Consider the following 56,849-nt stretch of genomic DNA (forward strand, 5'->3'; position numbering starts at 1 on the left):
AAGAATCCCTGTCACCTAAAACTTAAGGTGACAGGGATTCTTTTACTCGTTCTTATTCTTGCTCCATTTATATAAAAATGACATTGCCCATAAAAAGATCGGAAAGAAAAACATCAAAAACAGCGATATCCAGAACAACTGGCTTCCAGTCACTGCAAAGAAGATGGTAGATCCGACAATGGCAAGTAATATAATGATCAGCAGGATTGCTGTGATCTGCTTCATACGTTTTTGCTTCTGCATGATGATATCCTTTCGTAATTATGTATACCTATGAGGTATCCTAGCATATATTTGAGTGTTTTGAAAGAAAAAAATTATAAAAGAAATGTATAAGAAGCAAAAGAGAGGACATAATAGGAATATCCAGTTGATAAAGAAACTGGATAAAGAAATACTTATCCTCCCCTTAAGTATTCCCCCACTCTACAATGGCGTAGAATGGGGGATTTTTTTTAAAATCATAAAGAATGGACCACTTTATTGAAGAAGTTGTACTGCATGAAGAAGTTATAGACGTGCAAAAGCTGATGAATGATATCAAGTTATTATAGAAGATAATGAGCTAAACAGAGAAATTGCCAAGTTCATTTTGCAAGATGAAAATATGATCGTCACAGAAGCCAAAGATGGAAAAGAAGCAGTCGAAATTTTTAAAAAGAGCAAGGAGCATAGCTATGATCTGATCTTGATGGATAAAATTGTCCAGTATTGTTGAAAAAAAGCAAAAGATTTGTTATAGTATCAAAGGAAAATAACATTTTAAAAAGAAAAGGATGGAATGAACATGGCTTTATTACAGGAATGGCGTGATTACGCATATAAATTTGACGATAGAACAGCAGAAGGACAGCAGTTCTGGTTAAATTACTTCAACATTGAAAAAGGAATCTACGAGAAATTATTAGCTGACAAAGATACAGTGGTATCTGGAACAGTCAAAGAATTAGCAGATAAATACGAGACAGAATTACAGATGTTCGTAGGATTCTTAGATGGAATCAACGACAGCTTAAAAGAAGCAAACCCAATCGAAGAGATGGATGAAAATACACAGGTAAGCTTAGATATCGACTTCGAGAAATTATACTACAACATGGTTGGATGCCGTGCAGAATGGCTTTACAACTTAAAAGAATGGGATGACATTCTTACAGAAGAAAGAAGAAAAGAACTGTACAAAGAATCTAGAAATTCAACAACCGTTGTAAAAGGAAAGAAGATCGGAAGAAACGATCCATGCCCATGCGGAAGCGGTAAAAAATATAAAAAATGCTGTGGAAGAAACGCTTAATTCGTTGAAATCGTGAAGTATTTCAGTATTTAAATGAGATAAAAGAGCCTTTTAGCTAATACAATAGCTGAAGGGTTCTTTTTTTCTTATAGAAGAATCTGATAAAAAAAAGTTGACCTTTTGTATACAAGGTGCTATTATTTCAATTAGTTGTCTAATTATTAGTTATCTAATTAAAAATAAAAAAGCAAAGAAAGGAGCATACATGAGAAAGTGTGAGGGGATTTATAGTTTGATCGGTAAAGTAAATCACAAGAGTGCGATTTACGGCTTTGAACTTCTCAAAGAAAAAAATCTTCATCCAAGACAGATGCCACTGATCATCCATTTAAGTAAATGTGAAGGATGTACACAGAAGGAACTGGCAGAGAAGATGCAGATCAAACCATCTACGTTAAATGTAATGATTGGACGAATGGAAAAGAATGGATATATAGAGAAGAAACAAGACGAAAAAGATTCAAGAAAAAGCAGGATTTATTTCACTGAGAAAGGAAAAAGTATCAGTGAAGACTGTCACAAGAGATTTGCTATGATACAGCAGAAACTTCAAGAGTATTTTACAAAAGAGGAGCAGGAAGAACTTGACCGTCTACTAAATAAATTCTGTGATTGTCTGGATGAACAGACAGAGATATTAAAAAAAGAAAGAAAGGAAAGAAAGGAAAGATCAGATGCTTAAATTATTCCGATATTTAAAGAAAGCATATGTACCGGTCATTGCGATCGTATTATTTCTGGTTGTGCAGGCAAGTTGTGATCTGACACTGCCAACATTTACATCCAATATCGTCAATGTCGGTATTCAGCAAAAAGGGATTGAAGATGCGGTTCCTGATGTGATGAGAGAAGAAACATTTCTGGCACTGAAATCTCTTATGAAACAAGATGATGCCGATGATATGGAGGATGCCTATAAACTTTATACAAAGGATCAGGTCAAAGATTCAAAATATAAAGATTACAAAGATGGACGTTTATATGTCAGAAGATATATCTCTAAAAAAGACAGAGAACATCTTGATAAGAGTATGTCAAAAGCAATGCTGAATCTGTCAGCACAGATGGCAAAACAGATAGAGGCGAACCCTCAGGCAGCAGCATCTATGAGCAAGAGCCAGAAGAAAATGATGGCGCAGATGAAGAAGATGAATATCAAAGATATGCCAGATACGATCATCAGTCAGGCTGCGATTTCCTTTGTAACCAATGAATATAAAGCAATCGGGCTTGATATTGATCAGATGCAGACACATTATCTGTTAGTCACAGGTGCAAAGATGGTAGGACTTGCATTGCTGATCATGGTAGCAGCAGTCAGTGTTACATTGCTATCTGCACGTTTGGCAGCGAAACTAAGTCGTGTATTAAGAGAAAAAGTATTTGAGAAAGTCATGTCATTTACAAACTCTGAGTTTGACAGATTCTCAACAGCATCTCTGATCACAAGAAGTACAAATGATATTCAGCAGATTCAGTTGTTTATGACGATGGTATTCCGTATCGTTGTCTATGCACCATTAATGGGAATCGGTGGTATCTTTAAAGTATTGACAACCAATGCCAAGATGACATGGACGATCGCCGTTGGTGTCATTGCGATCATGTTAGTGATCTTTATATTATTTAAGGTAGCGATGCCGAAATTTAAGATCTTACAGAAACTGATCGACCGCTTAAACTTAGTAACAAGAGAAATTTTAACGGGACTTTCTGTTATCCGTGCATTTAGTACAGAAAAACACGAAGAAGAACGTTTTGACAAAGCAAATATGGATCTGATGAAGACAAACTTATTTGTTAACAGAGCCATGACATTTATGATGCCAATAATGATGTTGATCATGAATGGATTAACTGTTCTGATCGTATATGTCGGAGCTTCCAATATTGATGCTGGTAAAATGCAGGTTGGTGACTTGATGGCATTTATCCAGTATGCAATGCAGATCATTATGGCATTCTTATTTATTTCCATGGTATCTATCATGATGCCTCGTGCACAGGTTGCAGCTGAGCGTGTCAATGAGATCCTAGACATGGAAGTTATGATCAAAGATCCAGAAGAGCCAAAAGAATTTTTACCAGAGAAAAAAGGTGAAGTTGAATTTAAAAATGTATATTTCTGCTATCCAGATGCAGATGAAGCAGTCCTTCACAATATCAGTTTCACGGCACCAGCTGGTAAGACGACTGCATTTATCGGAAGTACAGGTAGTGGTAAATCAACACTGATCAACTTAATTCCAAGATTCTTTGATGTCAGCCGCGGAAGTATTTTAGTTGATGGTGTGGATATCCGTGATGTAAAACAGCATGATCTGTGCGAAAAGATCGGATATGTACCACAGAAAGGGGTTCTGTTCTCAGGAACGATCGAATCCAACTTAAAATATGGAAAAGAAGATGCGACAATGGAAGAAGTCAAGCGAGCAGCAAGAATCGCACAGGCAACCGATTTCATTGAAGAAAAAGAAGAACAGTATGATTCACCAATCGCACAGGGTGGTTCTAATGTATCTGGTGGACAGAAACAGCGATTATCCATCGCCAGAGCCGTTGCAAAAGATCCTGAAATCTATATTTTCGATGATAGTTTCTCAGCACTTGACTATAAAACGGATGTAAAACTTCGTGCAGCTCTGCAGGCAGAAACACATGGAAGTACAACATTGATCGTTGCACAGCGTATCAGTACAATCCTTCATGCAGACCAGATCATCGTTTTAGATGAAGGAAATATCGTTGGAAAAGGAACGCATGAAGAATTATTAAAGACTTGTCCAGTTTATCAGCAGATCGCAAAATCACAGCTGTCTGAAGATGATCTTAAGAAAGCAAGGGAGGTGTCTGACCATGAGTAATAACAACAGCATGAGAAGAAGAGGTCCAATGGGTGGTCGCAGAGGAATGGCACCAGGTGAGAAGGCAAAAGACTTAAAAGGAACGATGATCAAACTGATCAAATATATGAGACGTTTTTATCTTCCAATCGTTATGGTTATCATTTTTGCGATCGCAAGTACCGTATTTAACATTGTCGGACCAACGATCTTAGGAGATGCAACAACTGAGATTTTTGATGGATTGATCCGTAAAGTATCTGGTGGAAGCGGAATTGATTTTACAAAGGTAGCACATATCTTAGCATTTTTATTATGCCTATATGTAGCCAGTGCAGTATTTTCATTTATTCAGGGACTGATCATGACACATGTGTCAAACAATGTCAGCTATCAGATGAGAAAAGATATCTCAGAAAAGATCCACCGCATGCCAATGAAATATTTTGAGAGCAGAACTTATGGTGAAGTCTTATCACGAGTTACAAATGACGTTGATACCCTAGGACAGAGTTTAAACCAGAGTATGACACAGATCATCACATCTGCGACACAGATCGTCGGTGTATTTATTATGATGATCCGAATCAGTATTCCAATGACGATCGCCGTCTTACTGACACTGCCATTATCCATGGGACTGATCGGACTTATCATGTCCAAATCCCAGCCATACTTCAAGGCTCAGCAGAAACACCTTGGAGAATTAAATGGACAGGTAGAAGAAATCTACAGTGGACATAACATTGTCAAAGCATTTAACAAAGAAGAAAGTGTCATTGAAGAATTTAAAGATATCAATGGAAAACTTTATAATTCTGCATGGAAATCACAGTTCTTCTCAGGAGCTATGATGCCATTGATGCAGTTTGTCGGTAACTTAGGATATGTAGCAGTATCTATCTTAGGTGGATACTTAGCCATCAAGAAAACAATCGAAGTTGGACAGATTCAGTCCTTCTTACAGTACGTAAGAAACTTCAGCCAGCCGATCACACAGTTAGCACAGGTTGGTAACATGATGCAGACAACCGCAGCTTCCGCAGAACGTGTCTTTGAATTCTTAGAAGAAGAGGAAGAAGTTGAAGTAGAAAAAGATGTTGTACCAGTCGATACACTTGCTGGAAATGTTACATTTGAACATGTAAACTTCGGATACAATGAAGACCAGACAATTATCAACGACTTCTCTGTCAATGTTAAAGAAGGTCAGAAAGTAGCCATCGTAGGGCCAACCGGAGCCGGAAAGACAACATTGATCAAACTTCTGATGCGTTTCTACGATGTCAATGGTGGATGCATTAAAGTCGATGGTCATGATATCAGAGAGTTTAAGAGAAGTGACTTAAGAGAGATGTTTGGTATGGTATTACAGGATACATGGCTTTACAACGCAAGCATCCGTGATAATATCGGTTATGGAAAATTAGATGCAAGCGAAGAAGAAATCCAGGGAGCAGCAAGAGCCGCATTCGCCCACCACTTCATTGAAACACAGCCAGGAGGCTATGATATGGAGATCAACGAAGAAAGCAACAACATTTCTCAGGGACAGAAACAGTTATTAACGATCGCAAGAGCAATCTTAGCAGATCCAAAGATCCTGATCCTAGATGAAGCAACAAGTTCTGTCGATACAAGAACTGAAGAACGAATCCAGATGGCAATGGATAATCTGATGCAAGGAAGAACAAGTTTCGTAATTGCACATCGATTATCTACGATCAAAGATGCCGATGTGATTTTAGTTATGAACCATGGAGACATCGTGGAACAGGGAAATCATGAAGAACTGCTGGCTAAGGGTGGATTCTATGCAGATCTTTATAATAGCCAGTTTGAAAATGCTTAGAATTTTAATTTTATAATTGGCCAACTGAAGTCTTTCAGTATATGAGAAAAAATAAATAAGCAACCGAAAGCGCAGCGGTGGAATTTTGCTCATATTTTGAACAAATCGCTTATCCGCCCAATTTCCTACGAGAGCTCGCTCTGAAGTTTTGTTTCAGACAAGAGACTTTGGAGCTCAGACACTCGTCCAATTGGGCTGCGAATTTATTCAAAATATGGCAAAATTCCAATGCTGCGCTTTCGGTTGCTTATTTATTTTTTCTCATATACATGAAGGTTATAGTGTGGTAAACTACAAGATTGGAAAATTTAAGGTGGTGTGTATGAAGAATGGTATTGGATAGGAATTGAGGCTTTCTCAGACAGAAGATATTTATAATGTAACTATTTACATTACAACAATAAAATGTTAAACTATGATTAGATGTAATAAAATAAGTTACAATAATGATTTGAAAATACAAAAAACAGGAGGAATACCATGAACCAGTCTGAACGAAGAAGATATCTGATTCAAGAATTGATTAAAGAAAATACACAATACAATAATCTGGAAATTCCACAAAATAAAGAAGAACAAAAACAACTGTTGAGATCCTTGATGAATATCCGTTTTGCATGCCCAATTTCTGATGAATTCAAACAGATCCAAGACGAATATTTAACAGAAGAAAATAAAAATAGAGGTATCATACAACTAAAAGATTTAAGCGAGATCAAGAAAGATATCTACCTCTGGCAAGGAGACATCACAAGACTCAAAGTCTCAGCAATCGTAAATGCAGCCAATAGCGGCATGACAGGATGTTATCAGCCATGTCATAACTGTATTGATAACTGTATTCACACTTATGCAGGAATCCAGCTTAGAAATTACTGCAATACAATGATGAAGAAACAAGGTCACGAAGAACCAACCGGACAGGCGAAGATCACTCCAGCTTATAATCTTCCTGCAGATTACGTGATTCACACCGTAGGTCCGATCGTACATGGCGGTTTCTTACAAAAAAGACATGAAAAATTATTGGAATCATGCTATCGATCCTGTCTTGAAATCGCAGAAGAACATAAACTAGAAAGCATTGCATTTTGCTGCATTTCCACAGGAGTTTTTATGTTCCCAAACGAAAGAGCAGCCGAGATTGCAGTAAAAACAGTACAGAAATTCAAAGAAGAAACAAACAGTAAGATCAAAGTCATTTTCAACGTATTTAAAGACGAAGATTTAGAAATTTATTGGAGGTTACTATGCACAAAATAACATTTCAGACATTTTTAAGTGGAACACCTGCAAGAGATTATATTTTTGTTGGAAGCAAAGTAGCAGCAGAACACAAAACATACGAAGAAGCTTATAACGAAGGAAAATTAAAAGCGATCGGTGTCTCTAATTTCCAGATTGAAGACATAGAAAGCTTAATGGAAACAGCAAACAAAGATCACATGAAAACAAACGCTGACGTAGACTTTGAGATTAGTGCAGAAGATATGGAAATTCTGAAAAACTTCAAGAAGATCGAAAACTATGGAGCAAACAGCGAATTCCCTGTTTACGGTGGAAAACTATAGAATTCCTAAAAGCTGATTTCTGTCGAATCTTGCACGTAGACTTCATTCTCATTCTTTGGTATAGTTAAACTAGATAAAAACTTAATTAACATGAAAATATAAGGAGAAGCCAGAGAATGAAAAAGAAACAGACGCAGATTAGGCAATATGCTAAGATCATGAGTGTATTTCTGGTAGCAGTTGTTATAGGACTTCTGATTTTCTTCTATTGTATACAACGTTCCGTCGAACACAGATCACAAAAAATGATGATGAACAATGTATCAAGACAAAGCGTGCATTTACGCACGATATTGAACATTCAATATGCTTATCTTAATGGATTCGCAGAAGAAATAGGAAAATCAGATCAGCTATTAGATCAAAAAAATATCAATTTGCTCCAGTCTGTGACAAAGAATACAGATTTTGGAGCGACTGCTCTGATCGAGCCAGATGGTACTTCACATTATAGTAACGGGCAGACAAAGAATGTATCGCATCGAAGATATTATAGAGAAGCGATGAGTGGAAAAAGGACCTTAAGTGAGCCATTAGACAGTAGTATCTCAGGATCGACAAGAGTTGTATTAGGAGTACCAATCTATAAGGATAAGAAAGTAATCGGAATCCTTGGAGGCTCTTATGATGTCACAGCATTAAGCCGTATGCTTTTTGAAGATTTATTTGACGGGGAAGGTTGTAGCATGATCATTGCCCAAAGTGGGGAAGTCATTGCATTTGAAGGAGATACGTCCTATTGGAACATTGATTATCGGGATAACTTTTATACATATTGCAAGAAATTGATGATCAAAGATAATGTGACAGCCAAGATGATCAAGCAGGATTTTTACAAAGGAAAATCAAATCTGGTAACCGCAGATAGTAAGAAGAAGGGAAACGTAAGACATTATTTTGCTTATATGCCAATGAAGATTAATAACTGGATGCTTTGTTATGCGGTACCAGAAAAAACTGCACAGCAATCCTATGACTTTATTGAACATTATGAGATCATTTTTATGGCAGTATTTGTTATTTTAGTTATTTTGCTGGTGCTATATATCGTGCATGAAAACTATAGGAGGGATCAGGAATTAATGAAATATGCACAGACAGATGCGCTGACAGGTTTATATAATAAAGAAACAACGAAACTTCGAACCGATGAGATATTGTCAACAGATAAAGATATGATCCATGCATTTTTAATCTTGGATATGGATTGCTTCAAGCAGATCAATGATGGATATGGACATGCGGTGGGAGACATTGTTTTACAGAAGTTTGGACAATTATTGCGTGATATCTTTAGAGAAGATGATATTGTAGGGCGAATCGGTGGAGACGAATTTGTCGTTGTAATGAAGAATATTAAGATGAAAGAAATGGCGATTGCCAAAGCAGAGGAACTACTTACAAAGACGCAGCAATATGAGATCAAAGAATTAAATGGCTCAGCAATCTCTATCAGTATAGGAATTGCAATGGCGCCAGAAGATGGAGAATGCTATATGGATCTTTACAAACGGGCGGATCAAGCCTTGTATCAGGCAAAACGAAGTGGAAAAGCAAGAGTTTGTGGTTATTAATTAAAATAACGAGGTGAGCAAATTGACATTAGAAAATAAACTGGGTATCACAGATTCATTGGAATTGGCGCGGCAAGAGGAAAAAATCAGCAAAAAAAAGGCAGTTGAGTTATTTGAAAGTGGAAGATTAGATTCTATGCAAGCTGGTACGGTAGATAGTTTAAAGAAAATACATCAATTTCTTTTCGAAGACATCTACGAATTCGCTGGGGAAATAAGAACGGTCAATTTAGCAAAAGGAAATTTTAGATTTGCTCCTGTGATGTATTTACAGCCATCATTGAATCATATTGAACAAATGCCACAATCAGATTTTGAACAGATCATAGAAAAATATGTTGAAATGAATATTGCACATCCATTTCGAGAGGGAAATGGAAGAAGCACAAGAATATGGTTAGACCAGATTTTAAAGAAAAAACTGAAACAAGTCATAGACTGGAGCAAAGTAGATAAAGAAGATTATTTATTAGCAATGGAAAGAAGTCCGATTCGAGACATTGAAATTAAATATGTCTTAAAACAAGCCTTGACAGATAAGATTCATGATAGAGAAATTTACATGAAAGGCATCGATCATAGTTATTACTATGAAGGATATATGATTTATAAAAGTGAAGAATTATAAAAGAAAAGAGAATCCGGCAATGTGCTGGATTCTCTTTTTAAGAACAATATTATTTTTCGTGGAAGTATTCTTTCACAAGCTTTACCACAGTTCCAGATAATAAGAACAGTGTGATCAAGTTTGGAATTGCCATCAATCCATTAAATGTCTCAGCAATACTCCAAAGCATTCCAAGATCCACAGTAGCACCAAGAATGGCTACCAGAGAATATACTAACATAAAAGGTTTGATAACCTTAGAGGAAAATAAAAACTCAATACAACGAGCCCCATATAATCCCCAGCCAATGATCGTAGAGAATGCAAAACAGCAAAGAGCAACTGCAGTAAAGATAGAAATCCAGTTTCCATAAGTAGCAGTAAATCCACTGATCGTAAGTTCTGCACCAGCATCAGCTCCGAATCCAATAGGAATTCCACTGCAAAGGATAACAAGAGCTGTTAATGTACAAATTAAGATTGTATCAGTAAACACTTCAAAAATACCAAGAAGCCCCTGTTTGACTGGCTCTTTTGTATCGGCACAAGCGTGGGCGATAGATCCAGTACCAAGTCCAGCTTCATTTGAGAAGATTCCTCGTGCCACACCTTTTTTCATACTCATAAAGAAACTTCCAACAACACCACCAGTGACAGAAGCTGGATGGAAGGCACCATTAATGATAGAACCAAAAACAGAAGGAAGATGGTTGATATTTAAAACAACAACACCTAAAGCAAAGAAAATATAAATAAATGCCATAAAAGGTACTAATCTCTCAGCAACTTGTCCAATTCTTTTGATTCCACCAAGTAAGATCAGAGCAACAAGAATCGCAACGAAGATACCAATGATCAGATTTACTGTATCAACAGATGATTTACTGATCACATTGAAATTTAACAAAGCAGAATTGATCGCAGTTGTGATCGTATTTACCTGTGTTGCATTTCCAGTTCCAAATACAGTTAAAACTCCAAAAGCAGAGAATAAGACGGCAAGAAAATGCCAGTTTTTGCTAAGCCCATTCTTAATATAGTACATAGGACCACCAACATAATCTCCTTCAGGGTTACGTTCTCTGAAATGTACAGCTAATGTTACCTCAGAAAATTTTGTACACATTCCAAGAATCGCAGAAACCCACATCCAGAATACAGCTCCAGGACCACCGATTGCGATCGCACCGGCAACACCAGCGATGTTTCCAGTTCCAACTGTGGAAGCGAGGGCAGTACAGACTGCCTGAAATGGTGTCATAGATCCGTCGGATGCATCTTGTTTTTTAAAGGCACGTCCAATGGTTTCCTTCATTGCATAAGGAAACTTTCGAATCTGTAAAAATCTTGTTTTGATCGTTAACAGTAATCCAACACCAATGATACAGATCATAGCTGGAACACCCCAGATAAAGTTGTTCACGGCACTGTTAACAGATTGTATAAGTTCTAACATGAATCAAACCTCTTTCAAATTTCTTTTGTTAATATTTTGCGTTTGTTTCTATAGAATAGACAGTTGCTTGTCAAATACAAACAGACACAAATGCAATCATACCATATTTATAAGAAAAAGTACAGAATCTAATCTTGACAGAGATAATTTCCTATACTATAATCATTCAGATTTCAAGAATTTGACATAAAATAGGAAGGACAAAGAAAACATCATGAATTAGAAAGTGTGATCATACTTTGTGCAGTATGGGGAATGGCAGTTATGGCGTATAATGTAACATTTCAGTCAGAATTGATAGATATTATCTATAGATTCATGAAAAAATGTAACTTGTAAAAAATGTAAATAAGGACTAAACTTATATTCATATATGTTCTCTGTACTTTAAAAGTGTTAGTTTTTCTTACGGATAAGAGAATTGAAAACTTAAACGGACAGAGAACGAAATGGACTTGGAGGATGAAAATGGAAAACGAAAAACCAATACTAAGGGGAGAACTTGCACTGATCGCAGCGATTGTGATCAATAGTTTCAGTGTTGTACTGATGCTTTATTCAGGATCAGGAATTTCCGCGATTTCAAGTGTGCCGTATGCATTTTCGGAAGTATTTACAAAATTATCACTCGGTACATGGACTTACCTATTTCAGGGAGCTTTGGTATTAAGCCTGATGATCTTAAGAAAGAAGTTCGTACCATCTTATTTATTCAGTTTCGTTGCAGGATTTGCATTTAGTGAATTATTAGATGTCAATGAATTATGGATCGGAATTCTGCCACAGACGATTCCATGCAGAATTGCATACTTTTTGATCAGTTATTTCTTATTAAGTATCGGAATCGCATTAGAAAATAGATGTCAGCTTCCGATCATTCCAACCGACCTGTTTCCAAGAGAATTATCAGAAATCATAAAAAAACCATATGCAAGAGTAAAGATTACATTTGATGTTTTATGCCTTGCAACAACAGGACTTTTGACAGGATTGATGCTTGGATACTTAGATGGACTAGGAATCGGAACGATCGTTGCAGCATTTACAATGGGGAAAATGGTTGCGATCACAGGAAACTGGATCGATCAGAGAGTAACGTTTGTATCGGTGCTTAGTAAACAGCAGATATAAACAGACAGGGGAAGATTTCCACAAAGAAGAGAGAAGAAAAAGCAGAATGGGAGTTTAGTTGTGAAACAATATATATTAAATGATTATATTACAGATGAGGTCAGAATGGTAAAACCAATGATGGAGATCAATGGTTTCAAAGTTAGACCTGGATTTTTTGATTTAAATGGAGCATCGGAATTTTCATGTGGTGTAAACTTCACAGTGCATACAAGCCATGGAACATCATGTGATCTTTTATTATTCCATCCAGATGAAGAAGAACCATATGCAGTCATTCCATTCCCAGAATCTTATAAGATCGGGGACGTGTATTCTATGATCGTTTACGATCTGAAAGCTGAAGAGTTTGAATATGCATATTGTGTGGATGGCCCATATGATGAGAAAAAAGGATTATTATTTGACAAAACAAAGATTTTGTTAGATCCATATGCACAGGCGGTTGCAGGTCAGCAGGTATGGGGAAAGAAAAGAACAAGAACATATCATGCCAAAGTTGTAAGAGATACTTTTGACTGGGGTGTACAGCCACAATCAAGCAGGGAGATGAGTGATCTGATCATCTATGAGCTGCATGTCAGAGGATTTACACAACATCCATCTTCAGGAGTCAAACATCCAGGAACATTTGCAGGATTAAAAGAAAAGATTCCATATTTAAAAGAACTTGGGATCAATGCAGTAGAATTAATGCCGATCTTTGAGTTTGATGAGATGATCAATGCAAGAGAGGTTGACGGAAAACAGCTTGTAGAATACTGGGGATATAATACGGTTGGATTTTTCTCACCAAATGCCAGTTATGCGGCAGCCGAAGAGGTCAATAATGAAGGAACAGAATTAAAAGAACTGATCAGAGAATTCCATGAAAATGGAATCGAAGTTATTTTGGACGTTGTTTTTAACCATACAGCGGAAGGAAATGAACAGGGGCCATTCTTTAGTTTTAAAGGATTTGACAATAATATTTATTATTTATTAACACCAGAAGGACATTACTATAACTTTAGTGGATGTGGAAACTCTCTAAACTGTAACCATCCAGTGGTTCAGCAGATGATCCTTGAATGTTTAAGACACTGGACAGTTCATTATCGTGTGGATGGTTTCCGCTTTGATCTTGCAAGTATTCTGGGAAGAGACGAAGACGGAATGCCAATGAACAATCCACCGCTATTACGAAGTCTAGCTTACGATCCACTACTTAGAAATGTCAAGTTGATCGCAGAAGCATGGGATGCCGGTGGATTATACCAGGTAGGAAATTTCCCTGCAAGTAAACGTTGGGCAGAATGGAATGGACAGTACCGTGATACAATGCGTGGATACTTAAAAGGAGACTTCTGGGAAGCAAACAGCGCCGCATGGAGAATCTGTGGTTCCGGAGATTTATATGGTGGATATTATTCTGAAGGAAATAACAACTATGCCGGATATAATTCCTGCATCAACTTCCTTACTTGTCATGATGGATTTACGTTATATGATCTATATTCTTATAACAATAAACATAATGAAGCAAATGGCTGGAACAACACAGACGGAGCGAACGATAACCGAAGCTGGAACTGCGGTATGGAAGGAGATACGAATGATCCAGAAGTACTAAAACTAAGATATCGAATGATCCGAAATGCCTGTGCCATCTTAATGTGCAGCCGTGGAACACCAATGTTCTTCTCAGGAGACGAATTTGGAAATACGAAGTTTGGAAACAATAACAGCTACTGTCAGGACAATGAAATCTCATGGATCGACTGGAGCTTATTAAAGAAGAACAAAGAATTATTTGAATTCTTCAAGTTTATGATCGCATACCGAAAGAAACATCCAGTCATCCGAAAGAAGCTTGATAATGCAGTCTGCGGAATGGAAGGAATGCACGCACACGACGTCAACGCAGACCGCATGGAAGTATCACAAAATGCAAAAACATTGGCAGTCAGCTTTGCAGGATACGACCGCAAGAAATGTAAAGATGATCTTGTTTACGTTGCAGTGAATGCTTATTGGGAAGAAGTGCGCATCACACTTCCAAACCTTGCAAATCATGGAGCCTGGTATCTGAGTGTGGATACTTATGGCGATGAGAATGGAAAGTATTGTTATGAAGAAGGAGAAGAAATTCGCATTGATCATGAGTATGTGATGAAACCACGATCTATTGTGGTATTTACTGGGCGACAGGTTTTAAGGTAAATTTTGTGTGTATGTTTTAATGTATTGGTTTATACTTTTAGGCAATAGATAACTGAGAATTCTCTTAATTTAAGGTCTCGTAGAAATTAAGATAAGAGAATTTTCAAATATTTTGATATCGGTTAAAACTGAACTTGATGACAGAGTATTTAGGAAAAGAAAACATATAAAAAATTGACCTTCTGGTGTATATGATAGAAATAAGATAAGAATCAATATTTAGAATAAAACGGTGGCAACGATTAGCATATTTTAAGTGCTTTTTTTACAAATTCGCAGCGTCCTGTGGTTGATTGTCTGAACGTAGCTGCGGGCATTTTGGCTCGCATCCAGTGAGTTATCAAAGGAACAGGTGCGGATCAGCGATTTGTAAAAAAAGCTCTTAAAATATGCGTGTTGCCACCGTTTTATTCTAAATATTGATTCTTATCTTATTTCTATCATATACAATGAAAGCCTATAAATCCTTTCCAGTAAGCATCTTATATGCCTGGAAATATTTATCGATTGTCTTATCAACAATATCCTGAGGAAGTTTCCAGTCGTGATCATTGTTCTTTAACCAGTCACGGGCGAACTGTTTGTCGAAGGATGGCTGTCCATGACCTGGTTCGTATTCGTCTGCTGGCCAGAAACGGGAGCTGTCTGGTGTTAGCATTTCGTCACCGATTACCATGTTACCGTCTTCATCAAGACCAAATTCAAATTTAGTATCTGCGATAATGATTCCGTGTTCTAATGCATAATCTGCGCATTTCTTATATAATGCGATTGTTTTGTCACGTAACTGTTCTGCATATTCCTGACCTTTTCCAGGGAATTCTTTCTCAAGAACTTCAACGCTTCTTTCAAAAGAGATATTCTCATCATGATCACCGATTTCTGCTTTTGTAGATGGTGTGTAGATTGGTTCAGGAAGTTTGTCGGATTCTTTTAATCCTTCAGGAAGTTTGATTCCACAGACTGTACCATTTTCCTGATAACTTGCCCAACCGCTACCTGTAATATATCCACGAACGATACATTCAATAGGAAGCATTGTAAGTTTCTTGCACATCATGCTGTTTCCGTCGTATTTTTCCTGCTGGAAGAATTCAGGCATGTCTTTGACATCAACAGAGATCATGTGGTTAGGAACGATGTCTTTTGTAAGGTCGAACCAGAATTTAGACATCTGTGTTAAAACAGTTCCTTTCTTTGTGACATCATTCTTTAAGATGACGTCAAAGCAGCTGATACGGTCAGTTGCAACCATGATCAGGCTGTCACCATTGTCATAAATCTCACGAACTTTACCTTCTTTGATCGGTTTCATTTCTTTCATTATTCATACCTCGCTGATAAATTGTCTCAATGTTTCTCAATTTTTCACTCTTTGTCTAATAATATAACATCAATTGTCGAAAAAATAAAGTCTGGATTGGAATTGTGAAGGTAGGATATATGGAAAGAAAAAGAAATTGTTTTGTGCAATATGACTAAAAAAAATCAAAAGGTCTTATTCATAATCATGGAAAAGCAATGTTTGATTGATGGTACATAAAAGATATGCAAATTTTAAATAAAGATATATCTTTTGAAACGTAAAAACATATCCTATGAACAAGTTAAAGGAGGATTTTGGATATGGGAGGAAACAATAAGTTTATAGATAAGTTTTCCAATGTCGCAATGCGAGTTGGAGGGCAGATCCATCTGAAAGCACTGCGAGATACATTCGCAACGATCATGCCACTATACATCCTGGCAGGGGTAGCGGTACTGATCAACAATGTTGTATTACCGCTCATCTTAAAAGGAAATGCACTTGTAAATGCACAGTATTGGGGCACTGTCATTACAAATGGTACATTAAATATCTCAGGATTACTTGTGGCACCAATCGTTGCTTATATGTTATCACAAAGCAAACGATTTGAAAACCCACTTGCAGCAGCGATCATTGCTCTGGCAAGTTTGATCGTTATGATGCCAAACGTCTTAGAAGTCACACCAGTTGGTGCAGACAAAGCCGTTCAGGTATCTTAGTATTAGCATTCTGGGGAATTATTTCCACTGTATTATTCGTATGTTTCGATACAAACCTTGTAGCATTACCAGCCATTGGAATCGCCATTGCTTATGCGGCAACAGCCGGCAAATTCAATCGTTTGGAAAAATGGACCAAAGCAGGGAAAATTAGATACTTATGAATATCTGTCCAATTTCCTGGGAATCCTTTATGGAGTTCTAGACCCTGAAATATTCATTTTAAGCGGAAGTGTTGCATTGAAAATTCCTGGATTTATTGAGAAAGTAGAAAAAAGAACAAAAGAAAAGGTATATGATGCCTTAAAAGAAAATATAAAAATCGTGCCGGCGGCATTTGGGGAAGATTGCGGGCTTGTTGGAGCTGCATGTCTGATCCTTCAGGATCCGTCATAAGGAAAGGACACATGAATATGAGTCAAAAAGTTACATTTCAGTGGTCAAGATTGATCAGAGATCTTGAGACAGGGGAAGCTGATGAAAATGCAGTAAAATTTTATCAGGACGTGATTGATGAATGCAAGAAGAATGATATCATCTTAGTATTAAATCTTCATCATTTCGATCTTCCAATTGAACTATTCCAGAAATATGGAGGATGGGAAATCTATCCAAAAGCAATCTATGACATTGCAAAAAATTCTTATCAGTAAGAGTAGATAGATGGGTGCTTTTGGCATTTGCAATATGTTTTGCCCTCTGATAACAAATCGTGTATAATAAAAACAGAAGTGTGCCTAGGCATACTCGAATGGAGAAAATAAATTGACAAAATACGAACGTATTGCAAATGACATGAAAGAAAAATAGAAAACGGAATCTACAAACCGAACGACCAGCTGCCATTTGAAGCAGAAATGTGTGAAGCCTATGGGGTTAGCCGTATCACAGTCAAGAAGGCAATGGATCTTCTTGTCAATGAAGGACTGGTTGTGAAATGCCGCGGTGCCGGGACTTTTGTGAAGAATATACCATTGATGACAGATACAGATCATCCTTATTCTACATCCAATCAGTTTTCAGGATTTGCACACACGGAAGGACATACCAATGTCACATCCATGGTACATGATTTTCAAGTAATTCCTGCAACCAAAGAAATAGCATCGCGCCTTAAGATCGAAGAAGTAGAACAGATCGTATTTTTAGACGATGGAAGAATCTTTGAATATTCCAAATCAAGACACCGAGGAGACAGATTTGAACTACATACTGTCAGTGTACAATAAGAAATTAAACCAGAAAAGGAGAAGCCTGAAACTGTTTATATCAGTTTTAGGCTGATTGTATTTATGAAATTTTATTACGCACCCATGGAAAGTATCACGATTTACTTATACCGAAATATTTATGAGAAACTATTTGGAGAAATCGATAAATATTACACACCATTTATCATGCCAAATGGCAAAAGAACCTTCAAAACAAGAGAATTTCAAGACGTCTTACCAGAACACAATGAAGGTCTGCACATTGTACCGCAGATTCTGACAAAAAGTTCCAAAGATTTTATTCGGACAGCCAAAGAATTAAAAGAATTAGGATACGATGAAGTCAATTTAAATCTGGGCTGCCCATCAAGAACTGTTGTAGCTAAACAAAAAGGTTCCGGATTTTTACGAGAGCCAGAAGTATTAGACGATTTTCTTACAGAGATTTTCGATGCATTAGATATGAAGATTTCGATTAAGACAAGAATCGGATTGCGAGACACAGAAGAATTCGAAGAAATCCTAAGCATTTATAACCGCCATCCAGTTTATGAACTAACCATTCACCCAAGATTGCAGCAGGAATTCTATAAAGGAAAACCACACTTAGATGTCTTTGAATACGCAGTAGAACATAGCGAGAATCCACTCTGCTATAATGGAGATATTGTAACCAAAGAAGACTACGACAATATCACAACAAGATTTCCAAGTATAGATGCAGTGATGATCGGAAGAGGCCTGCTAAGAAATCCAGCGCTTATCCGTGAGATCAAATACGGACAGAAATTAACAAAAAGAGAATTACTTGCCATGCACGATGCTCTATACGAAGGCTATCAGGAATACCTAAGCGGAGACAAAAATGTTCTATATAAAATGAAAGAATTCTGGAACAACGCAGCCGTGATGTTCACAAACCACGAAAAATACGCAAAAAGAATACGAAAAGTCCAGACATTAAAAAATTATGAACAGGCAGTGAATGCATTATTTAGAGATCAACAATTAATTTAATAAATTGGAGAAGCCACATAAAAGAAACGGAATCCTGAAGATTAACAGAATTCCGATAGCTGAAAGAGAAGGCCAGCGCCTTGAGACGCTGGTCTAGTAGTCATAAGGGCTTATAGCCCTGGAGCGAACCACCCGTTGGACGGGTGGTCCTGATTTTTGTAAAAACAAGCAACGTATCATAAGAAATCATATAAAAATCATGCGATCTAGAATCCCTTAAAGAAACTATTTGTCTGACATGATCAACTCCGGCAAGATCCGTAAAATCAAAACAAGAAACATGAGAATGCACGATCTCATTTCCAGAACTAAACAGCAAAACTTCAGAATTTGGATAAATGGAACAAATAAGATCAAGTTCTTTCGAAACATTATGATCAGTTACAACGACGATTTTGTTACTCATAATACGACCTCCTAAAAATATTTAACAGGATTATTACCAGAAAGGGGGAATGTATACATAAAATTTTAATTTCTGTCTTCAAACTACAAATCACAATTTCTATTGACAATCCAATCTCCCATATATTATAATGACCCAATAGGCAACGACGGAGAAAAGTACCATAAATTATCGTTCCCAGTGAGCAGGCGATAGTGAGAATCCTGTAAAGTGAATTTATGCGAAGAACACTCCCGAGCATCAATCTGAACGCAGAACATGGATATAAGATTAGACCCTGTCAGTAGGTGCGACGTAAGCTGGGCGTTAACTGGCACACAAGAGAGACTGCAAGACAGTAAATCAGGTGGTACCGCGGACTAGAGATATACAGTTCGTCCTGAAGTAACAATTTCAGGACGGACTTTTTTAATACTCATTTTTACAACAGGGAATTAAAAAACCGCCTGAACGATAGATAGAGAATACGAGAAAAAGGAGAAAAAGAAAATGTCAGACATGTACCGTACCAGAACCATGGACCAGATTTCTGAAGGTGACATTGGAGAAGAATTAAAGATCGCCGGATGGGTAGAGAATATCCGTGACCACGGTGGAGTATCATTTATCGACTTACGCGATATGTATGGAGTGATGCAGGTCGTATTAAGAGATACAAGTTTATTGGACCACGTAAGAAAAGAAGAATGTTTATCCGTAGAAGGTGTGATTCAGCACAGAGACGAAGAAACATACAACCCTAAAATTCCTACAGGAACGATCGAATTAGAAGCGCATAAGATCGATATCTTAGGAAAAGTATACAGAGATCTTCCATTTGAGATCGCAACAAGTAAAGAGATCCGTGAAGATGTACGTTTAAAATACCGCTATCTTGATCTGAGAAACAGAAAGGTAAAAGATAACATCTTATTCCGTTCCAAAGTGATCCGTTTCTTAAGAGAAAAGATGGAAGACATGGGATTCGTAGAAGTTCAGACACCAATCCTTTGTGCATCATCCCCAGAAGGAGCTCGTGACTACGTCGTACCTTCAAGAAAATACAAAGGTAAATTTTACGCATTACCACAGGCACCACAGCAGTACAAACAGTTACTGATGGTATCTGGAATCGATAAATACTACCAGATCGCACCATGCTTCAGAGATGAAGATGCCCGTGCAGACCGTTCTCCAGGAGAATTCTACCAGTTAGACTTTGAGATGGCTTTCGCAACACAGGAAGATGTCTTCAAGATCGGAGAAGAAGTATTAACAGAGACATTTAAGAAATTCGCACCAGAAGGAAGCGTTATCACAGAAGCACCATACCCAATCTTCAGCTACAAAGAAGCAATGCTGCAGTTTGGTAGTGATAAACCAGACCTTCGTAACCCATTAAGAATCATCGATGTGACAGATTTCTTCCAGAGATGTACATTCAAACCATTCCATGGACAGACAGTACGTGCGATCAACGTTCATGCAAAACTTTCCAAAGGACAGCATGAAAAACTGTTGAAATTCGCACAGTCAATCGGTATGGGTGGACTTGGATACTTAGAAGTCAAAGAAGAAATGAAATACAAAGGACCAATCGACAAGTTCATTCCAGATGATATGAAGATGGAATTAGCCGAGATGGCTGGATTACAGGAAGGAGACACAATCTTCTTCATCGCAGCACCAGAAAAAGCTGCATGTATCTACGCAGGACAGATCCGTAACGAATTAGGAAGCAGATTAGATCTGTTAGAGAAGAATGCATACCGTTTCTGCTATATCAACGACTTCCCAATGTATGAGATCGATGAAGAAACAGGTAAATTAGGATTTACACATAACCCATTCTCTATGCCACAGGGTGGATTAGAAGCATTAAATGAAAAAGATCCATTAGATATCTTAGCATACCAGTATGATATCGTATGTAACGGAGTTGAATTATCTTCAGGAGCCGTTCGTAACCACGACATGGAGATCATGGAAAAAGCATTCGATATCGCAGGATATGATAAAGAAACATTAAAAGACAAATTCGGAGCATTATACAACGCATTCCAGTTCGGTGCACCACCACATGCAGGAATGGCACCAGGAGTAGACCGTATGATTATGTTACTTCGCAACGAAGAAAACATCCGAGAGATCATCGCCTTCCCAATGAGCGGAACAGCACAGGATCTCATGTGCGGAGCACCAAACGAGATTACAGAACAGCAGCTTCGTGAAGTGCATATTAAGGTTAGAGATTAATTAGAGATTATAAGATTTAAAAATAAGGAGATATTTTCGCGAGATAAGGAAATATCTCTTTATTTTTGTCTAAAAATTATGATTTTATAAAATAAAACAAGAAAAAATTATGCAAAAATGATAAAAAACATAAGAATTATGTTGAATAATATATATATAAAGAGATATAATAGAAACAGATTAACAGTACAGTAATGTTTGTTTATAATAAAATAAAAAACTCGCCGAAGCGAGTTTAAATCCACCACCATGTGGAACCCTAAAAAGGGCGACTACGAAAATTCGTTATTTGAACCGTGTAGTGTAATCTCATATGGTAATCAATTGAGATATTTTTATTATAAGCAGATTGATTTCTTCTGTCAAGAATGGAGAGGGACGAAAATGAATAAAAAGTATTATTTAGGATTAGATATAGGGACAAATTCTGTAGGATGGGCAGTAACAGATGAAAATTATAATCTTTACAAATATGCTGGAAAAAGAATGTGGGGAATTCGTTTATTTGAAGCAGCAGATACAGCAGCAGAACGAAGAATGAAACGCTCAAATCGGAGAAGATTATCAAGAAAGAAACAAAGAATAGATTTATTGCAAGAATTATTTTCAGAAGAAATTGTCAAGAAAGATCTTACATTTTTCATAAGATTGAATGAAAGCAGATTGCATTTCGAAGATAAATCTACAGGTGAGAAGTATCCATTATTTGTAGATAAAGAATATACAGATATTGATTATCATAAACAATATCCAACGATGTACCATTTAAGAAAAGAATTAATTGAGAATCCAGAACCGCATGATATTCGCCTGGTATATTTAGCATGCCATCATATTTTGAAAAATAGAGGGCATTTTTTGATTAATGGAAGTATCAGTGATGTAAAGAATTTATCATTTGTTTGCGGAGAAATGATAAAGGAATTTAATTCTGTGTCAGAATATGAAATAAGTTTAACAGATATAAGAGAATTAGAACGAATATTAAGTGATAAAAAGACTGCAAAATCAGTAAAAGCAAAACAAGTCGCACAATTATTTGAATGTACTCCGGCAGAGGATAAAGAACAACAAAAATGTGCTAAGGCAATTATTACCAATTTAAGTAAATTAATTGTAGGGTTAAAGGGTAATATCAGCAAAATGTTTCATCAGCCATTGGAAGAAATCAGTACAAAAAGTTTTAAATTTACAGAAGCGAAATATGAAGATGAGATCATGCCTGCAATTGAAGAAAATTATCCAGATTATGCAAGTGTAATTGATAGAATCAAAGGTGTATATGATTGGAGTGTATTAGTTGAAATCTTAGATGGAGAAGATTATTTATCATTTGCAAAGGTAAAAGCGTATGAAAAACATGGGAAAAATCTACATATATTAAAAAATGTTATGAAAAAATATTGCAAAGATGAAGTGTATCAAGCTTTTTTTAATGGAATCAACGAAAAAAATGGTTATGGAAATTATATTGGAGCAATTCGGAAGAATGGTCATACATATAAAATGGATCGATGTAAATCAGAGGAAGATTTTTATAAAGGTTTACAAAAGATTTTATCTACAATTGTTCCAGATCAAGAAGATGAAGAATTATTAGAAAAATTAAAGGCAGAAGTAGAGAATCAAACATTGTTACCATTAGCAAGATCAAAGGAAAATGGAACAATTCCGAATCAGGTTCATCTTCAGGAATTAATGAAAATATTGGATAACGCAAAAGAATATTTGGATTTTTTGAAGAAAGAAGATGAGTATGGAACAATAGCTGAGAAGATTATATCTATTGCAAAATTTAGGATACCATATTATGTAGGACCATTAAGCAGGAGACATAAAGAAGAAGGTTCTAATTCATGGATGATAAGAAAAGAAGAAGGAAGAATTTATCCATGGAATTTTGGAGATAAAGTGGATGTAGAACAATCAAATAAGGAATTTATTGAGCGTATGACAAATAAATGTACTTATTTAATCGGAGAAGATGTTTTACCGAAAAACTCTTTGTTATATTCAAAATATATGGTACTAAATGAACTGAATAACCTAAAAATAAGAGGAAATAAAATATCTGTGGAACTAAAACAGAGAATTTATAAAGATCTATTCTGTACAATGGCAAAAGTGACAGGAAAGAGAATTTTAGAATACCTAAAGATGGAAGATCCAGAAATTGTACAGGAAGATATTAGTGGATTTGATATTGATTTTAAATCGGCTCTTGCATCTTATTTAGATTTCAAAAAACAAGTAGTAGGAAATGAAATAGAAAAAGATCATTATAAAGAAATTATAGAAGAAATCATTAAATGGAAAACAATCTATGATGATGATTCCAAAATGATGAGAAGAATGATAGAACGAGAATATCCAGAGGTATTTGATAAAGAACAGATAAAGAAAATCTGTCAGTTGAAATATAGTGGATGGGGAAATTTCTCTGACAGATTTTTGAATGGTGTTAGAGGTGCAGATAAAGAGACTGAGGAAAGTTATACGATCATAGAAGCATTATGGAAAACAAATTATAATCTGATGCAGCTTCTAAGCAAACAATTTAGTTTTAAAGAGGAAATTGATCAGATAAATGCGGAAAAAGCAGGTGATGTAGGGAAAATCAATTATGAAAATACAGTCAAAGATTTAATCGTGTCGCCATCTAATAAACGTGCAATATGGCAGACGATACAGATTGCAGAAGAAATAAAAAAAGTAATGAAATGTGAGCCAGAAAGAATCTTTATTGAAATGGCACGAGGAGGAGAAAAAGAGAAAAAAAGAACTGTTTCAAGAAAGACAAGATTGCAGGAATTATATGCTGGGTGCAAAGATGATACACGCAATTGGATGAAAGAAATTGGCGATAGGGAGGAACGAGAATTCAATAGCCGAAAACTCTATTTGTATTATACACAGATGGGAAAATGTATGTATACAGGAGATGAAATAGATGTGGATGCATTGATGAAAGGGAATTCTAACTGGGATATTGATCACATTTACCCACAGTCAAGAATTAAGGATGATAGTTTAGATAATATGGTTTTGGTTCGAAAAGATGTAAATAATAAAAAGCGAAATAAAATTCTGTCTCCAAAGATTCGAGAAGATATGAAAGGATACTGGACAATGCTATGTCAGAAGGGCTTGATTTCAAAAAGGAAATACGACCGATTGACAAGGACAACAGATTTTACGGACGAAGAATTGTCAGGATTTATTGAGAGACAATTGGTAGAAACAAGACAGTCATCAAAAGCAGTAGCAGAGTTGTTGAATCGATTGTATAAAGATTCAGAAGTTGTTTATGTAAAAGCTGGATTAGTTTCAGATTTCCGACATGATAATGATCTGCTGAAATCCAGAAGAGTGAATGATTACCATCATGCAAAAGATGCATTTTTGAATATAGTAGTTGGAAATGTTTATCATGTAAGATTTACATCGAATCCTAGAAAATGGATTAAAGACAATAGAGATAGCAATTACAGCATTCGTAGAGTATTTAATTATGATGTAAAACAAGGCGATAAGATTGTATGGCATGGAAGTGAAAATGGTGGACACAGTATTGATCAGATAAAGAAGATAATGAGTCGAAATGATATTTTATATACAGAATACACATATTGCGAAAAAGGTCAGTTGTTTAATGAAACTTTAGCGAAGAAAGGGAATGAAAAAGCGATAGCTTTAAAGAAAAATCTTGATCCAGTAAAATATGGAGGGTACACCACTCCGAAGACATCAGCATTTGCATTTGTTGAATTTGATGGAAAGAAAAAAGAACGGAAAAATCATATTGTGGAAATTCCAGTATATGTTGTAAATATTGCGAAGAGAGAACCAGATGCAGTAAAAAAATATCTGGAAGAGAGAAAAGGATATAGCAATGTAGTTATTAAGAAATATCCGATCAAGAAGAATAGTTTGATAAAGATGGATGGGTATTTGGCAAGATTGAGAGGAGCGAATGAAAAGGATATTATATTAAAGAATGCAGTTCAATTAATTTTAAATAAAGACTTGTACGAGATAGTACGAAAAATTGAAAAGTATTTGGAATATAATTTACAATATCAAGCTGATGCTAAATTTGAAGGATTTACAATGAAAGATTTAAATATGATATATGAAGAATTGTATTTAAAATTAAAAGAAAGTATTTTTCAAAAGCGTCCAGCGCAGCAAATGAAAACATTAGAAAAAGGAAAGGAAGCATTCATATCTATAGAAAATTTAGGGGAAAAAGCAAAAGTAATCAATGAGATAATTGCAATGTTTCGATGTGATGCTACAACTGTAGCTAATCTTAAAGTAATTAATGGGTCACAGAATGCTGGAAGTATGAAGGTTAATAAAAATACGTTAACATCAAAATCATTGAAATTGGTTCATCAGTCAATTACAGGACTATTTGAAACGGAAGAGGAATTAGTATGAGTTGGAGAACTGTAGTAATTACAGGAAATGCTAAGTTGGATTATAAAATGGATTATATGGTAGTTCGCAAATCAGATATGACAACTCGAATCTATATTGGAGAAATTGGCATGTTGATCATTGAATCAACAGCCATTTCTCTAACAACAATGCTACTAAGTGAATTAACAAAACATAAAATTAAAATAGTATTTTGTGACGAAAAACATAATCCACAATCAGAATTGATTCCATATTATGGAAGTCATGATACAAGTGCAAAAGTTAGAATGCAGACCCAATGGTCAAAAGAAGTAAAAGACAATATATGGACAGAAATTGTATCAGAAAAGATAAGAAAACAAAGTGATCATTTAAAAGAAAATGATCAAGAAGTTCAAGCTGACATGTTGAAGCAATATGTGAAAGAAATAGAATTGGGAGATAAAACGAATCGGGAGGGACATGCTGCAAAAGTTTATTTTAATGCACTGTTTGGATTAGATTTTTCGAGAAGCAAGGAATGTGCAATTAATGCGGCTTTAAATTATGGGTATGGTATTTTATTGTCTTGCTTTAACCGAGAAGTGATTGCGAATGGGTATATTACACAGCTAGGATTATTTCATAACAATATGTTTAATCAGTTTAATTTAGCTTCAGATTTGATGGAACCATTTCGAATTCTTGTAGATCGTATTGTGGTAAAAAATAAACCAGAGAAATTTGAGAGAGAGGAAAAATTAGATTATATATATATGCTGGAGGATGAAGTATTGATTGATGGGAAATATCAGTATGTCAGCAATGCAATAAAAATATACTGCAGGAGTATTTTTGATGCGTTAAATGAAAATGATGTATCATTGATCAAATTTTATAGGATGATATGAGTTATAGATTTATGAGAGTGATTGTATTTTTTGATTTACCAACGATTAGTTTAGAGGATAAAAGAGAGTATCGGAATTTTCGAAAATTTTTGCTGAAGAAGGGATTTGCCATGATGCAGGAAAGTGTGTACAGCAAATTGGCATTAAATACGACTGTAGCTAATGGGGTTGTTTCGAGTGTAAAAGAGCATAAACCTAAAGATGAATTGGTGCAGATGCTTGTTATCACAGAAAAACAATATTCTAAAATGGAATATATTATTGGGAAAAAAGGTTCAACAATTATTGATTCGGATCAAAGGACGGTTATATTATGAAATTTATAAGCCATGGAAATGGAATAGAAAGCAGGTTGGAAACAGAAAGGATTAATGCAATCATATTGGAAGATTCAGAACAATATACAGGATTAATTCAAAAATTATGGAATCAGATTCATAAAGTTGAAGAAACATTATTGCTATATGGAGTGGAAAATGAATTATTAGATATGAGTAAACAATGCGATTTATTATTTTCAATTAGAGACTTAAGTTTACAAAATTCCAGAATTCAGAAAAAATTGATCACATATTTGTCAGAAGAAATCCAAATGAGTGAATTATATGACAAAATAGTTGAAAATCAAGCGGAATTATTACGAATTATAGAGGAAATAAAGAATCTTTCAGAATATCCCATTTGTATGAATGAAGAGTATAATATAGTAGATATATTGAAATATCTCGGAGTGAAATTATCAGAAACAGAGGGAAGTTTTTGTGAAAAATTAATCGATTATATGAAAATTAGTTATGATTTTTTGAAGATAGATGTGTTTTTTGTAGTAGGTTGCAAAGGATATCTGAAAGAAAAAGATTATGAATATTTGCAGGAATGGACAAGATATCAGCAAATTACACTAGTATTGATAGAATGTGATGAAGATCGGTTGCCATTGGGGATGAATAAGTATATAATTGATAGGGATAAATGTGTTATACATTAATTCCATATGAGAATACAACATGTGATGTAGTGGCATGACTTGAAAATTGAGGTTTGAGAGTAGTGTAATTTCATATGGTAATCAAACAGTCTGCCTTGAATAGTGTATGTTACAGCCGTTTGAGAGTAGTGTAATTTCATATGGTAATCAAACGGAAATAAAGTAACAATTGATTTAACAGAGGTTTGAGAGTAGTGTAATTTCATATGGTAATCAAACTCATCAATCGGTGTATAAAAAGGAATTGTTGTTTGAGAGTAGTGTAATTTCATATGGTAATCTGGTGTTTGAAGATAAAAATCATTTGAATCTTGTAATATAGCTTTAAATGATGAATCAAAACAACATATAAAAGACAGGAAACAGACCAAAGAAGGTCAGCTTCCTGTCTTTTTGTTTACCAGAAAAATTTTACATGCTACAATAATAAAAAACAGACATCAAAGGAGGACACCAACATGAAGATCAAAAATGCAACAATGAAAGATTTCGACACAGCCTATGAATACATCAAAAAACTCTGGGACTACAACACCTACGACTATGAAACAACCAAAGAAGTCTACGAAAAAGTACTACAAGACGAAAACAGTTTTGCATTTTTTGCAATAGAAGACGATGGAACTTTTCATGGATTCTGCCATGGAGATTATTTTCATACCTTCTGGATGTCAGGGCTTACCTGCTATGTATCAAGTTTGATCACAAACGAAGAAGACCGAGGTAAAGGATATGGTGTAAAATTATTAGATCATGCAAAGAAATTGGCAAAAGAACGAGGATGTAAAGCAATCACTTTAGACTCCGGACTGCCAAGAGTACAAGCTCACGGATTTTATGAACATTACGGATTCGAGAAAAGCTGCTATGGATTTGAATTAGCACTGTAGAAGAAAGGAAAAATAATGAAAATATTAGTTAGTGCCTGTTTATTAGGGATCGACTGCAAATACAACGCAAAAAACAATAAAAATGAACAGGTCCTAAAGTTACTAAAAGACCACGATTTGGTCCCAGTCTGTCCAGAGATCATGGGAGGACTGCCAACACCGAGAATTCCGGCAGAAATACATCAAAACAAAGTTATCGCAAAAGATGGCAAAGATGTTACAAAACAATACCAAAAAGGTGCCGAAGAGACACTAAAAATTGCAAAGTTATATAACTGTCACACAGCGATCCTAAAAGAAAAAAGTCCATCTTGTGGCTGTGGCAAAGTCTATGATGGAACATTTACAGGCACGCTGATCAATGGGGACGGAATCACAGCTAGATTATTAAAAGAACATGGAATCAAAATCACAGGGGAAACAACCTTAGATATCACAGAATAAAATAGTGAACAGTAAAATGAGGATCCAAATATGAACAACAAACAAAAACTATTAACCGCAACAGCGATTACAGGAACTATTGTCAGCGCATCTGCATTTACTGTCTTCGATTATGCGATCTGTCGAAGAAAAAAACAGCCAGATGTCCGTAAAAAAGAAAAATGGAAACCATATCTTGATTACGTTTTAAAAGAACAAGAATGGCTAAAAGAACACCAAGAACAAGAATTAAAAGAAATCAGATCAAAAGACGGACTAACACTACGGGCAGCCTACATCCCAAGAGAAAATGCCAAAGGAACTATTATCTGCATGCACGGTTACCATTCAACAAATGATATCGAATTCGTACCGGAAGTCCGATTTCTATGGAATCTTGGATACAGCATTCTTCTTCCATGGCAGAGAAGCCACGGAAAAAGCGAAGGACGCTATATTACTTATGGAGTGAAAGAACGCCATGATCTCAAACGATGGATTTTGTATACCAATCGGAATCTGGCAGCCAAGAACAAAGATATTTTTCTATGTGGAATTTCTATGGGGTGTGCTACAACCTTAATGGCAGCAGGTCTGGACCTTCCAGACAATGTAAAAGGAATTATTGCTGACTGCGGATTCACTTCTCCATGGGATATCATCAAACACGTAGCCAAAGAAAGATTTCATCTTCCACCATTTCCATTAATGTACATGGTAGATTTGATCAGTGAAGTAGTAGCAGGATTTGGATTGAAAGAAGTCAGCATCCCAGAAATAATGAAACGAAACAAGATTCCAGTGTTGTTTATCCATGGAGATGCAGACGATTACGTTCCGATGTGGATGACGATCAAAAATTATGAAGCCTGTGCAGCAAAGAAAGAACTCTATATTGTTTCAGGAGCAGGACACGCACTAGCATTTTCAAAAGATATGGAAGAGGGAAAACGAAGAATCAAAAATTTCATAAATAAATATAAGACGATCTAAAATAAGAAGAACCATTCCGTATAAATGATTTTACAGAATGGTTCTTGTATTATAAATTTCCTAAAAAAACCTATTTTAAGATCATAAGATAACTTTCCGGCCGCTGTGTGATCTTGATTTCTTTCAGAATTCTAAAATTGGATTTTACAGCGAACTGTTTTACATATTCACGGTTTCTTGTATACATAATGATCATTCCTTCAGGCCCTAGCACCCTCTTAGCAAATGGAAAGAACTTCTCATAAACATCACGAATCTCAGATTCCGTTTTCTGCCCAGTTGCATAAGGCATCTCCGTAAAGATCTCATCAAATGGATAATCGTGGGTAAATGTAAAACAATCCTTATTGATATAATGAACGATCTGATCAGCCAGATTCGTATTATAAATCGCCTTCTCGATCGCTTCTGGAGAATGATCGATTCCATAAGAAGTATTTCCTTTTACAACTTTCTGACGCTCGATCAGCATGGTACCAACACCGCAGAAAGGATCAAGAACCTGTGCATCCGGGATCATATAATCTTTCGCAAGTTCTACAAGAAGCGCAGCGTTAACTGGTTTGATACTTGTTGGAATAAATTTTTCGCGGTAATCAAAACGACGATCCACAATTGTATTTAATTTTACTAATAAATAATAATCACCAGATTTCCCCTCAATCATACGAATCTCAAATTCATAGTGAGAAGTAGAATTTCTTAATTTGCGTCCAGTAAGCTCTTCTAAGTTCGAAGCAACCTTTTTAGCAAATTTAGAACGCTCAGAAAGAGGCATACGGCTTTTTACTCCGATTCTGAAGTAAAAAGGGAAATCTCCTTCATGCGTATTTTCTAATAACGCCATCAGATTCGAACCAGCGATCACGGATGCAGCAACATCAGCATCAGGTTTACATGAAACCATGCCTGGAATCTGAAATAACAATTCATTGTATGTGCGGATCGGTAATAAACGATTCAGATGATTTGTCTTTACACGCACGCCCATTTTTGAAGAAGCAGCTGAAGATTCATCCATCAAGGCAGCAGTAATTTCCGGGTGTAATGGGTTAGTGCGGAAAATACAATGAAATGTCTGGCGGCCGCCTAAAAATCTATGCTTCTTAAATGGTTCGATCGTATTGATCAGTTCAGAAAGTGCATGAAGTTCATGTTCTACATGCTTTTTCTCATCGTCAGAAGCTTCATAAAGAGATAATTCTTCATAACGTTTTCGGAAAACATCCACATAAGGAGCCGCATTTAAAGATTTTAAAGCAGTTAAATAAGCCTCTTTTACAAAACGTGTATCTTCTGTCTGATAAGCATGAAATACAGCATCGCTTTCAGAAGAAAGTGCCAGATCACCGATCAAAAGAGCAGCATTTTTTCTTGTTTTTGCATCTTCATTTTCTAAAAATACGGATAAGTCCAGATCACCATCATGGATCCAAGACAACAAAAGTTTTCTTTTAGAAGAATCCTTGATCTCCTGACGCAGGGAACTTAAAGACTGACGTACTTCGATATTTTGATTTAATCTTTTACATAAACGATTGATCATATATACATTCCTTTTCTAAATAATGTGTATAAGGAAAAGTCCTTAAAAACTATAAAAACAGTATACCTTATTGAAATAATTTTTGCAAAAAAAGTGAAAATCATGCTATAATAATATGTAACCAAGAGAATAATAGATAAGGAAGTATATGAAACATATAACGATTAAGAGAGCAGAACAGAGTGACGTTGATGCGATCATGGAACTGATGCAAGAAGCAGTAGATACCGTGAAAGTTTCCGACTGGTTTCTGCCAGATGACAGACAATATGTATCAGAACACATAATCGACCGAGGATTTACATTGAAGGCAGTAAACAGCAGCAATGAGATCTTGGGCTTTTTTATTGTCGATTTTCCAGACAGATCAAAACATAATCTGGGATATGATCTAGATTATGATGACGATAAGATACGGAAAGTCGCACATATGGATTATGCAGTCGTGACAAGCAAAGCAAGAGGACTTGGGCTTCAGAGAAGATTTTTTGAAGAAGCTGAGAAGCAGCTAGAAGATACACCATATGAATATTTCCTTGGAACCGTTCATCCGGATAATATCTACAGCCGGACAAACTTTCTAAAAGCAGGTTACCGGGAAGCAAGACGAATGTCAAAATACGGTGGTATGCAACGTGTCATCATGGAAAAGGAGAAATGACTATGAGTAATCAGTATGATGTTATTATGATCGGAGCAGGACCTTCTGCTATTTTTTGTGCTTATGAATTAAAGAGAAATAAGCCGGACATGAAAGTTCTTATGATTGAGAAAGGTCGAAGAATTGAAAAAAGAGCATGTCCAAAACGTAACACTAAAGTATGTGTTGGATGTAAACCATGTTCTATTACAACAGGATTTGCCGGAGCAGGAGCATTCTCAGATGGTAAATTATCCTTATCCCCAGATGTAGGTGGAAATCTTCCAGAGATTCTAGGATATGATAGAACGATCGAATTATTAAAAGAATCCGATGACATTTATTTAAAATTCGGAGCAGATGAGAAAGTATACGGAATCGACGAAGAAGAAGAGATCGCAAGCATCCGTAAGAAAGCAATCCAGGCAAACTTAAAACTGATCGAATGTCCGATCAGACATTTAGGAACAGAAGAAGGATATAAAATCTATTCAAGACTTCAGGAACATTTATTAAATGAAGGTGTTGATATGATCTTTGATACAATGGTCAAAGATATCATCATCGAAGACGGAGTTGCGAAAGGAGTCGTTACAGACAAAGGCGAGACATACACAGCCGATGAAATCGTAGCAGCTGTAGGACGTGAAGGATCCGAATGGTTAAGCGGAATCTGCAGAAAATATGACATTGAAACACAGGTAGGAACAGTCGATGTCGGAGTTCGTGTAGAAGTTCGTGACGAGATCATGGAAGAATTAAACAAGAGCCTTTACGAAGCAAAACTTGTTTATTACACACCAACATTTGATGATAAAGTCCGTGTATTCTGCAGCAATCCATCAGGAGAAGTGGCAACAGAATATTATGAAAATGGCCTTGCAGTCGTTAATGGTCATGCATACAAAGCAGAAGAATATAAAACAAACAATACAAACTTCGCATTGTTAGTATCTAAGAACTTTACCAAACCATTTAAAGAGCCAATTCAGTATGGTAAACATATTGCACAGTTAAGTAACATGCTTTGCGATGGTAAGATCTTAGTACAGCGTTTTGGAGATTTCGTAAGAGGAAGAAGAACAACAGAAGAACGTCTGGTTCGAAACAATATTACACCTACTTTAAAAGATGCAGTTCCAGGAGATCTTTCATTGGTATTCCCATATCGAATCATGAAAGATATCGAAGAAATGATCTATGCATTAGATGAAGTAACACCAGGTATGGCAAGTGATGAGACACTTCTTTACGGTGTAGAAGTGAAATTCTATTCTAATAAGATCTTAACAAACAAAGACTTTGAAACAAATATCAAAGGACTTCGTGCGATCGGTGACGGAGCTTCTGTAACAAGAGGATTACAGCAGGCATCTGCCAATGGATTAAGCGTTGCTAAGAGTATCTTAAATAAATAAAATATCAAATAAAAATATTAAAACAAAAATCCCTAACAGGTTTCTAAACCATTAGGGATTTTTCTGTTTGAAAATCCTGCAAAGAATAATTCTTCCTTATAAAAAAATTATTTTTTGAATTTAGGATGTTTTTCATAGAAAGCTTTGTTCGCCTGCTCTCCTGCAAGGATCAATCGATGAAGTCCTTCTTTAGGACATAAGAAACTTCCCAAAGGATAAGGTGTTTTGGTGTATAATCCATGAAAATCTGTTCCACCAGTCATGAAAAGATCATGTTCCTTACAAAGAGATGTAATATGCTCTCTTGTTTTTTCATCATTTCTTGGATGATTTAATTCAATTCCATCAAGCATATGTTCTTCGATCATCATCTCCATCACATTGTCAGCTTTATACTGCCCAGGATGTGCAAGCACGACAACGCCTCCGCAGGAATGAAGAAGATCCGTGACTGTTTTTGCATCCATATAGCGGTATGGAAATTTATGAGGGCCGCCAGCACGGAATAATTCGTTATGTAATTGACCGATCGGAGTTCCAGTATATCCCATCATGGAAAGAACCTGCATGATATGTGTGTAGTATACACCAGTACTTTCTTTGGATACTTCATAAAGCTGATCCATCGTGATCGGATATTCATCCATCAATGACTGATAAGATTTTGTGACAGCATCGGATAATTTCTTTAAGTCTTTGCTTAAAGAATGCTGAAGCCGGTCAGTGTCAATCGGATAATAACATAAAATATGAACATTCGTCTGTGTCTCCTCATGCCATGCGTTTGCCTCGACGGCAGGAATCGCATGAACACCAAGCTCTTTCCCAAGTCTTACAGCTTCCGAAATGGAATGTGTTGATTCGTGGTCAGAGATTGCAATATAATCAAGGCCGATACGTTTCGCATAAGGAATGATCTGGTCAACACGCATAGCACCATCAGATAAAACGGTGTGACAATGTAAGTCTGCTTTCATATAAAAATACCTCCAAAATATTTATTCCATTTTCTTTAAGATCGTTAAAATATTAGATAATGACTGATGAAATAATTCCTGATCTTCTTTTGACAGTGATTCAAAACGTTTGGAAAGGTATTCTTTGACAAGCACTTTTTCCTGAAGAATCAGCTGGTTTCCTTTCTCTGTGAGTTTTACATAAACCATTTTTCTGTTTTCATCACTTCTAAAACGTGTGACATACTCATCCTTCACAAGTGGAGAAACGGCTCTTGTAGCCTGTTCCTTAGATGATGCCAGATAAGAAGATAACTGTGACATATTCAATGAACGACCTCCAGACAGTGCAAATAAGATAAGAATCTGTGTTTTGGTAAGATCCATGGAAGGTATGTCGATCGTGTTTAAAAGAAATTTCTGACAGATTGGAAAAATTTCAAAAAGTGCAGAAACATCATTCAATGTAAATCCCTCTCTTTCGATGTTTTTCTAACTAAAAGTATACCACTTTATGAATAAAAATCAACAATCAACAAAAATCAATATTTGACAAAAGTCAAATAAAAAGATAAAATAGGAGAAACACTATAAAATGACCTTGATCAAAGGAGGTAACCTATGAGTGAAACAACAACACAGATGCAGGATTTTCTGACACGCCAGGCGAAAGTATGCCATGATAATTGTGAGATAGAGAAAGATCTGTACAAAGAGCTGGGAGTGAAACGAGGACTCAGAGATGTCGATGGAGTCGGCGTTCTTGCAGGTCTTACGAATATATCCTGTATTCAATCCAGTGAGATGATCAATGGAGAGAAAGTACCTTGTGAAGGAAAGTTATTTTATAGAGGATATAATATATATGAATTAGTCGATGGATTTATGAAGAGAGGCGAATTTGGATTTGAAGAAATCACCTATCTTTTACTATTTGGAAAACTGCCGGATGAAAAACAATTGAAAGAATTCAGAGAAATTTTGGCGCAGAGTATGACACTTCCAAAGAATTTCACAAGAGATGTTATTTTAAAGGCACCATCGAAAGACATTATGAACACGTTGACAAAGAGCATTTTAACACTGGCATCGTATGATGATAAAGCATCTGATATTTCTATGGAAAATGTATTAAGACAATGTCTGATGTTGATCAGTGTTTTGCCGATGATGGCAGTTTATGGATATCATGGTTACAATCATTACGTCAATGATGACAGCCTGTACATCCATCGTCCAGATCCAAACTGTTCCATGGCAGAAAATATTTTAAGAATGCTGCGTCCAGACAAATCTTATACAGAATTGGAAGCCAGAGTGTTAGATATTGCACTCGTTCTTCATATGGAACATGGAGGAGGAAATAACTCAACATTTACAACCCATGTCGTGACATCTTCAGGATCAGATACATATTCAGTGATCGCAGCTGCACTTTCATCATTGAAAGGTCCCAAACATGGAGGAGCGAATATCAAAGTTGTTGAGATGATGCAGGATTTAAGAAAAAATGTGGATGATATCAGTGATGAAAGTCAGGTAGAAGAATACTTAAGAAAACTGCTGCACAAAGAAGCATTTGACCAAAAAGGACTGATCTATGGAATGGGGCATGCAGTATATAGTATTTCAGATCCAAGAGCGCAGATTTTCAAAGCTTTTGTAAAGAAACTGGCCCTTGCAAAAGAAAGAGAAAAAGATTTCGAACTCTATTCTATGATTGAAACATTGGCACCAAAAGTAATCGCAGATGAACGAAAAATCTACAAAGGGGTCAGTGCAAATGTCGATTTCTACAGTGGATTTGTGTATAGTATGTTAGATATCCCATTGGAATTGTTCACACCGATCTTTGCGATGGCAAGAATCGTTGGATGGAGTGCCCATCGTTTGGAAGAATTAACAAATGTGGATAAGATCATTCGTCCTGCGTATCAGAGTGTACAAGATGAGAAAGAATATATTGAGATGGAAGATCGATAAAAAAGAGGGATTCCCTCTTTTTTTATGCAAAAATATAAGCTTATAAAATGAGGAAAACCGGAGACGAGGAGGGTCTCCGGTATTATGAAAAAGTATGAAAAAAAGTTTTAGCTAAGTAAGTTTGTTTGTTACTTGCTATGGTTTTAGTATACTCAGTAAATGTGAAAGAATTGTGTCTAAAAAATGATGAATTTATGTTTTTTGGTCATATTTTGAGAAATTCAGTGATTCCATATGCAACTCCGTCCTTGTCATGATGTTTTGTGATAAAGGTCGCAGCATCCTTACATTTTGGAGAAGCATTTTCCATGGCAATTCCGATACCAGCTTCTTTTAACAGATCAATGTCATTATCACCATCACCAAAGGCAGCGGTTTCTTCAGGTTTTAGATTCAAATATTCCCGAATAAAACGAAGTCCGGAATGTTTTCCGGCATCTTTATGAGAAATCTCGATCAGCTGCGAAACAGAAGAAGTAATATAGATCTCATCACAATTATATTTAAGTTCATTCCAAATGAGCTGCTTTTGCTGCTCGCCAGAGACAACAATATCCATACTGTCAATATGATCAATATGTTCTCGAATAAAAGAAATAATATCATCAATAGGAATTCTTGTAGATTGGATGTAAGGAATTGCTTGTGGAGTTGTACCATAGGAAACAGGATCTTCCACATAAGCTTTCAGGGCATAAGCTTTGCCATCAATAAAAACTTCAAGGGCAGTCTCATGCTGTTTAGCAATCTGAATTATACATTCAACGGAAGCAGGTGTCATCTTATATTCATGAAGACAGGTGCTTGTAGGAATATGGTAAATGGCAGCACCATTAGAAGTAATTGCATATTCAATTCCAGGCACAGCAAGAACATCTTTAGGCAGCGTATCAAAAGAACGTCCACTTGCGATCACAATGTGAACACCATTTTCAATTGCATGACATAAAGCATTATAATTTCCGTCAGAAAGCCGTCCACTTGCATTTAATGTTGTACGGTCAAGATCAAGTGCAATACATTTTATATTCATAAGAAACCTCCAGATTTCGCATTTGTTATACATAGTCGATATTGTGTAATATATTTTACACATATGAAAATATTGTATCTTTTCTTTGAAACAATTACAATATACGAAAGGAGGAAAAATAAAAATGGGAATGACAACATTATGCTATATAGAAAAAGATAACAAATATCTGATGCTGCATCGCATCAAGAAAGAACATGATATCAATAAAGATAAATGGATCGGAGTCGGTGGTCATTTTGAACATGGAGAAAGCCCGGAAGACTGCATGTTTCGTGAAGTTATGGAGGAAACAGGACTAACCCCATTGTCATATAGATTTTGTGGGATCGTCACATTTTTGTCCGATATGGGAACTGAAAAAGAAGCATGGGAATATATGTGTTTATACCATATCGAAGAATTCAAAGGCGAGATCAAAGAATGTGATGAAGGAGTACTAGAATGGGTAGACAAAGAAAAAATATTAGACCTTGATCTGTGGGAAGGTGACAGGTTATTTCTACGTTATATGCAGGAAAGAAGGCCATTTTTTTCGTTAAAATTGGTATATGAAGAAGGAAATTTAACAGCAGCTGTACTCGATGGAAAACCTTTAGAATTCTTCGACATTCTAGATGAAAAAGGAAACAAAACAGGCAGGATCAAAGAACGATCCTTAGTCCATGAAGATGGAGACATACATGGAACCGTTCATATCTGGATCAGAAGAAAAACAGAAAAAGGGTATGACCTGTTACTCCAAAAACGAAGCAAACAAAAAGACTCCTTCCCAGGCTGCTACGACATCTCATCCGCAGGTCATATCAGCGCAGGCGATGAACCATTAGAAACCGCATTAAGAGAACTAGAAGAAGAACTAGGGATCAAAGCAGAACCAGAACAACTTAAAAAAGTATGTATGCATGAAGGAAGCATGAATGGAAACTTCTATGGAAGAGAATTTAAGAATCATGAGATCAGCACGGTTTATATGTATGAAGAAACAGTGGATATTACAAAACTTAAACTACAGAAAGAAGAAGTCGAAGAGGTTATGTGGATGGATCAAGAAGAACTGATTCAGAAAGTGAGAGATGGTGGGATTCCAAATTGTATATACTTGGATGAAGTAGAGAAAATTTAATTTGTATGAGTTGAAGGTCATTGAGTATTTAGAGAAAAAATGAAAGATAGCATGTGAGCAACACGAATTCCATTGACGGAGTTTTGACAGAACGCTTATCCGCTGGATCTCCTGCAATAACTCGCGTTCAAAGGTACTGAAAACAGTAGTCTTTGACGCTCAAACAATTGCCCGATCCAGCTGCGATTCCGTCAAAACTCCTATGGAATTCGATCGTTGCTCACATGCTATCTTTCATTTTTTCTCTAAATACCTGAAGACTTTCAATCATAAAAATAAGAAAATTCAAGCTGATGGATGTATGTAAAACGTTATCAGTTTCCAATTTGTGTAGTAGCAGACAGATACTATTATCGCCAATACAGTAAAACATACACACTGTGTAGTGGTTTGAATAGACTTCAGGTGTATGTGACAGAAATAAAAGAAACACAAATATTTAAAAGAATCAAGGTGGCAAACATGAGCACTTTTTGAGTGCGTTTTTTACAAATTCGCAGTGCCTGTGGTTGGATGTCTGACCGTCGCTGCGGGCATTTTGGCTCGCAGCGAGGGAGTTTCCAAAGGAACAGGCACGGATCAGCGATCTGTAAAAAACGCTCTCAACAATGCGGAGTTGCCACCTTGATTCTTTTAAATATTTGTGTTTCTTTTATTTCTGTCACATACATGAGAGACTACCTTCAAATCAGGATTGTATAAAAACGAATAATCTATAGAATTCTTACTAAATTATGCTATAATATACAAGATTAATCAAACAGTTTCAAAATGAAAGAGGAAGTATCAAATGAAAAGGTTATTATTAGTTTTAATGTTGATTCTGGGAGCAGTAACGATCACAAGTCGTCCAGTACAGACTTATGCATATACAGAAGAGCAAAAACAACAGGCGAAATCATGGCTTTCTGCACATGGTTATCCACCAACAAGGGCAGGAGCAGAGCAAGCTTATCAGGATTATATGGATGGAAAGATTGATGTGCCAGAGGCTGATGCATATCTTGGAAGAAATAAGCAGAAGAAAATAGAAGAAAAGAATAACAGCACTTCAACTACGAATAAAACAAGTCAAAAGACAGGATCAGAAGATACAACAGATACTAAGAATACAGACACAAAGAATACAGATACAAAGAATACAGAATCACAGACATCTGCTACAAGCGAAACAACAACGACTACTACAGAAAAAACAGTAACAACAGAAACGAAAGAACAGCAGAAACAAAAAGAAGAGAAAAAGAAACAGGAGCAGAAAAAAGAAAAGAAGAAGCATATGACAGGAATTACAATTGCGATTGCGGCAGTTGCAGTTTTTGCGATTTTAGTATTGATCATGCGTAAGAAAATGTAAAAATGACTTGACACAAAAGTTAGTTAGTGCTATTTTATAAATAAATTAAATAATATCTTCAGGGCAGGGTGCAATTCCCTACCGGCGGTTACAGCCCGCGAGCTTTTGATAAGCATGACTTGGTGAGATTCCAAGGCCGACAGTACAGTCTGGATGGAAGAAGATTTAAGAAGTGATATTGATCATCATGTCCTGGGATTTTTATAATTCCAGGATTTTTTATTTCAAAAAGAAATATCAAGATATCAAAAAGGAGTTCCTGAAGAATTAGAACAAAGATCAGGAACTCCTTTTTATATTTCCGATTTCAATACCAATCAAAATCCAACCTCCCAAAATCAAAGAACCTGAAGGGAAGGGAGAAAAATATTTGAAAGAAGAATATATGCGGCGTGCGATCGAACTTGCCAAGAAAGGCTGTGGATATACCAATCCAAATCCTTTAGTCGGAGCAGTGATCGTAAAAGATCAAAGGGTTATTGGGGAAGGATATCATGAGAAGATCGGCGGATTACATGCAGAGCGAAATGCCTTAAAAAACTGCATAGAAGATCCTGAGGGAGCTGAGATTTATGTAACATTGGAGCCATGCTGCCATTATGGAAAAACACCACCATGTACGGAAGCGTTGATCGAAGCAGGGATCAAGAAAGTATATGTCGGGAATTTAGATCCCAATCCGAAAGTGGCAGGGGGCGGGATCAAAATCCTGAATGATCATGGAATAGAAACTGAGACAGGAATTCTTGAAGAAGAGTGCAGACAGTTAAACGATATATTTTTTCATTATATTCAGAATGATATTCCATATACAGCACTAAAATACGCAATGACATTGGATGGAAAGATTGCAACGGCAACTGGTGAATCCAAGTGGATCACAGGAGAAGAAGCCAGAAGACATGTACATACATTACGACATCAGTATGCAGCGATCATGGCAGGGATCGGTACGGTTTTAGCAGATGATCCGATGTTAAATGCACGAATCGAACATGGGAATGATCCAATTCGTGTGATATGTGATTCAAACTTAAGGATTTCGGAAGGATCAAATATCGTAAAAACAGCCAGAGAAATTCCAACGATCATCGCTACCATAAGTAAGGATCAAGAAAAAATAGCAAAATTAGAACAAAAAGGATGCAAGATCTTAAAAACGTCAGAGCAAGATGGAAAGGTCAATGTCAAAGAAGTTTTAAAACAGTTAAGAAATATGGAAATTGACAGTGTTTTAGTTGAGGGTGGTGGAATCTTGAATGAATCCTTGATCAAAAACGACTGTGTTCACAAAGTTTACGCCTATATTGCTCCCAAATTATTTGGAGGAGAAAAGGCCAAAACACCTGTAGAAGGCAAAGGGATCGAAAGGATCCAAGAAGCTTTGGTATTTGATGAATTAAAGGCAACACCACTTGGAAATGACATATTACTGGAAGGAAAGGTGAGATCATGTTTACTGGAATCGTAGAAGAATTAGGAACAGTCATATCCCTGAAGAGAGGAAGCAAAGCAGCAGTCCTTACGATCAAAGCAAATGTTATTTTTGAAGATCTTAAATTGGGAGACAGTGTAGCAGTTAATGGGGTCTGCCTGACAGCGACTCACATTAGCGGCAATACATTTCAGGCAGACGTGATGAATGAGACATTCAACCGAAGCAGTCTTGGAAGTTTAAAAAAGGGATCTGTCGTCAACTTAGAGCGAGCGATGGCAGCCAATGGAAGGTTCGGAGGTCATATGGTAGCAGGCCATGTGGACGATACAGGGGAACTTGTTAGTGTAAAACAAGATGATAATGCTGTATGGTTTACGATCAAAGCCCCAGAAAATATCATGAAATACTGTATTGAAAAAGGATCGATCGCACTCGATGGAATCAGCCTGACGATCGCTAAGTTAAGCGATGATACCATTTCCGTATCCATGATCCCACATACCATAAAAAATACCAATTTTGGATATAAAAAACCAGGAGATAAGATCAATCTGGAGAATGACATGGTTGGGAAATATATAGATAAACTGCTGCATTTTGATCAGCAGGAAACAAACGACAAACATACAAACAGCACCTTAACAATGGAAATGTTAAGAACTGCTGGATTTTAATAAAAAACGAGGAGGGAAAAGACAAGATGAGTGATGTAGTATGCGAAGTAATCGCACAGCTTCCAACAAAATACGGAACATTTGAGGCACATGGGTATGTAGACCAGAGAAGTGGGGAACATCATGTAGCACTGGTCAAAGGAGATATCGCAGACGGAGAACCAGTTTTATGTCGTGTGCATTCTGAGTGTCTGACCGGGGATACTTTTGGATCTTTACGCTGTGATTGTGGAGAACAGCGAAGTCGTGCAATGCGTCAGATCGAGAAAGAAGGACGAGGGGTTTTCTTATATATGCGTCAAGAAGGACGAGGAATCGGATTGATCAATAAACTGAAAGCTTATGTATTACAGGAACAGGGAATGGATACAGTCGAGGCCAACTTAGCTCTTGGATTTAAAGATGATGAACGAGATTACAGTGCAGGAGCCATGATCTTACAGGATTTAGGAATCAAAAAACTACGACTGATGACAAACAATCCAACCAAAATTGACGGATTAAATGAATATGGACTCGAGATCGTAGAACGAGTACCGATCCAGATGCCAATCAATCCATTTGATAAATATTATATGCAGACAAAGCAAAAGAAAATGGGACACATGACAACATACGAAGTTTAAATTAACAGAAAAATTAAAAAAATTAAGGTCCCAGGGACCTTAAGATTAACGAAATTAATGAAGAAAAAAGGAGTAATTAAAATGAGAGTATTAGAAGGTAAATTAGTAGCAAGCGGATTAAAAGTAGGAATCGTAGCAGCCAGATTTAATGAATTTATCGTATCCAAATTAGTATCCGGAGCTTTAGACGGATTGAAAAGACATGATGTGAAAGATGAAGATATCGATATCGCATGGGTACCAGGAGCTTTTGAGATTCCACTGATCGCAGACAAGATGGCAAAAAGCAAAAAATACGATGCAGTGATCTGTCTTGGAACAGTGATCCGTGGAGCAACAAGCCATTATGATTATGTATGTAACGAAGTATCCAAAGGAATCGCACAGGTATCATTAAATACAGGAATTCCAGTTTTATTCGGAGTTGTTACAACAGAAAATATCGAGCAGGCGATTGAACGTGCTGGAACAAAAGCAGGAAACAAAGGATATGACTGTGCATTATCTGCAATCGAAATGGTACAGCTGATCAAAGAAGTAGAAGCATAAAAAGAATCAGAAATTAAAGCAGGAAGTTAGTATGGAACAATATTATTTAGGATTTGACGCGGGAACACAAAGTGTAAAAACAGCAGTTTATGATATTGATATGAACCTGATCGTGCAGGATACCAATGCAACAATCTTAAATTATCCACATCCGGGATGGGTGGAAATGGACGCAGACCAGTATCTTCATGCAACGGTTACAGGGATCAGAAACTGCGTTACAAAGATGAAAGAAAAGAATCTGGATCCAGACAACATCCGCTCTATTTTTGGAGATGGGATCATCTGCGGGATTGTCGGTGTTGATAAGGATTGCCATGCAATCACACCTTACATCAATTATCTGGATTCCAGAACAAAAGAAGATGTTGAGGAACTAGCATCCCATCATTATGAGATCTGGGCAAAAGAGACTGGAAATCCTCAGCCAAACTGTATGTTTCCAGCGATGTTTGCACGTTGGATGATGAACAATTGTGAGGGCTTTAAAGAAAAAGGCAGAAAATTCATGCACAATGCCCCATATATCCTGGCTAATCTTGCAGGACTGTCTGCAGAAGATGCATTTATCGACTGGGGAACAATGTCTGGATGGGGACTAGGATACCGTGTAACAGAGAAAAAATGGTCCAAGGAACAATTAGAGATCCTTGGAATTCCAATGGAAATGATGCCAAAGATTCAAAAACCATGGGATATCATTGGAACATTATCAGAGACATTTGCAAAAGAAACCGGATTGAAACCAGGAATCCCAATCTGTGCGGGAGCCGGAGATACGATGCAGTCTATGATCGGATGCGGAGTGATCAAACCAGATCAGGCAGCCGACGTAGCAGGAACATGTGCGATGTTTTGTATCGCAACCGATGGAATCAATGAAGAATTAAGCAAACCAGAAAATGAACTGATCTTTAACAGCGGAACTTTAGAAAATACATACTTTTATTGGGGATTCATAAGAACCGGTGGATTAGCACTTCGTTGGTATCGAGATAATGTATGCAACGAAGCAGGAAATGGAGCATATTTTGATGAATTAAATGAGAAAGCACAAAATGTGCCATGCGGATCCAAAGGAGTCTTGTTCCTTCCATATTTAACAGGAGGATTTGGAGAAACATCCAATGCAAGTGCCTGTTTCCTGAATATGACGATGGACACAGATCAGGGAGTACAGTGGCGTGCAGTTTTAGAAGCGATCGGTTACGATTATATGAGTGTGACAGATATTTATAAAAAAGCAGGCGTGCCACTCGAATTTATGACGATCACAGAAGGTGGAAGCAATTCAGAAGTCTGGAATCAGATCAAAGCAGACATGTTAGGATGTAAGAGTGCCACATTAGAAAATGCACAAGGAGCAGTTCTTACAGATGCAGTGATCGCAGCATATGCGGTAGGAGATCTGGAAGATCCAAGTCAGGTATTTGAAAAAACAAGAAAGATCAAGAAAATTTATGAACCTGATCCAATAAGAACAAAATACTATCGCAGTATTTATGAACAACAAAGAAAACTGATCAAAGACGATATGGCAGCAGTTTTTGAGACTTTACACCAGATCAGTAAGATTCAAGAACAAAGCAATGATTAAAAAAATGAAAAGGCTTCTTTACAAGAGGCCTTTTTTTCTTGTACAATAAAGGATAAAGTATATAAAAATAAGTTATAAGCAACTAACTTTGTAGATGATTTTTGATCAATTAGATTTCAAGGAGGAAAAAGTCATGGATAACGAAAAGATTGAAAAATTACAACAGATGATCGATGAAAGTGATCATATCGTATTCTTTGGTGGCGCAGGTGTTTCAACAGAGAGTCATATTCCAGACTTTCGAAGCACGGATGGTTTGTATCACCAGACTTATAAATATCCACCCGAGGTTATGGTAAGTCATACATTTTATACACAGCATACGGAAGAATTTTATGATTTTTATAAGAATAAGATGATCTTCTTGGATGCAAAACCGAATAAGGCACATTTAAAACTTGCAGAGATGGAACGGGCGGGAAAACTGTCTGCGATCGTTACGCAAAATATCGACGGGCTTCATCAGGCAGCAGGAAGTAAAAATGTCTTTGAACTGCACGGCAGTGTTCACAGAAACTATTGCCAGAAATGCGGCAAGTTCTTCGATGTGAATTATGTCGTGAATGCCAAAGGAGTCCCATATTGTGATGAATGTGGGGGAATCATCAAACCAGATGTTGTATTATATGAAGAAGGTTTAGATTCTCAGACGATCAACGGAGCAGTCAGAGCCATTTCAAAGGCAGATATGCTGATCATTGGAGGAACATCACTGGTTGTCTATCCAGCCGCTGGAATGATCGATTATTTTAAAGGAAAATATCTTGCAGTACTGAATCGTGATGCGACAAGCAGAGATAAACAGGCAGATTTGTGCATTACAGACCCAATTGGAGAAGTACTGGGAAGAATCAGGGTATAAAGATGAAGAAAAAGGATATGATCTTGATCGCAGCAGTACTGGCAATTTCGCTGATCAGTTTTGCAGCGATCAAGATGACACAAAAAGACGGAAAAGAAGTGATCGTGACAGTTGAAGGAAAAGAAGTGTACAAAACATCCATCAAGAAAGATCAAATTTATCAGATTCCAGAGAAAAATGGCACGAACGTCATGCAGATCAAAGATGGAAAAGTTACAATGAAAAAAGCAGACTGTAAAGACCAGATCTGTGCAGACCATAAAGCAATTGAGAAATCAGGAGAAACGATCGTATGTCTGCCACATAAAGTAGTGATTGAGATTCAATCAGAAGATGGCAAAGAACAGGAATTAGACGGGGTAACACAATAAACATCAGATGAGATAGAAAACAACAGGAGAAATAAAATATATGTCAACCAAAAGATTAGCAACGGATGCAATGTTCTTAACATTAGCCCTCGTTGTATCCTATATAGAAGTATTGATCCCAATACCAGTTGGAATACCAGGAATCAAATTAGGACTCGCAAATGGAGTCATCATGGTACTGCTATTTTTCACAACATGGATCAGAACCCTTGAGATTTCTGTGATCCGAGTTGTACTGGCAGGCTTCCTATTTGGAAATCCAATGACAATCGCATACAGTCTGGCAGGAGGAATCCTAAGTCTGATCGTAATGGGAATCTTAAAGAAAATCAAAGGATTTTCATCAGTTGGAATCAGCGTCGGAGGAGGCGTTGCACATAACATTGGACAGTTAAGCATCGCGGTCATATTGATGGAGAACACAAAGATTTATTACTATGCACCAGTATTACTTCTGACAGGAACAATTGCAGGAGTTATGATCGGAGTGTTAAGTGGGGTACTGGTTAAGAAAATCCCGCCACAACTATTTTAAGTGATAAATTTATAAAAATTTCGTAAAATTTTTTCTAAAAGTTTGAAATTTCATCAAAATCATGGTAGTACTATATGTATATGCGCTTTCATAAGCAAGATAAGAATAAGATCATACAAAAGAAAAAGAAACTCTTAGATATGAAAAGAAAGGAGTTTGAAAATGAAAGCAAAACTAAATGAGATCATAAAACACGGACATTTAGGCATCATAGCGGCATTTTTTGCAATTTATATGGTCACATTTTCTTATATAGAAAATCGAGATGTACATCATTATATTGTACATACAGTACTTGATGAGAAAATCCCATTTTGTGAATATTTCATTATTCCATATTTGCTATGGTTTATATTTGTAGCTGTAACTGTACTGTATTTTATGTTTTTCAATCAAAATAAATGGAAAGAATACTATCAGTTGATGATCACATTGGGAATAGGAATGACCTTATTTTTAGTTATTTCCTTAGTATTTCCAAATGGACAGGATTTAAGACCAGTACTTAGTGGAAACAGCATTTTTATTCAGGCGGTGCAGTTTATTTATCATACCGATACACCGACAAATGTACTGCCAAGTATTCATGTATTCAATTCCCTTACATGCTGCATGGCAATTCTTCAGAATAAGCGGAAACATTTTAAGAAAACAACAGATATCGCAGTAGTGATCTTAACGATATTAATTATCATGTCAACGATGCTTCTAAAACAACACAGCGTTGTGGACGTAGCACTCGCAATCCTCATGTATACTGCATGTTACAGGATTGTATACGGCAAAGAAGTATGGAAACAGGATGCATTTTGTTCCTTTTTATTTATCAATCGGTAAATGAGAAAGCTTGACAGTATTTCTTGTGTTTGTTATAAATAAGTGTACGTAGCTCCCAGGGACCTTAAGTTTTAAGAACTTAAGGTCCTTGGGAACATAAAAACCAAGAAAGAGTATAACAATGAAAAGAAAACTTCTATCTATATTAGTATGTATAACAACACTCTCTTTATGTCTGATGGGATGCACAGGCAATACAACGAAGAAGAATAAGAATGGAAAACTAAAAGTTATTGCAAGTTTCTATACAATGTATGACTTTGCCAAGAAGATCGGCAAAGATAAAATTGAAGTGACGAATATGGTACCGGCTGGTACAGAACCTCACGATTGGGAGCCATCTACGAAAGATCTGATCGAGTTGGAGAAATCCGATGTCTTCATATATAATGGAGCCGGAATGGAACAGTGGGTGGATGATGTATTGGAAAGTCTTGACACTGAAGAATTAACAAGTGTAGAAGCATCCAAAGGAATCAAATTGTTGAAAGATACCGATGCACATGAACATGATCACGAGCACGAAAGTGAGAATGATCCACATGTATGGTTAGATCCACAGAATGCAAAATACGAGATGAATCAGATCAAGAAAGCATTGATCAAAGCAGATCCAGACAATAAAGACTATTACGAAGCCAATTATAAGAAAGAAGCAGCACGATGTGATGAGCTGGATCAACAATATAAGAAAGAATTAGCACAAGTTTCAAAGCGTGAACTTGTCGTAGCACACGAAGCATTTGGATATCTGTGCAAAGCATATGATTTAGAACAGATGGGGATCGAAGGGTTATCAGCAGATGATGAACCAGATCCAAAACAAATGAGCGAAGTGATTGAATTTGCAAAGAAACATAAGGTCAAAACGATCTTTTTTGAAGAATTGGTAAGCCCGAAAGTAGCAAAAACCATTGCCAAAGAAACAGGAGCATCCGCAAAGATGCTAAACCCTCTCGAGGGATTAAGCAATAAGAAAATCAAAGCAGGGCAAGATTATTTTTCTGTAATGAAACAAAATCTCTCTGCGATTAAAGAGGCATTAAGTGAATGAGCAAAACAAGCATAGATAAAATGATACAACTAAATCATGTAAAGTTTGGTTACAGCGATACAGAAGTATTAGATGAGATCAATCTTACGATCAATGAAGGGGAATATGTCGTATTAACCGGAGAAAATGGAAGCGGGAAAAGTACGCTTATGCGTCTTATTTTGGGAGAACTGAAACCAGATGAGGGAGAGATCATTATTATGGACAATGATTCCAAATTAAAGAAACAGATTGGTTACGTTGCCCAGAATGGGATCAGCAAAAATCAGAGTTTCCCGGCAACGGTTGAAGAAATCATGGTAACTGGACTATATCAGGAACTTGGTTTATTCCATCTTCCAAACAGGAAACATAAAAAGAAGATCAAAGATACATTAAAAGAATTCGGGATGGATGAATTCCTCAAGCGAAGAATTGGAGAATTATCCGGCGGGCAGCAGCAGCGAGTGATGATCGCCAGAGCAATGATCTCAAATCCAAGACTGCTGATCTTAGATGAACCAACAACAGGAGTTGATGCCACATCAACGAAAGCGTTATATGACACGCTATATGAGATTAATACAAAATACAAAACAACTATTTTTATGATCACACATGGAAGATTACAGGATTGTAAAGGATGTGATCGTATTTTGAGAATGGATGAAGGGAGAATTGAGGAACAATGATAGAAATGCTTCAATATGGATTTATGCAACGAGCATTTATCACAGGAATTCTTCTGGCAGTGATCACTCCACTGATCGGAATCACGATTGTATTAAAAAGAATGTCCATGATCGGTGATGCACTTTCTCACGCTTCCTTAGCCGGAGTAGCCCTCGGATTATTACTTGGGATCAATCCAATCCTTGGAGCGATGGGGATCTGTTTGTTCGCAGCACTAGGAGTTGAAGCGATCCGAAGAAAGATTCCAAGATATTCAGAGATGGCAATCTCCATCATCATGTCAACAGGGATCGGACTAGCCGGAGTGTTATCTGGTTTTGTAAAAAATGGAACAAACTTTAACAGCTTCCTCTTTGGAAGTATCATCTCGATCAGCAAAGACGAACTACTGATCGTATGCGTGATCAGTGCCTTAGTATTACTCTGTGTATTACTTTTATACAAAGAACTATTTTACATTGGATTTGATGAAAATGCAGCAAGGATCAGTGGTGTACCAGTAAAGACGATCAACTTTATCTTCACACTGTTAACCGCCCTTACCGTATCCATCGCATCAAGAACCGTAGGAACTCTGATCGTATCCTCCATGCTCGTTATCCCGATCGCATGTGGAATGCAGGTAGGAAGAAGCTATAAGGCTGTTATGATCATCGGCGTGATCACAGCACTGATCACAACGGTGATCGGATTAACACTATCTTATTATATCGGACTCAAACCAGGAGGAACGATCGTGTTATTAGAAGTAGGATGCTTTTTGATCCTTACATTGGTAAGCAGATATTTAAAATAGGATAAGACCCGATATTACTTGAATTTCATAACAAAATTTTATATAATGAAAAGAAAGCATGCATATAAAACAAGATTGCATGCTTTCTTTTTTGGAAGCAATCACGAAAGGAAGATAGATCAATGATCATCAAATTAATTGAAACTGTATATCAATTCCTGTGGGGAGACTGGATTCATATACCACTTCCAGGTGGGGGAAGTTTAGGAATCTCACTTCTGATCCTGTTATTATTTCCAGCAGGAATCGTATTTACAATAAAAACAAGATTCCTACCGATCCGCTTATTTCCAGATATGGTAAAAGTACTGACAGCAAGCAACAAAAAGGATAAAGGCGAAAAAAGCACTCTTTCATCCTTACAGACATTGATTGTATCAACTGCAACCCGTGTCGGAATGGGAAATTTAACCGGAGTTGTAGCAGCCGTATCCGCAGGAGGGGCCGGAGCAGTCTTCTGGATGTGGGTTACAGCCTTACTTGGTTCATCCACAGCCTTTATCGAAGCAACTTTAGCCCAGCTTCACAAAGAAAAAGATCCACTCTACGGAGGATACCGTGGAGGTCCGGCGTACTATATCCATCATTTTATGGAAGAAAAACAAGGCAAGAAGAAAAAACATACCCTGATCGCAGTCCTGTTTGCGATCTCAGGACTGATCTGCTGGTGTGGGATCAGTCAGGTAGTCAGCAATTCTGTAGCGGAGTCATTTAACAATGCATTTCATATTCCAACGATCTACACAACGATCATCTTAGTGATCATTGCAGCAGTAATCGTATTAAGAAAGAATGCAACCGTGAAAGTATTAGATATCGTTGTACCGATCATGGCAGTCGTATACTTCCTGATCACGATCTTTGTGATCGTAACGAATATCACAAGTATTCCAGCAGTCTTTGCAAGAATCTTCAAAGAAGCCTTTGGACTAAGACAAGTCGCAGCCGGTGGATTTGGAGCTGTTCTTATGAATGGTGTGAAACGAGGATTATTCTCAAACGAAGCAGGATCAGGATCCGCCCCATGTGCCGCCGCAGCCGCAGACTGCGAATGCCCTGCACAGATGGGACTGGTACAGGCATTAGGAGTATTTATCGATACGATCGTCATCTGCAGCTGTACCGCAATGCTGATGCTATTAGCACCACAGAGTATGACAGACGGTCTTACAGGAATGAATCTACTTCAGACAGCTATGAACTACCACCTTGGAAGTTTTGGAGTCATCTTTATCGCTGTGATCCTTTGGATGTTCAGTTTCTCAACATTCTTAGGAATCTTGTTTTATGCAAGATCCAATGTTGCATACTTATTTGGTGATAACTGGGCATCACAGACAGCATACAAAGTATTAGCACTGGTCATGCTCTTTATCGGAGGAATCCAGACTTATACCTTCGTATGGGACTTAGGAGACGTCGGAATCGGACTGATGACGATCTTCAATATCTTCATCCTGTATGCAATGTCGGGACAAGCGATCAAAGAATTGAAAGATTATGAAGCAGATAAGAAGAAAAATATAGAAGAAAGAGCGTTTTCCTTGCAGGAAGATGAATAAAAAAATGGGTGTCCCAACCAAGGACACCCATTTTTTAAACAAATAATTTCTTCCGAGTCCGAAAATAAGCCACCAAAACCATACTTCCAGTCAACATCCAGGAAATCGGATAGATCACCATCAAAAGCCTGTAATCATGGAACCAGTGACAAACCGTAGCAAGCCACACAAGTCTTAACACACAAGACCCAAACACAGTAAGGATCGCAGGGGTCATAGACCGCCCAAATCCACGCAGGCATCCACCACTGATCTCATAAGAACTTGTTAAACACTCAAACATCAAAACAAATAAGAAACGGATCACAGCATAACGATATACCGCAGGGTCACTCGTAAACAATCCAATAAAGAACGTACGGAATACAACAAAGATCGTACTAAGCACTCCACAGGAGATGACACTACACATCATACCAAGACGAAAGATCTTCTTACAACGCTTCTCATTCTTCGCTCCATAATTCTGCCCAGTAAACGTAACAACCGTCTGAGCAAATGCATTGACAAGATAATAAGCAAAATACTCATAATTAAGCTCCACCGCAGACCCAGCAATTCCAGCAGAACCAAAACTGTTGATCCCAGACTGGATACAAACATTCGCAAGCGAAAACACCATTCCCTGAAGTCCCGCAGGAACCCCGATCCTTAAGATCTTAGATACCGCATCACGATCGATCATCAAAGACTGAAAAGAAAGACGGATCGGAAGCTCCTCGTGCATCAGAAAATAAATGATCTGCGCAGCACTTACCGCATTCGCACCAACCGTAGCAAGACCAGCTCCAGCAACACCCATACGAAATACTACAACAAATAACAAGTTCAAAATAACATTCACAACACCAGACACGATCAAAGCATACATCGGACGACGCGTATCCCCGATACTACGAAGGATCGAAGCCCCAAAATCATACAACATAAAAAACGGCATTCCAAGAAAATAAATTCTCAGATATAAAGTTGCCAGATGAATGATATTCTTCGGAGCACCCATCAGTACAAGGATCGGATGCGCCACAAACTGTCCAAGCACAAGCAAAAACACACCACTTAACAAAGCGAGCGTAACCGCTGTATGTACCACACGAGGAACACGTTTCTTATCACACTGTCCAATATAGTTTGCAATCACAACATTTGAACCAAGTGAAATTCCAGAAAACAAAGTAACCATCAAAGAAATAACAGAACTATTACTCCCAACCGCAGCCAAAGCCTCACTACTCGCAAAACGCCCGACAACCGCAGTACCAACCGAATTAAAAAGCTGTTGTAAGATACTACAAGCAGCAAGCGGCATGGCAAATAATAAAATTTTATCTAACAAACTTCCATGAAGCATATCCATCTTACCGGACTGCTTAGATGAAGAATTCTTCATATAAAACTCCCTTCTATCTCCTATGCCCAGTCACCTTAAGTTTTCAGTTTCGCAAGAAACTGAAAACTTAAGGTGACTGGGCACCCACACAACTCTCTTTTTAGCAGATACAATTCTAACTCTTTTTAAATAAATTATCAACAAAAGAAAATAACGAACCAAAAAAGATACAATCGAAACAGGCTCATAATGATATAATAAAGAACAAAACAAAAAGATAAGACATAAGAAAGAAGGAACACAACCCATGCAAATGAGCATATTACTATTTAAACAGATTGCCCAGCTATTCCTAATGATCCTAATGGGCTACATCATCGTAAAAACAAAGTTATTAAAAGGAGAAGACAGCAAAGTCCTCTCAAAGATCATCCTATACCTGATCATCCCAGCAGTCATCATCAACGCATTTCAGGTAGACTACAGCCCAAACGTAACCAAAGGACTGATCACAGCCTGCATAGCATCCATTATCCTGCAGTTTTTACTACTCTTCGTAACCTACATCATGCAAAAAATGTTCCACCTAGACTCTGTAGAATTCACATCCGCCTACTACTCAAACTCCGGAAACCTGATCGTACCATTAGTTACCTATATATTAGGAGGAAAATGGGTCGTATACGGCTGTGTGTTCATGAGTATCCAGCTATTCTTCATCTGGAGCCAGGGCAAAAACATGATCAGCAGGGAAAAAGGGATCAACCTAAAGAAGATCCTGTTAAACATCAATATGATCTCTGTATTCCTAGGAGTCATCCTATTCTTCACAAAAATAAGATTCCCAGAGATCATCAACAATACGCTCTCATCTGTGGGAGGCATGATCGGCCCATTAAGCATGATCGTCACAGGAATGCTGATCGCTGAAGTAAACCTAAAAGATATCTTTACAAACAAGAGAGTCTATCTGGTAACAGTACTAAGACTAATCATTCAACCATTGATTGCATTAGCAGTCATCAATCTCTTAGGAATGAGAGGGTGGCATCCACAAGGAGATAAGATAATTCTCATCACATACCTCGCAGCGATCACACCATGCGCATCGACTGTTACACAGATGTGTCAGGTGTATGGGAATGATTCGAAATATGCAAGTGCGATTAATGTTATGACTACGTTGTTATCTATAATTACCATGCCGGTGTTTGTTTATTTGTATCAGATGTAAAAAATAATATGAATAAATGTGAAAAAAACACATAGAATACATGTAAAATATGCGAATAAACATTGTCAAATATTGACGTAAGTGAGGAAATCACGTAAACTATGAATATAGGAGGTGCTAAAATGTTAATTAGATTTAATGTAAAGAATTTTCTTTCGTTTTTTGAAAATGAATCAGGGCAATCAGAAGAATTTTCTATGATAGCTGGAAAAGTTAGAAGTAAGAGAGAGCACATATACGATAATGATAAAATTAAATTGTTAAAATTTGCAGCTGTTTATGGAGCGAATGCATCTGGAAAATCCAATTTAGTAAAAGCATTGAATTTTATGAAAAAAACAATTGTAGATGGACTTCCTAAAGGGCACACTGACATGTATTGTAAAACTGACAGAGCAAATAAGGAAAAGAAAAGCTATTTTGAATTAGAAATTATGCTAGATGATAAATATTATGCATATGGATTTGAAGTGATTTTAAGTCAAAGCAAGTTTGTTTCAGAATGGCTTGTTGAACTTAAAAGTGATGGCAGTGAAAAAAATATTTTTACTAGAGATATTGAAAATGGTGAAACCGAGTTTAGCAGTGAATTAAAACGAGATAAAAAGTCATATGAAAAATTAAAAAATTATGCCGAAGATATTCAAGAGGATTCAGAAGTATTATTATTATCAATAATGAATAAAAATAAGAAAACTCTATATGAAAAATATAATAATCTTAAAGTATTTCGAAATGTATATATGTGGATAGAACGAAAATTAGATATTAATTATCCAGATCGACCAATTTCGGACTATTCATATATGGCAAAAACGGAAAAAATAGATGAAGTTTGTAAAATTATTAAAGCATTTGGAACAGGTATCACAGGATTTCAGATGGTAGATGTAGATCCAGAAGAAATATTTAGAATGATTCCAAATAGAATTAAAGAAGAAATATTAAAGGATGTAGAGAATAAAAAAGTAACAGTAAATCGTATGAAATTAAAAGAAATTGGAATTGTGATGAGATCCAATAAAGACTTTTTTATTTTAAATATTGCTAGTAACGGAAAAGTTGAAGGAAAGACAATTAAATTCTTGCATGGGGAAGAGAATATTTTGTTTAATTTATCAGAAGAATCAGATGGTACGGTTAGAATATTAGATTTAATAGAAGTATTACTTTCGGGAGCAAATAAAACATATGTGATTGATGAACTGGATAGATGTTTACATCCAAGTTTAACTTGTAAATTTGTAGAAACATATTTACAATTGGCAGCAGAAAGGAATATTCAGTTAATTGTGACAACACATGAATCAAGATTGTTAGATTTTGATATTCTTCGAAGAGACGAAGTGTGGTTTGTTAATAAAAGAATTACAGGAGAAAGTGATATTTATTCTTTGGAAGAATATAATACAAGATTTGACCAGAAGATAGATAAGGCCTATTTAGATGGACGGTATGGGGGAGTTCCAAAATTCAGTACTGTATTTCCTGTGAAAGGGGATGAGTAATGGATGAGAGAAAGAAAAGGTTCTGGTTTTGGTAGACGTTCAGTTGCATCAGAATCAAAGCAAGCTATAAAAAAGTATTTTTTACTATATGAAGGCTCAGATACTGAAGTATTATATTTTGATGCAATAGAAGATATGCGAAAAGAAATAGAGCTTAATTCATTAATAGAACTAGTGCCTATTATTAGATGTTTTAGTGAAGAAGGATGGAGTAATCCTCGAAAAATATTGGATAGAGTTATTCAAGATTTAAAGGAAAGAGATACAGGAACTATATCTTTCAAAACCCTGTTTGATAAAATTATTGACTATTTTCATGAAAAACAGATTATAATTAATAGTAAAGTGTTGAAAAGGGCTATCTGGAAAACAATGAAACAAATATGTGAAGAAGAATTTGAAAAAACATTAGAAGATATTATTGATGATCCTGAATTTGTTTGTAATAAAGTTTTGACAGAATTAGGACAAAAATATAAGATTGACAACATTATTCAATATATTCCAGAAATCATCAAGTTTGAAGACTTAACATATGAAGAAAATTATGATGAAATTTGCTTAATTGTAGACAGAGATAAAGAAAGTTTTATAGAATCACAGTATGAATATGTAAAACAAAAATGTGAAGAACAAGGATTTCGTTTCTGTGTAACCAATCCATGTTTTGAATTTTGGCTACTGATGCATTCAGAAAAAGTTTTCGACTTAGATCAAGAAAAACTATCAGAAAATCCAAAGGTAACATCTAAAAAAAGATATGCAGAATATGAATTACATAAAATTTATCCTAGCTATAAGAAAAGCAATTACAAAGCGGAAGAATTTGTAGGGAATATTGATACAGCAATCAAAAATGAAAAAGAATTCTGCGAAGATATAGAAGGATTAAAACATTCTATTGGGAGTAATATAGGGCTTTTGATAGAGGATATGAGGAAATAGTAGTATTTTAGATAAATGTATAACTTGAGCGTTTCTTGTATTTTATAACCAACAGTTTCCTTTCCAATACCTTTCGCTATATATCACATATCTTAAAAATAGTTATTGCCGCAAAACGATTAGCATTTTATCAGTATTTTTGACGGGTTCGCAGCTGGCATGGG

Annotated in this window: 53 protein-coding genes, 1 pseudogene, 1 riboswitch and 1 other annotated feature; of the genes and pseudogenes, 45 read left to right on the top strand and 9 right to left on the bottom strand. The window is 36.5% G+C overall.

Going from position 1 to position 56,849, the window contains the following annotated elements; translation table 11 throughout:
• Positions 1 to 42: 42 nt before the first annotated feature.
• Entirely contained in the window at positions 43 to 243 is a 201-nt protein-coding gene (locus tag OCV53_RS03350) for a hypothetical protein (protein ID WP_055196573.1), read from the bottom strand.
• A 307-nt stretch (positions 244 to 550) separates the two neighbouring features.
• Here OCV53_RS03350 and OCV53_RS03355 point away from each other — a divergent pair, with 307 nt between their 5' ends.
• From OCV53_RS03355 to fic, 9 genes are all read left to right on the top strand, one after another.
• Entirely contained in the window at positions 551 to 718 is a 168-nt protein-coding gene (locus OCV53_RS03355) for a response regulator (protein ID WP_262568404.1), read from the top strand.
• A gap of 69 nt (positions 719 to 787) precedes the next feature.
• On the top strand, positions 788 to 1,294 hold the full coding sequence (locus OCV53_RS03360) for an SEC-C metal-binding domain-containing protein (protein ID WP_022374647.1): 507 nt from the start codon (positions 788 to 790) through the stop codon (positions 1,292 to 1,294).
• A 205-nt stretch (positions 1,295 to 1,499) separates the two neighbouring features.
• Positions 1,500 to 1,976, top strand: coding sequence for a MarR family winged helix-turn-helix transcriptional regulator (locus OCV53_RS03365; RefSeq protein ID WP_022374646.1), 477 nt, complete (start codon positions 1,500 to 1,502; stop codon positions 1,974 to 1,976).
• Positions 1,969 to 4,158 carry an ABC transporter ATP-binding protein gene (locus OCV53_RS03370; RefSeq protein WP_055196574.1) on the top strand — a complete coding sequence of 730 codons (2,190 nt, stop codon included), beginning with the start codon at positions 1,969 to 1,971 and terminating at the stop codon, positions 4,156 to 4,158. The genes OCV53_RS03365 and OCV53_RS03370 overlap by 8 nt, the downstream gene beginning before the upstream one ends.
• A complete protein-coding gene (locus tag OCV53_RS03375; protein WP_055196575.1) occupies positions 4,151 to 5,989 on the top strand; it encodes an ABC transporter ATP-binding protein in 1,839 nt (612 codons plus the stop codon). The genes OCV53_RS03370 and OCV53_RS03375 overlap by 8 nt, the downstream gene beginning before the upstream one ends.
• Before the next feature lie 480 nt (positions 5,990 to 6,469).
• On the top strand, positions 6,470 to 7,252 hold the full coding sequence (locus OCV53_RS03380) for a protein-ADP-ribose hydrolase (protein ID WP_055196576.1): 783 nt from the start codon (positions 6,470 to 6,472) through the stop codon (positions 7,250 to 7,252).
• The gene (locus tag OCV53_RS03385; protein WP_022375551.1) at positions 7,240 to 7,560 is read left to right on the top strand and encodes a hypothetical protein; all 321 of its coding nucleotides are present in this window, start codon (positions 7,240 to 7,242) and stop codon (positions 7,558 to 7,560) included. Before OCV53_RS03380 ends, OCV53_RS03385 begins: the two co-directional genes overlap by 13 nt.
• A gap of 116 nt (positions 7,561 to 7,676) precedes the next feature.
• The gene (locus OCV53_RS03390; protein WP_055196577.1) at positions 7,677 to 9,134 is read left to right on the top strand and encodes a sensor domain-containing diguanylate cyclase; all 1,458 of its coding nucleotides are present in this window, start codon (positions 7,677 to 7,679) and stop codon (positions 9,132 to 9,134) included.
• A gap of 22 nt (positions 9,135 to 9,156) precedes the next feature.
• Positions 9,157 to 9,762 (top strand): protein adenylyltransferase Fic, encoded by a 606-nt coding sequence (gene fic, locus OCV53_RS03395; RefSeq protein ID WP_055196578.1) that lies wholly within the window; start codon positions 9,157 to 9,159, stop codon positions 9,760 to 9,762.
• 49 nt (positions 9,763 to 9,811) lie between these two features.
• On the opposite strand, the gene OCV53_RS03400 is transcribed toward fic, so the two are convergent.
• On the bottom strand, positions 9,812 to 11,197 hold the full coding sequence (locus tag OCV53_RS03400; RefSeq protein ID WP_022375554.1) for an alanine/glycine:cation symporter family protein: 1,386 nt from the start codon (positions 11,195 to 11,197) through the stop codon (positions 9,812 to 9,814).
• A 468-nt stretch (positions 11,198 to 11,665) separates the two neighbouring features.
• Here OCV53_RS03400 and OCV53_RS03405 point away from each other — a divergent pair, with 468 nt between their 5' ends.
• Together OCV53_RS03405 and OCV53_RS03410 are read left to right on the top strand one after the other, a co-directional pair.
• On the top strand, positions 11,666 to 12,328 hold the full coding sequence (locus OCV53_RS03405; protein ID WP_055196579.1) for a DUF6198 family protein: 663 nt from the start codon (positions 11,666 to 11,668) through the stop codon (positions 12,326 to 12,328).
• Between the two features lie 105 nt (positions 12,329 to 12,433).
• Entirely contained in the window at positions 12,434 to 14,530 is a 2,097-nt protein-coding gene (locus tag OCV53_RS03410; protein ID WP_055196580.1) for a glycogen debranching protein, read from the top strand.
• A gap of 457 nt (positions 14,531 to 14,987) precedes the next feature.
• On the opposite strand, the gene OCV53_RS03415 is transcribed toward OCV53_RS03410, so the two are convergent.
• A complete protein-coding gene (locus OCV53_RS03415) occupies positions 14,988 to 15,854 on the bottom strand; it encodes a phosphoribosylaminoimidazolesuccinocarboxamide synthase (protein ID WP_055196581.1) in 867 nt (288 codons plus the stop codon).
• A gap of 302 nt (positions 15,855 to 16,156) precedes the next feature.
• Here OCV53_RS03415 and OCV53_RS03420 point away from each other — a divergent pair, with 302 nt between their 5' ends.
• From OCV53_RS03420 to OCV53_RS03440, 5 genes are all read left to right on the top strand, one after another.
• The gene (locus OCV53_RS03420; RefSeq protein ID WP_055196582.1) at positions 16,157 to 16,558 is read left to right on the top strand and encodes a PTS sugar transporter subunit IIC; all 402 of its coding nucleotides are present in this window, start codon (positions 16,157 to 16,159) and stop codon (positions 16,556 to 16,558) included.
• 93 nt (positions 16,559 to 16,651) lie between these two features.
• Entirely contained in the window at positions 16,652 to 16,954 is a 303-nt protein-coding gene (locus OCV53_RS03425; RefSeq protein WP_055196583.1) for an ROK family protein, read from the top strand.
• Between the two features lie 17 nt (positions 16,955 to 16,971).
• Positions 16,972 to 17,211 (top strand): family 1 glycosylhydrolase, encoded by a 240-nt coding sequence (locus OCV53_RS03430; protein WP_242852101.1) that lies wholly within the window; start codon positions 16,972 to 16,974, stop codon positions 17,209 to 17,211.
• A 153-nt stretch (positions 17,212 to 17,364) separates the two neighbouring features.
• Positions 17,365 to 17,787: a GntR family transcriptional regulator gene (locus OCV53_RS03435; protein ID WP_330621909.1), complete on the top strand. Its 423-nt coding sequence runs from the start codon at positions 17,365 to 17,367 to the stop codon at positions 17,785 to 17,787.
• Positions 17,788 to 17,850: 63 nt separating this feature from the next.
• Positions 17,851 to 18,786, top strand: coding sequence for a tRNA dihydrouridine synthase (locus tag OCV53_RS03440; protein WP_055196586.1), 936 nt, complete (start codon positions 17,851 to 17,853; stop codon positions 18,784 to 18,786).
• A gap of 100 nt (positions 18,787 to 18,886) precedes the next feature.
• Here the strand turns inward: OCV53_RS03440 and OCV53_RS03445 are convergent, their stop codons facing one another.
• On the bottom strand, positions 18,887 to 19,192 hold the full coding sequence (locus OCV53_RS03445) for a hypothetical protein (RefSeq protein ID WP_022375560.1): 306 nt from the start codon (positions 19,190 to 19,192) through the stop codon (positions 18,887 to 18,889).
• 136 nt (positions 19,193 to 19,328) lie between these two features.
• Positions 19,329 to 19,577: a binding site (T-box leader), on the top strand.
• Positions 19,578 to 19,681: 104 nt separating this feature from the next.
• On the opposite strand from OCV53_RS03445, the gene aspS reads away from it, so the two are divergent.
• From aspS to OCV53_RS03485, 8 genes are all read left to right on the top strand, one after another.
• Positions 19,682 to 21,427, top strand: a complete 1,746-nt coding sequence (gene aspS / locus OCV53_RS03450; RefSeq protein ID WP_055196587.1) for an aspartate--tRNA ligase — start codon at positions 19,682 to 19,684, stop codon at positions 21,425 to 21,427.
• A 384-nt stretch (positions 21,428 to 21,811) separates the two neighbouring features.
• Positions 21,812 to 25,870 carry a type II CRISPR RNA-guided endonuclease Cas9 gene (cas9, locus tag OCV53_RS03455; protein ID WP_055196588.1) on the top strand — a complete coding sequence of 1,353 codons (4,059 nt, stop codon included), beginning with the start codon at positions 21,812 to 21,814 and terminating at the stop codon, positions 25,868 to 25,870.
• A complete protein-coding gene (gene cas1 / locus OCV53_RS03460; protein ID WP_055196589.1) occupies positions 25,867 to 26,742 on the top strand; it encodes a type II CRISPR-associated endonuclease Cas1 in 876 nt (291 codons plus the stop codon). Before cas9 ends, cas1 begins: the two co-directional genes overlap by 4 nt.
• Positions 26,743 to 26,753: 11 nt before the next feature.
• Complete coding sequence (cas2, locus tag OCV53_RS03465) at positions 26,754 to 27,059, top strand: CRISPR-associated endonuclease Cas2 (RefSeq protein WP_055196726.1); 306 nt, start codon at positions 26,754 to 26,756, stop codon at positions 27,057 to 27,059.
• Complete coding sequence (csn2, locus tag OCV53_RS03470; RefSeq protein WP_055196590.1) at positions 27,056 to 27,730, top strand: type II-A CRISPR-associated protein Csn2; 675 nt, start codon at positions 27,056 to 27,058, stop codon at positions 27,728 to 27,730. Before cas2 ends, csn2 begins: the two co-directional genes overlap by 4 nt.
• Before the next feature lie 458 nt (positions 27,731 to 28,188).
• Entirely contained in the window at positions 28,189 to 28,620 is a 432-nt protein-coding gene (locus OCV53_RS03475; RefSeq protein ID WP_055196591.1) for a GNAT family N-acetyltransferase, read from the top strand.
• Positions 28,621 to 28,635: 15 nt separating this feature from the next.
• The gene (locus OCV53_RS03480; RefSeq protein ID WP_055196592.1) at positions 28,636 to 29,064 is read left to right on the top strand and encodes a 2-thiouracil desulfurase family protein; all 429 of its coding nucleotides are present in this window, start codon (positions 28,636 to 28,638) and stop codon (positions 29,062 to 29,064) included.
• Between the two features lie 30 nt (positions 29,065 to 29,094).
• Positions 29,095 to 30,036: an alpha/beta hydrolase gene (locus tag OCV53_RS03485; RefSeq protein ID WP_008394319.1), complete on the top strand. Its 942-nt coding sequence runs from the start codon at positions 29,095 to 29,097 to the stop codon at positions 30,034 to 30,036.
• Positions 30,037 to 30,106: 70 nt separating this feature from the next.
• On the opposite strand, the gene OCV53_RS03490 is transcribed toward OCV53_RS03485, so the two are convergent.
• Positions 30,107 to 31,582 carry a TRM11 family SAM-dependent methyltransferase gene (locus tag OCV53_RS03490; RefSeq protein WP_055196593.1) on the bottom strand — a complete coding sequence of 492 codons (1,476 nt, stop codon included), beginning with the start codon at positions 31,580 to 31,582 and terminating at the stop codon, positions 30,107 to 30,109.
• A 148-nt stretch (positions 31,583 to 31,730) separates the two neighbouring features.
• On the opposite strand from OCV53_RS03490, the gene OCV53_RS03495 reads away from it, so the two are divergent.
• A complete protein-coding gene (locus OCV53_RS03495; protein ID WP_055196594.1) occupies positions 31,731 to 32,243 on the top strand; it encodes a GNAT family N-acetyltransferase in 513 nt (170 codons plus the stop codon).
• Positions 32,240 to 33,640, top strand: coding sequence for an NAD(P)/FAD-dependent oxidoreductase (locus tag OCV53_RS03500; protein WP_055196595.1), 1,401 nt, complete (start codon positions 32,240 to 32,242; stop codon positions 33,638 to 33,640). Before OCV53_RS03495 ends, OCV53_RS03500 begins: the two co-directional genes overlap by 4 nt.
• 107 nt (positions 33,641 to 33,747) lie before the next feature.
• Here OCV53_RS03500 and OCV53_RS03505 read toward each other — a convergent pair whose 3' ends face one another.
• The gene (locus OCV53_RS03505; protein WP_081019927.1) at positions 33,748 to 34,617 is read right to left on the bottom strand and encodes a PHP domain-containing protein; all 870 of its coding nucleotides are present in this window, start codon (positions 34,615 to 34,617) and stop codon (positions 33,748 to 33,750) included.
• Positions 34,618 to 34,638: 21 nt separating this feature from the next.
• Positions 34,639 to 35,061 carry a MarR family winged helix-turn-helix transcriptional regulator gene (locus OCV53_RS03510; protein ID WP_242852102.1) on the bottom strand — a complete coding sequence of 141 codons (423 nt, stop codon included), beginning with the start codon at positions 35,059 to 35,061 and terminating at the stop codon, positions 34,639 to 34,641.
• A 156-nt stretch (positions 35,062 to 35,217) separates the two neighbouring features.
• Between OCV53_RS03510 and OCV53_RS03515 the strand changes: the two genes are divergently transcribed.
• Positions 35,218 to 36,579, top strand: a complete 1,362-nt coding sequence (locus tag OCV53_RS03515) for a citrate/2-methylcitrate synthase (protein WP_008394326.1) — start codon at positions 35,218 to 35,220, stop codon at positions 36,577 to 36,579.
• 205 nt (positions 36,580 to 36,784) lie between these two features.
• Here OCV53_RS03515 and OCV53_RS03520 read toward each other — a convergent pair whose 3' ends face one another.
• Positions 36,785 to 37,612 carry an HAD family hydrolase gene (locus OCV53_RS03520; RefSeq protein WP_242852103.1) on the bottom strand — a complete coding sequence of 276 codons (828 nt, stop codon included), beginning with the start codon at positions 37,610 to 37,612 and terminating at the stop codon, positions 36,785 to 36,787.
• Positions 37,613 to 37,736: 124 nt separating this feature from the next.
• Between OCV53_RS03520 and OCV53_RS03525 the strand changes: the two genes are divergently transcribed.
• The 15 genes and pseudogenes from OCV53_RS03525 to OCV53_RS03595 all read left to right on the top strand — a co-directional run bounded on the left by OCV53_RS03525 (position 37,737) and on the right by OCV53_RS03595 (position 51,668).
• Positions 37,737 to 38,738, top strand: a complete 1,002-nt coding sequence (locus OCV53_RS03525) for an NUDIX domain-containing protein (protein ID WP_172674542.1) — start codon at positions 37,737 to 37,739, stop codon at positions 38,736 to 38,738.
• Between the two features lie 790 nt (positions 38,739 to 39,528).
• Entirely contained in the window at positions 39,529 to 40,095 is a 567-nt protein-coding gene (locus OCV53_RS03530; protein ID WP_242852104.1) for a hypothetical protein, read from the top strand.
• Positions 40,096 to 40,145: 50 nt separating this feature from the next.
• Positions 40,146 to 40,264, top strand: a riboswitch (FMN riboswitch).
• Positions 40,265 to 40,480: 216 nt separating this feature from the next.
• Positions 40,481 to 41,566, top strand: coding sequence for a bifunctional diaminohydroxyphosphoribosylaminopyrimidine deaminase/5-amino-6-(5-phosphoribosylamino)uracil reductase RibD (gene ribD, locus OCV53_RS03535; protein ID WP_055196737.1), 1,086 nt, complete (start codon positions 40,481 to 40,483; stop codon positions 41,564 to 41,566).
• Positions 41,548 to 42,207, top strand: coding sequence for a riboflavin synthase (gene ribE / locus OCV53_RS03540; protein WP_055196597.1), 660 nt, complete (start codon positions 41,548 to 41,550; stop codon positions 42,205 to 42,207). The genes ribD and ribE overlap by 19 nt, the downstream gene beginning before the upstream one ends.
• 44 nt (positions 42,208 to 42,251) lie before the next feature.
• Positions 42,252 to 42,833 (top strand): annotated as a pseudogene (ribA, locus tag OCV53_RS03545) (GTP cyclohydrolase II); the annotation flags it as partial.
• A gap of 81 nt (positions 42,834 to 42,914) precedes the next feature.
• Complete coding sequence (gene ribH, locus OCV53_RS03550; protein ID WP_055196598.1) at positions 42,915 to 43,382, top strand: 6,7-dimethyl-8-ribityllumazine synthase; 468 nt, start codon at positions 42,915 to 42,917, stop codon at positions 43,380 to 43,382.
• A gap of 31 nt (positions 43,383 to 43,413) precedes the next feature.
• On the top strand, positions 43,414 to 44,979 hold the full coding sequence (locus OCV53_RS03555; RefSeq protein ID WP_044922908.1) for an FGGY-family carbohydrate kinase: 1,566 nt from the start codon (positions 43,414 to 43,416) through the stop codon (positions 44,977 to 44,979).
• A gap of 133 nt (positions 44,980 to 45,112) precedes the next feature.
• Entirely contained in the window at positions 45,113 to 45,841 is a 729-nt protein-coding gene (locus tag OCV53_RS03560) for an NAD-dependent protein deacylase (protein WP_242852105.1), read from the top strand.
• Between the two features lie 2 nt (positions 45,842 to 45,843).
• Complete coding sequence (locus OCV53_RS03565; protein WP_055196599.1) at positions 45,844 to 46,212, top strand: NusG domain II-containing protein; 369 nt, start codon at positions 45,844 to 45,846, stop codon at positions 46,210 to 46,212.
• Positions 46,213 to 46,252: 40 nt separating this feature from the next.
• Complete coding sequence (locus OCV53_RS03570; RefSeq protein WP_022375424.1) at positions 46,253 to 46,747, top strand: Gx transporter family protein; 495 nt, start codon at positions 46,253 to 46,255, stop codon at positions 46,745 to 46,747.
• A 162-nt stretch (positions 46,748 to 46,909) separates the two neighbouring features.
• Complete coding sequence (locus OCV53_RS03575) at positions 46,910 to 47,584, top strand: phosphatase PAP2 family protein (protein ID WP_022375423.1); 675 nt, start codon at positions 46,910 to 46,912, stop codon at positions 47,582 to 47,584.
• A 178-nt stretch (positions 47,585 to 47,762) separates the two neighbouring features.
• A complete protein-coding gene (locus OCV53_RS03580) occupies positions 47,763 to 48,638 on the top strand; it encodes a metal ABC transporter substrate-binding protein (RefSeq protein ID WP_334299995.1) in 876 nt (291 codons plus the stop codon).
• Positions 48,635 to 49,309: a metal ABC transporter ATP-binding protein gene (locus OCV53_RS03585; RefSeq protein WP_022375421.1), complete on the top strand. Its 675-nt coding sequence runs from the start codon at positions 48,635 to 48,637 to the stop codon at positions 49,307 to 49,309. The genes OCV53_RS03580 and OCV53_RS03585 overlap by 4 nt, the downstream gene beginning before the upstream one ends.
• The gene (locus OCV53_RS03590; RefSeq protein ID WP_055196601.1) at positions 49,306 to 50,106 is read left to right on the top strand and encodes a metal ABC transporter permease; all 801 of its coding nucleotides are present in this window, start codon (positions 49,306 to 49,308) and stop codon (positions 50,104 to 50,106) included. The genes OCV53_RS03585 and OCV53_RS03590 overlap by 4 nt, the downstream gene beginning before the upstream one ends.
• Before the next feature lie 122 nt (positions 50,107 to 50,228).
• Positions 50,229 to 51,668, top strand: coding sequence for an alanine/glycine:cation symporter family protein (locus OCV53_RS03595; protein ID WP_055196602.1), 1,440 nt, complete (start codon positions 50,229 to 50,231; stop codon positions 51,666 to 51,668).
• Between the two features lie 34 nt (positions 51,669 to 51,702).
• Here OCV53_RS03595 and OCV53_RS03600 read toward each other — a convergent pair whose 3' ends face one another.
• A complete protein-coding gene (locus tag OCV53_RS03600) occupies positions 51,703 to 53,058 on the bottom strand; it encodes an MATE family efflux transporter (protein ID WP_055196603.1) in 1,356 nt (451 codons plus the stop codon).
• Between the two features lie 247 nt (positions 53,059 to 53,305).
• On the opposite strand from OCV53_RS03600, the gene OCV53_RS03605 reads away from it, so the two are divergent.
• The 3 genes from OCV53_RS03605 (at position 53,306) to OCV53_RS03615 (ending at position 56,685) form a co-directional block, all read left to right on the top strand.
• Entirely contained in the window at positions 53,306 to 54,232 is a 927-nt protein-coding gene (locus OCV53_RS03605) for an AEC family transporter (RefSeq protein ID WP_055196604.1), read from the top strand.
• Between the two features lie 122 nt (positions 54,233 to 54,354).
• Complete coding sequence (locus tag OCV53_RS03610) at positions 54,355 to 55,740, top strand: AAA family ATPase (protein WP_022374558.1); 1,386 nt, start codon at positions 54,355 to 54,357, stop codon at positions 55,738 to 55,740.
• A gap of 3 nt (positions 55,741 to 55,743) precedes the next feature.
• A complete protein-coding gene (locus tag OCV53_RS03615) occupies positions 55,744 to 56,685 on the top strand; it encodes an RloB family protein (RefSeq protein WP_009202921.1) in 942 nt (313 codons plus the stop codon).
• The last annotated feature ends 164 nt before the right edge of the window (positions 56,686 to 56,849 follow it).

The organism is Anaerostipes amylophilus (assembly GCF_025567365.1).
Taxonomy (GTDB): domain Bacteria; phylum Bacillota; class Clostridia; order Lachnospirales; family Lachnospiraceae; genus Anaerostipes; species Anaerostipes amylophilus.

Coding starts and splice junctions, on each gene's coding strand:
- OCV53_RS03350 (WP_055196573.1), bottom strand. CDS start 243: ATGCAGAAGCAAAAACGTATGAAGCAGATCACAGCAATCCTGCTGATC.
- OCV53_RS03360 (WP_022374647.1), top strand. CDS start 788: ATGGCTTTATTACAGGAATGGCGTGATTACGCATATAAATTTGACGAT.
- OCV53_RS03365 (WP_022374646.1), top strand. CDS start 1,500: ATGAGAAAGTGTGAGGGGATTTATAGTTTGATCGGTAAAGTAAATCAC.
- OCV53_RS03370 (WP_055196574.1), top strand. CDS start 1,969: ATGCTTAAATTATTCCGATATTTAAAGAAAGCATATGTACCGGTCATT.
- OCV53_RS03375 (WP_055196575.1), top strand. CDS start 4,151: ATGAGTAATAACAACAGCATGAGAAGAAGAGGTCCAATGGGTGGTCGC.
- OCV53_RS03380 (WP_055196576.1), top strand. CDS start 6,470: ATGAACCAGTCTGAACGAAGAAGATATCTGATTCAAGAATTGATTAAA.
- OCV53_RS03385 (WP_022375551.1), top strand. CDS start 7,240: ATGCACAAAATAACATTTCAGACATTTTTAAGTGGAACACCTGCAAGA.
- OCV53_RS03390 (WP_055196577.1), top strand. CDS start 7,677: ATGAAAAAGAAACAGACGCAGATTAGGCAATATGCTAAGATCATGAGT.
- OCV53_RS03400 (WP_022375554.1), bottom strand. CDS start 11,197: ATGTTAGAACTTATACAATCTGTTAACAGTGCCGTGAACAACTTTATC.
- OCV53_RS03405 (WP_055196579.1), top strand. CDS start 11,666: ATGGAAAACGAAAAACCAATACTAAGGGGAGAACTTGCACTGATCGCA.
- OCV53_RS03410 (WP_055196580.1), top strand. CDS start 12,434: ATGGTAAAACCAATGATGGAGATCAATGGTTTCAAAGTTAGACCTGGA.
- OCV53_RS03415 (WP_055196581.1), bottom strand. CDS start 15,854: ATGAAAGAAATGAAACCGATCAAAGAAGGTAAAGTTCGTGAGATTTAT.
- OCV53_RS03420 (WP_055196582.1), top strand. CDS start 16,157: ATGGGAGGAAACAATAAGTTTATAGATAAGTTTTCCAATGTCGCAATG.
- OCV53_RS03425 (WP_055196583.1), top strand. CDS start 16,652: ATGCGGCAACAGCCGGCAAATTCAATCGTTTGGAAAAATGGACCAAAG.
- OCV53_RS03430 (WP_242852101.1), top strand. CDS start 16,972: ATGAGTCAAAAAGTTACATTTCAGTGGTCAAGATTGATCAGAGATCTT.
- OCV53_RS03440 (WP_055196586.1), top strand. CDS start 17,851: ATGAAATTTTATTACGCACCCATGGAAAGTATCACGATTTACTTATAC.
- OCV53_RS03445 (WP_022375560.1), bottom strand. CDS start 19,192: ATGAGTAACAAAATCGTCGTTGTAACTGATCATAATGTTTCGAAAGAA.
- aspS (WP_055196587.1), top strand. CDS start 19,682: ATGTCAGACATGTACCGTACCAGAACCATGGACCAGATTTCTGAAGGT.
- cas9 (WP_055196588.1), top strand. CDS start 21,812: ATGAATAAAAAGTATTATTTAGGATTAGATATAGGGACAAATTCTGTA.
- cas1 (WP_055196589.1), top strand. CDS start 25,867: ATGAGTTGGAGAACTGTAGTAATTACAGGAAATGCTAAGTTGGATTAT.
- cas2 (WP_055196726.1), top strand. CDS start 26,754: ATGAGAGTGATTGTATTTTTTGATTTACCAACGATTAGTTTAGAGGAT.
- csn2 (WP_055196590.1), top strand. CDS start 27,056: ATGAAATTTATAAGCCATGGAAATGGAATAGAAAGCAGGTTGGAAACA.
- OCV53_RS03475 (WP_055196591.1), top strand. CDS start 28,189: ATGAAGATCAAAAATGCAACAATGAAAGATTTCGACACAGCCTATGAA.
- OCV53_RS03480 (WP_055196592.1), top strand. CDS start 28,636: ATGAAAATATTAGTTAGTGCCTGTTTATTAGGGATCGACTGCAAATAC.
- OCV53_RS03485 (WP_008394319.1), top strand. CDS start 29,095: ATGAACAACAAACAAAAACTATTAACCGCAACAGCGATTACAGGAACT.
- OCV53_RS03490 (WP_055196593.1), bottom strand. CDS start 31,582: ATGATCAATCGTTTATGTAAAAGATTAAATCAAAATATCGAAGTACGT.
- OCV53_RS03495 (WP_055196594.1), top strand. CDS start 31,731: ATGAAACATATAACGATTAAGAGAGCAGAACAGAGTGACGTTGATGCG.
- OCV53_RS03500 (WP_055196595.1), top strand. CDS start 32,240: ATGACTATGAGTAATCAGTATGATGTTATTATGATCGGAGCAGGACCT.
- OCV53_RS03505 (WP_081019927.1), bottom strand. CDS start 34,617: ATGAAAGCAGACTTACATTGTCACACCGTTTTATCTGATGGTGCTATG.
- OCV53_RS03515 (WP_008394326.1), top strand. CDS start 35,218: ATGAGTGAAACAACAACACAGATGCAGGATTTTCTGACACGCCAGGCG.
- OCV53_RS03520 (WP_242852103.1), bottom strand. CDS start 37,612: ATGAATATAAAATGTATTGCACTTGATCTTGACCGTACAACATTAAAT.
- OCV53_RS03525 (WP_172674542.1), top strand. CDS start 37,737: ATGGGAATGACAACATTATGCTATATAGAAAAAGATAACAAATATCTG.
- OCV53_RS03530 (WP_242852104.1), top strand. CDS start 39,529: ATGAAAAGGTTATTATTAGTTTTAATGTTGATTCTGGGAGCAGTAACG.
- ribD (WP_055196737.1), top strand. CDS start 40,481: ATGCGGCGTGCGATCGAACTTGCCAAGAAAGGCTGTGGATATACCAAT.
- ribE (WP_055196597.1), top strand. CDS start 41,548: ATGTTTACTGGAATCGTAGAAGAATTAGGAACAGTCATATCCCTGAAG.
- ribH (WP_055196598.1), top strand. CDS start 42,915: ATGAGAGTATTAGAAGGTAAATTAGTAGCAAGCGGATTAAAAGTAGGA.
- OCV53_RS03555 (WP_044922908.1), top strand. CDS start 43,414: ATGGAACAATATTATTTAGGATTTGACGCGGGAACACAAAGTGTAAAA.
- OCV53_RS03560 (WP_242852105.1), top strand. CDS start 45,113: ATGGATAACGAAAAGATTGAAAAATTACAACAGATGATCGATGAAAGT.
- OCV53_RS03565 (WP_055196599.1), top strand. CDS start 45,844: ATGAAGAAAAAGGATATGATCTTGATCGCAGCAGTACTGGCAATTTCG.
- OCV53_RS03570 (WP_022375424.1), top strand. CDS start 46,253: ATGTCAACCAAAAGATTAGCAACGGATGCAATGTTCTTAACATTAGCC.
- OCV53_RS03575 (WP_022375423.1), top strand. CDS start 46,910: ATGAAAGCAAAACTAAATGAGATCATAAAACACGGACATTTAGGCATC.
- OCV53_RS03580 (WP_334299995.1), top strand. CDS start 47,763: ATGGGATGCACAGGCAATACAACGAAGAAGAATAAGAATGGAAAACTA.
- OCV53_RS03585 (WP_022375421.1), top strand. CDS start 48,635: ATGAGCAAAACAAGCATAGATAAAATGATACAACTAAATCATGTAAAG.
- OCV53_RS03590 (WP_055196601.1), top strand. CDS start 49,306: ATGATAGAAATGCTTCAATATGGATTTATGCAACGAGCATTTATCACA.
- OCV53_RS03595 (WP_055196602.1), top strand. CDS start 50,229: ATGATCATCAAATTAATTGAAACTGTATATCAATTCCTGTGGGGAGAC.
- OCV53_RS03600 (WP_055196603.1), bottom strand. CDS start 53,058: ATGAAGAATTCTTCATCTAAGCAGTCCGGTAAGATGGATATGCTTCAT.
- OCV53_RS03605 (WP_055196604.1), top strand. CDS start 53,306: ATGCAAATGAGCATATTACTATTTAAACAGATTGCCCAGCTATTCCTA.
- OCV53_RS03610 (WP_022374558.1), top strand. CDS start 54,355: ATGTTAATTAGATTTAATGTAAAGAATTTTCTTTCGTTTTTTGAAAAT.
- OCV53_RS03615 (WP_009202921.1), top strand. CDS start 55,744: ATGAGAGAAAGAAAAGGTTCTGGTTTTGGTAGACGTTCAGTTGCATCA.